Source organism: Streptococcus infantis (assembly GCF_047463635.1).
In the GTDB taxonomy this organism is placed as follows: domain Bacteria; phylum Bacillota; class Bacilli; order Lactobacillales; family Streptococcaceae; genus Streptococcus; species Streptococcus infantis_W.
Window position 1 is genome coordinate 1 of sequence record NZ_JASHDL010000013.1, and the last position, 57,671, is coordinate 57,671.

The following is a 57,671-nucleotide window of genomic DNA, read 5'->3' on the forward strand; positions in this document are numbered from 1 at the left end:
GGATTTCGGAACTTTGACAACTTTAAGAAACGAATTTTCATCGCTCTGAATATAAAAATGAAGAGGACATCAATTGTCCTCTCCAGATGTTAGTTTTTATTCAACCCACTACAGTTGACAATGAGCCTAAAAAAGGAAACTCTATCTAAAAAGTTAGACCAATTTTGACCAACTTTTTAATAAAGTTTCCATGCATTTTTATACTTTTTTTACGTTTTTTATTGTTGTAAAACCTTTCGCGGCTTCGTTCCTTCTGCAGGTCCGATAACTCCAGCCATCTCTAATTCTTCCATCAAGCGAGTTGCTCGGTTAAAACCAACTGATAATCGACGTTGAATCATGGATGCGCTCGCTTTTTGAGTTTCAATAACCAAAGCCTTGGCTTCTTCAAATAGCGGATCTCCACCTTCATCTCCTGTGCCAGACTCACCTTCTGTCTCAGAAACCTCTCCAGGATCAAAGCTTTCATCATAGTCAGCATCTGCTTGAGCCTTGATAAAGCTAACAATACGCTCCACATCATCATCCGAGATAAAAGAACCTTGCAGACGAACAGGATGGTTTTCATCGATTGGCTTGAAGAGCATATCGCCTCGACCCAGGAGTTTCTCAGCACCATTTTCATCTAAGATAGTTCGAGAATCCGTTCCAGAAGATACAGCAAAAGCTACACGAGACGGCACATTGGCCTTAATCAGACCAGAGATAACATCCACTGAAGGACGCTGCGTCGCAAGAATCATATGAATACCAGCTGCACGCGCCTTCTGTCCAAGACGAATAATAGCATCTTCTACTTCCTTGCTGGCTACCATCATGAGGTCAGCTAACTCATCGACAATCACGACAATCAAAGGAAGAGGTACTTGTTTATACTCAGATTGAGCGTTGAATTCCTCCACCTTAGCATTGAAACCAGCAATATTACGAACGCCAATTTTGGCAAAGAGTTCATAACGATTTTCCATCTCATCCACAACTTTTTGAAGGGCCTTGCTGGCCTTACGTGGATTGGTCACAACTGGAATCAAAAGATGAGGAATATCATTATAGACTGACAACTCAACCATCTTCGGATCCACCATCATAAACTTAACTTGGTCTGGACGCGCCTTCATGAGAATACTTGCAATAATACCATTGACTGCAACAGATTTACCAGAACCTGTCGAACCAGCCACTAGCAAGTGAGGCATTTTAGCTAGGTCAAAACTACGAGCTGTACCATTGACAGCTTTGCCAAGGGGAATTTCTAGCAGATTTTCAGGTTTAGTTTGCGATTGTTCCCAGAGCTCTCGGAAGGAGACTGTCGCTATCTCTGAGTTAGGCACTTCAATCCCGACTAAGGATTTCCCAGGAATTGGAGCTTCGATACGGACATCTTTTGCAGCCAAGGCCAGAGCCAAGTCATCTGCTAGATTGGAAATGCGATTGACCCGAACACCAACGGCTGGCTTGACTTCGTACTTGGTAACCGATGGACCGATTTCAGCACGTTCAACCGTTACCTTAATACCGAAACTCGCAAAGGTTTCTTCCAAAATCTTGATATTTTCGCGAACGATTTTCTTTTCCTTGGACTGGTCTTTGGGCTTATCGGGTGCAAAAAGTTGCAAGCTTGGAAGTTTGTACTCTAAAGCTTTTTTAGCAGAAAAATCTACCTCAACATCCTCATCCTCTAAGAACTCATCTTCTTCTTGGATGTCAACTTCGCTAGGAACTTCATAGTCTGCTTGAGGGAGAATAATTTCAGGTTCTACCCATTCTTCCTCTGGAAGAGGTGGTAAATCATCAAAGTGAACAGGGGGAGCTTCTAAAATCTCGCCAGTTTCCATATCAACAGGAGGTATGTCCAACAAGGCTTGCTCTGCCTGTTCTTTCTCAAGTCTTTCCTGTTCCTCTGCTTCCTTACGAGCTTTTTCTTCTTCTCGTTTGACAAAACGTTCCTGTTTCTTCTGCTCACGTCTCTCCATCCAAAGTGCAAAACGTGCTCCAAGAAAATCAGCGACATCATAGACAGACCAGGGACTAACTAGAAGAGTACCGATCAAGATTAAGATAGCTCCGATAAAGTAAGTACCAATATTTGAAAAGAGAAAGGCGACTGGAATATAAAGGGCAACACCTAGAAGCCCTCCTCCAGCAAAGCTAGTCACACGAAAACCTGTCAAATCTGTCAAAACTTGGGCTAAAGTTCCCTTTAAGACAGCCTGCTCTAAGCCATATTTCCATACAAGATAAGCTTCAAAAATCAGCAATAAGCCTGAAAAAATGCAAAGAAAACCTGAGATTAGACCTTCTTGCTTCCGAATCCACTTGAAGAAAAAAAGATAGACTAGAGCGACAAAAATGACCAGATAGGCCAGACTTCCTACTAGTAATCGAATAAGGTTATAAAGCGTGAGTCCAACTGCTCCTAATTTCAGGGCAGCGAACATTAAGCAAAAAGCTATGACTAAGGAAATTAACATCCGTTGGATAGCTTGCTTTCTTTCTAATTCAGCTTTTGACGGTCTCCGTCTTGTTTTATTTGTATTCTTGTTTGCCATGCTTCTATTATACCATATTTCAGAAACATCTAGAAAAATCAAAAAAATGACTGCCCACTTTCGTGTTCAGTCATTTGAATCTCTTTGTGATTATTTTTCTAAAGGTTTACGAAGGTAACCATAAACCACACCACTAACAAGTGCTCCAATCAAGACAAAGACAAGGTAAAGAAGGGCATTTGTTGTAAGGGCGATAACGAAGATTCCTCCGTGAGGTGCCATGAGTTTGATACCTGCAAGACCAACGAGTCCACCTGCTACTGCTGAACCAAGGATGAAGCTTGGGATCGCACGAGCTGGGTCAGCTGCACCAAATGGAATCGCTCCTTCAGTAATGAATGACAAGCCCATAACGATGTTAGTCAAACCAGAGTTACGTTCTTCTTTTGTGAATTTATTTTTGAAGAGAAGAGTTGCGACAAAGATTGCAAGTGGTGGAACCATTCCTCCAGCCATAACTGCTGCCATGGCTACTGAACCACCTGTTGCCACTGTTGCTGCAAGAGTACCAGTACCAAAGACGTAAGCTGCTTTATTGACAGGTCCACCCATATCGACAGCCATCATTCCTCCAAGAACGACTCCAAGAAGAACAGCTGAACCACCTTCAAGACCACCAAGGAAGTTGTTCATACCAGTGTTGATTGCGGCCATTGGGATGTTAACAGCTAGCATGACAAATCCTGTCAAGATTGTTCCAAGAAGTGGCAAGAGAAGGATTGATTTAGCACCTTCAAGTGAGCGAGGAACCTTCACATATTTCTTAATCAAGAGTACCAAGGCACCTGCGATAAATCCACCAACAAGGGCTCCAAGGAAACCTGATGATACTCCTGCAAGGGCTGAAGTTGCTTCACCACCTTGAGCATAAGGGATTTTACCAAAGGCATAACCTTCTTTAGCGATAGCACCAGCTACGAAACCGGCTACCAAGCCAGGTTTTTCTGCGATAGAGTAAGCAACATATCCAGCAAATACTGGAAGCATCAAACCGAAGGCTGCACCACCAATTTTCATGAACATAGAAGCGAGTTCATGGTAAGAACCAAGATTTCCAAGGCTATCATTTGGCACACCCATAGCACCATCAATCAAGAAGGCTAGGGCAATCATGATACCACCACCGATAACGAATGGCAACATTTGAGATACACCACTCATCAAGTGTTTGTAGAAGGCACCACCGACACTTTGTTTTTCGTTAGATGCTGTTGAAGCTTGTGCTCCGTTAGCAGCATGATAAACTTCAGCATTTCCAGAAAGAGCCAAGTTGATCAACTCTTCTGTCTTACGAATACCATCTGCAACTGGACGATTTACCAATGGTTTACCATCAAAACGATCCATCTCAACTGCTTTATCTGCAGCAATAATAACAGCTTTAGCCTTGCGAATATCTTCTGCTGTCAATTGGTTACCAACACCGCTGGCACCATTAGTTTCAACCTTGATACCAACACCCATTTCAGCAGCCACTTTTTGAAGAGCTTCTTGAGCCATATAAGTGTGGGCAATTCCTGATGTACAAGCAGTTACAGCAACGATAAAGTCATCAGAACCATTTGCAGGTGTTTGAACTGGTTCCTCAGCTTTTTCTGATGCTTGATCAAAGAGTTCAATAACTTGATCAGCTGATGTTACTTGACGAAGTTTATCAGCAAAACCGTCTTTCATTAAGTATTGAGACAATTCTGCCAAGGCAGCCAAGTGAGTATCATTGGCACCTTCTGGAGCAGCAATCATAAAGAAGAGGTCAGTTGGTTGTCCATCTAAACTTTCGTAGTCAACACCCTTGTTTGACTTAGCGAAGAGAACTGTTGCTTCCTTTACAGCAGCATTTTTGCTGTGTGGCATAGCGATACCGTCACCCAAACCTGTAGAAGTCAAAGCTTCACGCGCCAAGATTCCTTCTTTAAAAGTTTCAAAATCTGTCACGTATCCGTGTTCTACCAAGCTATGAATCATTTCTTCGATAGCTGCTGTTTTTTCAGTTGCTTGTAAATCGAGCAACATGACATCTTTTCTCAATAAATCCTGAATTTTCATCTTTTTTCTACCTCAACTTTTTCATAAGTTTCTTTTATAAATGCTGCAGTCGCCAAGTCATCAGAGAAGGTAGTTGCTGTTCCACAAGCCACTCCCCACTTGAAGGCTTCTACTGCGTCTTTTGATTTGACAAACTCACCAGTAAATCCAGCAACCATAGAGTCACCAGCACCAACTGAGTTTTTCACTGTTCCCTTAATCGGTTTAGCAAAGTAGGCTCCCTCTGATGTTACCAGAAGGGCACCGTCACCAGCCATAGAGATGATAACGTTTTGAGCACCTTTAGCCAGCAACTCTCGAGCGTATTTTTCAATCTCATCTAAACTTTCGAGCTTGACTCCAAAGATAGCTCCCAGTTCATGATTGTTCGGTTTGACTAAAAGTGGTTGATAATCCAAACTATCAATCAAGGTCTGACCTTCAAAGTCACAGACCACTTGAGCACCTGTCTGACGAGTCAAGGCAATCAAATCCTTATAGATAACATTGCCTAGGTTTTTTGCACTCGAACCAGCAAATACCACTTTATCTTCTGCTGTTAAACTTGAAAGAATAGCTTTTAACTCTTCAAGTTGTTCAGCTTCAACAGTAGGACCAGTCCCATTGATTTCTGTTTCTTGATCTGCTTTGATCTTGACATTGATACGCGTATCTTCTGCCACTTGGACAAAGCGTGTTTCAATTTGCTCTTCAGCCAAAGTATCAGTGATAAATTTACCTGTAAAGCCACCGATGAAGCCTGTCGCTGTATTTGGAATATCCAAGCGTTTCAAGACACGGCTAACATTGATACCTTTACCACCAGCAAACTTATCATCACTATCCATACGATTGACACTACCAACTTCCACTTTATCCAGACGGACAATGTAGTCAATAGATGGATTTAGTGTGACTGTATAAATCATACTTCGATAACCTCCGTTTTTTCTTTGATAGCTGGCAAGAGTTCGTGACCCTTGCTTGTAATCACAATAGCTCGTTTTATAGGGGCGACCTTAGCGAAACAAGACTGACCAACCTTAGATGAATCCGCCAAAACATAGGTTTGTTTGGCATTTTCTAGAATAGCACGCTTAACAGCTCCCTCCTCCATATCTGGAGTTGTATAATAACCTTCATCCACACCGTTCATTCCGATAAAGGCACGGTCAAAGTGAAGCTGGTTAATCTGATTAAGCGCGACACCTCCGATACTGGCATCAGTTGTCATCTTGACTCCACCACCGATAATAACTGTCGGGATTTGCTTATCCACTAATTGAACCGCATGGTGAATGGAGTTAGTCACAACAGTAATGTCTTTTCGCTCCAATTCCTTAATGAGAAAGGCTGTTGTACTTCCTGCATCCACAAAGATAACATCTTTTTCTTTGATGAGGGAAGCTGCCTTTTGCGCAATTAATTTTTTCTCTTGAAGGTTTTTGACAGATTTCTCTTGAATGGTTTCTTCTTCTTGCAAGGAGTGAGGCAACTCTGCACCTCCATGCACTCGGCGAAGTTTATTTTCCGATTCCAATTCATCTAAATCGCGTCTAACTGTTGATTCTGAAGTATCTAGCAAGCCTACTAATTTCTCTAAAGTAACGACTTTATGTTTACCCAACTCCTCTAAAATCAACTTTTTTCTCTCAGTTTTTAGCACTTACTCACCTCCTGTTAACGATTACAATAATCATTCTATCACAAAAAATAGCAAAGTCAAGCACTTTTTGTCATTTTCTTTCATTTTCTAACATTTTGCCAATTGTTTGAATTTTATTTGCAAGATACTTGCCTTTATGTTAAACTATCTTAGTAAGTATTGGAAGATTACTCAAGAGGCTTAAGAGGCCGTGTTGGAAACGCGGTAGGCGTGTGAAAGCGTGCGTGGGTTCGAATCCCATGTCTTCCGTTGCTATAGTGTGGCTGCATCTTGATGTAGCTTTTTATAATGGATTTTCGTCTATCAATGATTTGAATTGCAAAAAATCACCCAAGAGTTAACTCTCGGGTGATTTTTTCTACTTCATGTTAAAAGATCTTAAAAAATATCAAACAGCAATTTCACATTGAGGATGGTCAAGATAATGGAAACGATATAACCAAGGATAGTATTCCATTTGGCATTGGTAAATTCTCCCATCAGTGATTTTTTTGAAGTGAGATAAATCAAGGGGAAGATTGAAAATGGAAGAGCGATTGAGAGAAAGACCTGTGAATAAACCAATAACTGATCCAAAGTTTTTTCCTGATGACCAAACAGAACCGCTACTATCATGACAGGGAGCAAGGCAAAGAGACGAGTCGCCAAACGAATGAACCACTGAGGCAATCGCAAATGTAAGAAACCTTCCATAACGATTTGTCCAGTCAAGGTACCCGTAATTGTCGAATTTTGACCACTGGCTAATAAAGCCAAGGCAAACAAGGTTGATAAGGTCGAGCTAGCTATAGCTCCTGCAATAGTAGAATCCTGCAAGGCATTATACATTTGAGAGAAGGCAGAAATCTCAGATGCATGGCCGAAAAAGAGAGCCGCCCCGAGAATTAATAGAAGGGAGTTAACCACAAAGGCCAAGGATAATTGGAGATTTGAATCCCAGGTCATAAAGCGCACGGCTTTTCGAACATCATTCTTGTCCTTGTGATTGATTTTCCGAGTTTGAGACAAGGAAGAATGCAAATAGAGGTTATGGGGCATAACCGTTGCTCCCACGATCCCTAGTGCCAAGGTTAATTGACTTTCATGCCCTGGCAAGGGACTTTCAAATAAGGTTGCATTCGGTAGATAACCCTCAACGATTCCTTGGAAGCTTGGATGTGACAAAGCTACCAGATAGGTAAAAATTGCTAGAATGGTTAAAATCAGTGTTGTCACAATAGCTTCAATCTTCTTAAAGCCAAATTTCATCAGAAGCAATAAGAGAAAAACATCCAACACGGTCAAGAGAATTGCTATCATAATCGGAATCTTAAAGAGAAGATTGAGAGCAATCGCTGAACCTAGAACTTCTGCCAGATCTGTCGCCATCAAGGCTAATTCTAAAATCACCCATAGACTATAACGAAGCCATTTAGGTGAATGATGAGCCGTTGCTTGAGCCAGGTCCATCTGGGTTACAATCCCAAGCTTTCCTGCCATCTGCTGAAGTTGCATGGCAATGAGAGATGAAATCAAGATAACAAACAAGAGACTATACTTATAGGAAGCACCACCGACTACACTGGTAATCCAGTTTCCTGGATCCATATAACCAACTGCGACAAGAGCACCCGGACCTAAAAAGGCCTTTAAATTTTGCCAGAAATGATTGTTATTTGGAGTATCGATAGATTGATTAATCTCAGAGAGTGACACTTTTTTATGAGAAGACATAGATACTTACCTCTTTCTAAACCTACTTTTTCATTATTTTCTATTAGAGAAAAATAAGATTGACTTTAAACTATTAAAACAATGAAAACTATATGAAAAACATTTAGTTTTTTCATTATTTTTCTTAAGGCACCTTAATATTTTTCTTAAGGCACCTTAATTATAACACAAAAAATGAAAACTATATGAAAAACATTTAGTTTTTTCATTATTTTTCTTAAGGCACCTTAATTATAAAAAATATGATAAAAACTTAAGAAAATTCAACAAAATTTTAGGGAAAGTCAGAATAAGTCTACTCATTAACGATAATGATAAATCTATTGATAAACTTTGACATTTAATGGTGAACTGTAACTATTATTTCTAACTCGATTTCTCTATAAAAGAGGAAAAACCAGCGTCTTTTGACGCTGGATAAAAGCTACTTAGATCATTTAACAAGAAACTAAATTGCTTCTGTAACGAAGCTACGGCTTTCAAGTACCTTAAGCATAGCATCCGCTGTATCCAAAGCTGTAAAGAGAGGAACTCCGTGTTCAATAGCTGAACGGCGGATTTGTTCACCATCTTCATCAGCAGTTCGCTTAGTACCAACTGTGTTGATGATAGCTTGGATTTTCCCTTTACGAACATAGCTTGGGATATCATGTTCATCATCACCAATTTTCCCTACCAATTGGGCCTTAAGACCATGATTTTCAAAGAAGGATGCTGTTCCTTGAGTTGCCAAAATCCCGTATCCAATCTCTTGGAAACGACGAGCCAATCCCAAAGATTCTTCCTTGGCATCATCAGCGATGGTAAAGACAACATTCCCAAAGGTTGGCAAGTGAAGATAAGAAGCTTCAAAGGCTTTATAGAGAGCTTTTTCCAAAGTCGTATCAGAACCCATAACTTCCCCTGTTGACTTCATTTCAGGACCAAGTAAGCTGTCTACCTTAGCTAGTTTGGTAAAGGAGAAGACAGGTGCCTTGATATGAACGCGAGTGCTTTCTGGATAAAGGCCATCTTGGTAGCCAAGTTCTGATAAGCTTTGACCAAGAATGAGCTTGGTTGCTACTTGAGCCATAGGAATATTGGTCACCTTAGAAAGGAATGGCACCGTACGGCTGGCACGTGGATTGACCTCAATAACGTAGACTTTTTCATCTTTGATAACAAACTGAATGTTCATCATTCCAAGGCAGTTAAGACCAATTGCTAGGCGTTTTGTGTAGTCTGCAATGGTTTTCTGAACCTTTTGCGACAAGGTTTGTGGTGGGTAAACGGCCATTGAGTCACCTGAGTGGACACCAGCTCGTTCTATGTGCTCCATGATACCAGGGATGAGAACATTTTCTCCGTCTGAAATGGCATCAACTTCACACTCTTGTCCAACGATATAAGAGTCAACAAGAACTGGATGGTCTGGACTAGCCTTAACCGCTGTACGCATGTAAGAACGAAGATCTTCTTCATTTTCTACGATTTCCATGGCACGTCCACCAAGTACATAAGATGGGCGAACAAGAACTGGGAAGCCAATCTTGCGAGCTGCAAGGACTGCTTCTTCTTCATTGGTAGCCGTTTGTCCTGGTGGCTGTGGAATATCCAAGTCTTTGAGAGCTTGCTCAAAGAGGTCACGGTCTTCGGCACGGTCTAGGTCAGCAACCTGCGTACCAAGGATAGTCACACCTGCTTTTGCTAATGGCTCAGCAAGGTTGATAGCTGTTTGACCACCAAACTGAACGATAACACCTTTTGGTTTCTCCAAATCGATAACATTCATGACATCTTCGAATGTTAATGGTTCAAAGTAAAGTTTATCCGATACAGAGAAGTCGGTTGAAACTGTCTCTGGGTTTGAGTTCATAATGATGGCTTCGTAGCCAGCAGCTTGAATTGCCTTAACAGAGTGAACAGTTGCGTAGTCAAATTCAACCCCTTGACCAATACGGATTGGACCAGAACCTAGGACCAGTACAGATTCCTTATCAGACTTGATAGACTCATTTTCCCATCCATATGTTGAGTAGAAGTACGGAGTTTCTGATTCAAACTCTGCCGCACAAGTGTCAACCATCTTGTAAACTGGGACAATCTTGTTTTCCAAACGAATCTGGCGAACTTGGTCAGCTGTCGTTTCCCATAGTTCAGCAATCTTACGGTCTGAAAAACCATTGAGTTTTGCAGTTTTCAAAACTTCAAGATCTTGTGGATGTGAGCCCAATTCTTGCTCAATTTCAAAGATATGCAAAAGTTTATCAAGATAGAAGATATCAATTTTTGTGAGTTCAGCAATTTCCTCTATTGTATAACCACGTCTGATGGCTTCTGATACGTAAAAGAGACGGTCATCTTGAGCCTTAACAACTTTTTCAATCAAGGCATCATCTGAAATCTCTGCCAGTTCTGGAATTTCATTGTGGTGAACACCGATTTCTAGTGAGCGACAGGCCTTGAGAAGGGATTCTTCAATGTTACGACCAATGGCCATAACTTCTCCAGTCGCCTTCATCTGAGTACCAAGACGGCGTTCACCCTTTTCAAACTTGTCAAATGGGAAGCGCGGAATTTTGGCAACCACGTAGTCAAGGGCTGGCTCAAACATGGCATAAGTTGAACCTGTAACTGGGTTAATAACTTCATCTAAGGTCAACCCTACAGCAATCTTAGCCGCCAATTTAGCGATTGGATAACCTGTCGCCTTGGAAGCAAGGGCTGACGAACGAGATACACGAGGATTTACTTCGATAACATAGTACTTAAAACTGTGTGGATCAAGCGCAAGCTGAACGTTACATCCGCCTTCAATCTTGAGAGCGCGGATAATGCTCAAACTAGCATCACGAAGCATTTGGTTTTCATAGTCTGACATAGTCTGCGCTGGGGCAAATACAATAGAGTCCCCTGTGTGAATCCCAACGGGGTCAAAGTTTTCCATGTTACAAACAACAAGGGCATTGTCAGCTGAGTCACGCATGACTTCGTATTCGATTTCCTTAAAACCAGCAATCGAACGCTCAATCAAACACTGGGTAACAGGTGACAACTTCAAACCATTTTCAGCGATTTCACGCAATTCTTCCTCGTTGGCACACATACCACCACCAGTACCACCGAGAGTGAAGGCTGGGCGGACAATAACTGGGTAACCAATAGTTGCTGCAAAGGCAACGGCTTCTTCCACTGTGTTGACAATTTCTGATTCTGGAATTGGTTGCTTGAGTTCTTCCATCAATTGTTTAAAGAGATCGCGGTCCTCTGCTTGGTCGATAGCAGACAATTTAGTCCCGAGAAGTTCTACTCCCAATTCATCAAGAATACCATTTTTAGACAACTCCATTGCCATATTAAGCCCTGTTTGACCTCCAAGTGTTGGAAGCAAGGCATCTGGACGTTCCTTACGGAGAATACGCGTTACAAACTCAAGTGTAATCGGTTCGATGTAGACCTTGTCTGCAATCTCTTTATCCGTCATAATGGTTGCAGGATTTGAGTTAACCAAGACAACCTCATACCCCTCTTCTTTCAAAGACAAGCAGGCCTGGGTTCCAGCATAGTCAAACTCAGCAGCCTGACCAATAATAATCGGACCAGAACCAATCACCATAATTTTTTGAATATCAGTACGTTTAGGCATTTACAAGATATTAAGGGCGTCAAGCGGACAAAGCTAAAATAGGAGTTATGACGAAGAACCGTCAGTTCTAGGAATAACTATCTTTTTAGCACCGTCCGTAGCCCGTATTCAATTCAGCAAATACGGAACACCCTTCTCCTTTCTATTCGGCAACTCTCTGGTTGCCATTAAATAAATTCTCCGACGATTTTTTAGCGGAACGATGCTTTTCGGTAAAAAATCTAGTGCAGGGAGTTTTTAGTTCGCCTAATAGCGACTAAAAGAAACGACCTGCCTTTCTATTCGTCGCCTCACTGAGCGACATTAAATAAATTCTCCGACGATTTCACACTCGTCTTTAGTTTGCTTGTTTGAAGGCTTCCATCATCTCGATGAACTCGTCAAATAGATAACTGGCATCGTGCGGACCTGGTGCAGCATCTGGGTGGAATTGCACAGAGAAACCTGGTTGGTATCTGTGACGTACACCTTCAACTGACTTGTCATTGATTTCTTCATGAGTAATCATCAAATGGTCTGGAAAATCTTCACGACTTACTGCATATCCATGGTTTTGACTAGTAAAGTCCACGCGCCCTGTTGCAATTTCACGTACAGCGTGGTTAAATCCACGATGACCAAATTTCATCTTATAGGTCTTGGCACCATTTGCCATCGCAAAGAGTTGATGCCCCATACAAATACCAAAGATTGGAATCTTGCCAAGAATACCACGAATCATATCAAGTGCTTCTGGTACATCTTCTGGATTTCCCGGTCCATTTGACAACATAACTCCGTCTGGATTCAAGTGAAGGATTTCCTCTGCTGTTGTAGTATAAGGAACGACCGTTACATTACAATCTCTCTTAGACAACTCTCTTAAGATTGAATGCTTGAGACCAAAGTCTACAAGTACCACGCTTAAACCTACTCCTGGAGCTGGGTAAGCAGTTTTTGTAGAAACCTGTTTGATATTATCTATTGGTAAAACAGTTGCTTGAAGCTGATCTGTGATGTGATCGATACTATCTCCCACATGTGTCAGAGTCGCTCTCATAGTTCCATGTTTGCGAATAATTTTTGTCAAAGCCCGTGTATCAATACCTGAAATACCAGGGATTTTCTTAGATTTCAAAAATTCATCCAGCGTCATCTGGTTGCGCCAGTTGCTGGCTCTACGAGCTTCTTCAAATACCACTACACCTTTACAGGTTGGACTGATAGACTCGTAGTCATCACGGTTAATTCCATAATTTCCAACCAAGGGATAGGTAAAAGTTAGAATTTGCCCATTATAAGACTGATCCGTAATGGATTCTTGATAACCGGTCATCCCAGTATTAAAGACGATTTCACCAGTTACATCAATATCAGCCCCAAAGGCTTTTCCTTCAAAAATTGTTCCATCTTCTAAAACTAGAAGTCGTTTAGTCATAAATTCACCTCTCGTGGATGCTCTCAGGCATCTTTTAACGTTTTGTGTCTTATTTTGCGTTTCTGTAAGTCAATACAGATTCTAAAATTGCCATTCTGACAAAGACACCATTGGTCATTTGTTGAACAATACGTGATTTTGGTGCTTCGACCAAGTGATCAGCAATTTCAACATCGCGATTTACAGGAGCAGGATGCATCAGAATAGCTTTATCTTTCAAGCGATTATAACGTTCTTGAGTCAAACCATGCTGGGCATGATAGCCCTCTTTTGAAAAGACTGTTCCACTTTCATGACGCTCATGCTGAACACGAAGAAACATCATCACATCAACTTGGTTAATGATTTCATCAATGCTTACAAACTGTCCATAGTCTGCAAACTCTTGACTTCTCCATTCCTCAGGACCAGCAAAGTAGAGTTCTGCTCCTAAGCGCTTTAAGATTTGCATATTGGATTTAGCCACACGCGAATGGTCAAGGTCACCAGCAATGGCTACCTTGAGTCCTTCGAAGTGTCCAAATTCTTCATAAATCGTCATTAAATCAAGCAAGCTTTGGCTTGGGTGTTGACCCGAACCATCCCCACCATTGATAATCGAAGTCGTAATCGTCGGACTATCAATCAACTCTCTGTAGTAATCTACCTCGGGATGTCTGATGACACAGGCATCTACTCCCAAGGCTGACAAGGTCAAAATTGTATCGTAGAGTGTTTCACCCTTGTTGACTGAACTTGTTTTTACATCGAAGTCCAGTAGCTGAAGGCCCAGTTTAATCTCTGCTACTTCAAAAGATTTGTGGGTACGAGTCGAACTCTCAAAGAAGAGATTAGAGACGATGTGTTGGTCTTCATAAGAAGCCTTTGCTCCATTTTTAAACTCAATTCCTCGTTTAATCAATTTCATGACTTGTTCTACAGTAAGGTCTTCCATTGAGACTACATGTTGAATGGCTTGTTGATTTTCTGACATGGCTAACTCCTTTGGCTATCTAAGCTTCTTCGGTAATAAGAACACGATCTTGTCCATCTAGTTCAGTCATCTCTACGATGATTTCTTCTGAACGACTGGTTGGGATATTTTTCCCTACATAGTCTGGACGAATCGGTAATTCTCTATGCCCGCGGTCAACTAGAACAGCTAAACTCACACGAGAAGGACGACCATGACTTACGATGTTGTCAATAGCTGCTCGGATGGTCCGACCTGTGTAAAGCACATCGTCCACCAAGATGACCTCACGTTCTGTCACATCAACAGAGATTATAGAAGTATCTTCACCGCTTTTGACATCGTCACGGAATGGTTTGGTATCTAACTCAACAACTGGCACTGAGATAGATTCCAACTGTTCCAATCGCTCTTGGATACGGTGGGCAATGAAGACACCGCGTGTTTTTATCCCAGCCAGTACAATCTTGTTCAAATCTTTATTTCGCTCGATAATCTCATAGGTAATTCGAGTAATCGCTCGCTTGACGGTCAATTCGTCTACAACTTCTTTTGTCTTCATGACAAACCTCCAAAAAGAAAAGTCTCCTTAAACAAGGAGACTTCAGAATGTATAGTTAAGCTAGCTCTACCAAAACAGCAGAGACTCCACCCTTCTACTTGATTCAGCTCCTTGCCTGCCTCACGGGACAGGATTAAAGGAATATTTGATTGGTACTACTATAACACAAACTAGGAATCGATGCAAGAAAAAACACAAGAAATCAATTTTATAACGAACTAAAATCGTACAACTGTGGATAGTGATCACATTCTGGATTTTTCGGATGACAGATAGCACGACCAAAGTAAATCATAGCCTGATGGGCTGCCAACCATTCTTCTGGTGGCAAGACATCCATAACACGTTTTTCGACCTCAAGGGGTGTAGCTGATTTTTTAACAATATCGTGGTGTTTACAGATTCGCTCTACGTGAGTATCTACTGCAAAAGCTGGAATACCGAATCCCACGCTCAAAACTACGTTAGCTGTTTTTCGGCCAACTCCTGCCAAACTCTCTAATTCTTCCCTAGTCTGAGGGACTTGACCGTCAAAATCATCCAGGAGTTGTTGGGCACATTTTTTCAGAAACTTAGCTTTATTTCGATAAAGCCCAAGACGAGAAATATATGTTGCAATTTCACTCTCACTTGCTTCTGCCATAGCTTGCGGGGTTGGAAAGGCCGCAAAAAGTCCTGGTGTAGCCTTGTTGACTGCCGCATCTGTCGTCTGAGCTGACAACATCACCGCAACCAAAAGTTCAAAATGGTTGCGAAAATCTAGACTTGGTTTCGCATCTGGAAAAAGAGCGATGATTTCCTCAATGACATGACGGGCACGTTTCTTGGATAAAACCATCTATTCGTCTCCGTCAAACAGTCCTTGTAAACCTGCAAAAGGACTATTTTCTTCTTTCTTGACTGCCTGTTGAGCTTGATACTCGTCCTCAGACATAATTTGCCAGTCATTTCCAGAAACAAATCCTTGACCAGCTTCTTCTTCAGCCGTCAAGACCTTTATAGGAATGTTGAGCAGGATATTGTCTGACACGCTCTCAGCAAGGTCAAGTTCTCCATTTTCGATAGGTAAGACCAAGTCATCATCTAAAACTTCTTGATCAAGTTGGTTAGTTGCGCCTTCCATGAAAACTTCCGTTACTGGATAAGATTCTTTCAATTCTACCGGTTCCATGCTACGGCTAGATTCTAAGACGATTGTGTAAGACAACTGATAATCTAGGAAAAACATAAGGTCTTCGTACTGAACTTTTCCAATAGCGACAATATCTTTTACATCTAAAATTTCTTGATTACGGTCACGCAAGTCAGCTGCTAAGTCTAAAGTCTGCTCAAAGTGCAAGCCTTCAGGCTGCTTACGGATTTCTTGAATATTTAATTTCATACTTCCTCCATAAAGATTTACTCACTTGATTATACCATGAAAGAACCGCAAGCAAGGCAACTAAACTTTCAAAAAATCATTCTCTATTTTTTGATATATTTATTATGACAATTTTATTTTTTGTGCTATACTATAGACATCAATACATGGGCAAAGGAGGACGCTCATATGGAAGATAAAGAACTAATCTTAGAAGCTTATCAACTCATTTCCGAGTTAAACAAAGCTTACCAGACTTGCAAACAAGGATTGCCTGATGATCTGCGCTTGCAGCAAAATATCGACGAGCTACTCAATCAACTTAAAAAGACAGAGAAACTCGATAACTCTATCTTAATTGATCTGGAGAAATTTTACCAACATACCAGTCTCTTGATTGGACTTGGCACCCTTAAACTCAATGAAGAAGCTCGCACAGCTTGGAGAAACTATGACAAATTCCACTACGATCAAGTCAAACACGTACTGACTCTCTATGGACCTGTTTTTGGTTTTTAAAAATAGAGGGTTTTCTGGCTTAATCTTGACAAATTTTCTCAAAAAGAGTATGATGATTTCAACAATACTCGGAGGTAAGGGAGACATGAACAACTAAGTCTATCAAATAAAGAACCTTTATTTAGTAGATCTTGTTTTTGTCTCTTTTTGTGTGCTCTTTTATGCTCTTTTTCTGGCATTTTATACTCAATGAAAATCAAAGAGCAAACTAGGAAGCTAGCCGCAAGCTGTACTTGAGTACGGTAAGGCGACGCTGACGTGGTTTGAATTTGATTTTCGAAGAGTATTAATAGAGTTTTTTTGACATAGACATTGGCTCTACTAGGTAAAGTAGAGCTTTTTGTTATGCAATATGAACATTCTAGAAAGGACAATAATATGATAAAAATCAATCATCTGACCATCACACAAAACAAAGATTTAAGAGACCTTGTTTCCGATTTAAACATTACCATCCAAGACGGAGAAAAGGTCGCTATTATAGGCGAAGAAGGAAATGGAAAATCAACCTTACTACGAGCTTTAATGGGGGAAGCTTTGCCTGATTTTACTATCAAGGGCGACATCCAGTCTGACCTTCAGTCCCTGACCTACATTCCCCAACATCTCCCTGAAGAACTGAAAAAAAAATCTCTGCAGGACTACTTCTTTTTAGAGTCTACAGATTTGGACTACAGCCTTCTCTATCGCTTGTCTGATGAATTACACTTTGACAGCAGTCGTTTTGCAAGTGATCAAGAAATTGGTAGTCTCTCGGGTGGTGAAGCTTTGAAAATTCAGCTCATCCATGAATTTGCCAAACCCTTTGAGATTTTATTTTTAGATGAACCTTCAAATGACCTAGATCTTGAGACGATTGATTGGCTAAAAAGTCAGATTCAGAAGATGAGGCAAACCGTTATTTTCATTTCTCATGATGAAGACTTCCTCTCTCAAACGGCAGACACCATTATCCACTTGCGACTAGTCAAACATCGAAAGGAAGCTGAAACCCTAGTCGAGCACTTAGACTATGATCGCTATAGTGCCCAAAGGAAGGCTAACTTTGCCAGACAAAGCCAGCAAGCTGCCAACGACCAAAGAGCCTATAGCAAAACTATGGAAAAACATCGCAGAGTCAAGCAAAATGTCGAAACTGCCTTGAGAAATACTAAAAATGATGTTGCTGGTCGCCTATTAGCTAAAAAGATGAAAAATGTTCTTTCTCAAGAAAAACGCTACGAAAAAGCAGCTCAGTCCATGACCCAAAAGCCATTTGAAGAGGAACAAATCCAACTTTTCTTTTCAGATATAGAGCCATTAGCAGCTTCTAAAGTCTTAGTTCGACTGGAAAAGGAAAGTTTGTCCATTGGTGAACGTGTTTTGGCTCAAGGGCTACAATTAACTATCCGTGGTCAAGAAAAAATCGGCATCATCGGTTCCAATGGAGTTGGCAAATCGACTCTGTTAGGCAAGTTACAACAACTACTAAGTGACAAAAGTGAGATTTCACTTGGATTTATGCCACAAAATTACCAAGAAACATTGCAATTGGATTTATCCCCAATAGCCTATCTCAGCAAAACTGGGGAAAAAGAGGAACTGCAGAAAATCCAATCTCACTTAGCCAGTCTCAATTTCAGTTATCCAGAAATGCAGCATCAAATTTGCTCCTTATCTGGCGGGCAACAGGGTAAACTCCTACTTTTGGATTTAGTCTTGCGCAAACCAAACTTTCTCCTTCTGGATGAACCCACACGAAACTTTTCTCCAACTTCTCAACCCGAAATCAGAAAACTCTTTGCCAATTATCCTGGTGGTCTGGTCACTGTTTCACATGATCGACGTTTCTTAAAAGAAGTCTGTACCAGTATTTATAGTTTGACAGAGCATGGTTTAAAAGTAGTTGATTTACAGGATTTATAAATGTAGCAAATAGCAAGTGGCTGGGCAAAAACTAAATTTCAGCAGAAAATCAAGTAAATCTTCCCACAATAAAACGCATACTATCAAGGTTTTTCAACACCTGATATGATGCGTTTTTTGATTTTAAAGACTTTTTGCCCAGACTCGTTGGATGTGCTCAATTTGTTCTGATATTAAGGGTTTAGTATAGAAGAGTTTTTGAGGAGCCTTGTTATAGAAGGTTCTGTTACATACTCTACAAGACACCTCATGGCTAGCTATTGTTACAGTTCTATAGGGAAAAAATTTTACCTATATTTATAAACTAAGGTATTCTAATTTGGCCTTATCTAAAATACATAAAGCAAAATGCAACTAGATTATTGAGGAAATGTAAAAGAATGGAATTCCAAAGATTGTCGGAAGTCTTATACCTTATACCAAATGCCACACCCATACCTAAATAGGTGATAAAACTAGGAATCGTATAGGGGCCATGTAGATAAGCAAAGAGAACCGATGTGCCAACCAATCCAATATATGTATTCTTAAATACTGTCCCTTGTAACAGTCCTCGCATAAAAATTTCTTCAGTAACAGGTGCTAAAATGCAGAGATCTAGAAAGAGCACAGGCAATGAAAGTGATAAACTTTGAATTGATTGAGTAGTGTCTGATTGGGTAGGTCCTAAAAAATTGACCAACATATAAAATAAGAAAAGCAAGGCGTAGGAGAGAAGCCACTTCAACATATCTTTTAGGCTGATTTTTCGAATGTGAAACAGGTCATACTTTCTTCCTACATAAAAAAATATTGCAATCTCAACAAGTGTAAAAATGATTGATAGGGCTAATGAATTTGTCCGCATGACTTTGTCAGCTATACTCAAATGTATTGGCGTGAAAATTAAAATCAAGAAAAAGGTCATCCAACGCTTATACATGATTCACCTCACTAGTTTTTAATTACATATATTATACTACTTTTTTGTGAGAGAACAAGTCACAAGTGAGGTGGTTGATGCAAAAATCCAGAGAAAAATCTCTGGATGTTTTTACATATGTTGCAAACGCTCAATCCGTTCTGAGATTGGCGGATGAGTATAGAAGAGTTTTTGCAAGCCACCTCGTTTTTGAGGATCGTTGATGTAAAGTGCACTGCTAGCATCATCCACATGACGGCTCATCGGCTGACTATTGTCCAGCTTACGAAGGGCATTGATCATCCCTTGAGGATTACGAGTCAACTCTACACTTGAAGCATCTGCTAAAAATTCTCGTTGACGAGAGATAGCTAGTTGTACCAAGGTTGCTGCTAGGGGAGCCAAAACAATTGCTAGGAGAGAAACGACTAGCATAATAATTTCAAGTCCCCCGTTATCACGGTCATCACTTCTACGACCACGACCTGCACCTCCCCACCACATCATGCGTCCAGCCATACTTGATAAAAGTGTAATCGCACTGGCAAGGGCAACCGCAATAGTAGAAATACGAATATCATAGTTACGAATGTGACTGACTTCATGGCCTATAACCGCTTCTAACTCTTCACGATTCATTATCGCTAAGAGTCCTGAAGTTGCTGCTACAGCTGCATTTTGAGGATTTGAGCCTGTTGCAAAGGCATTTAAGCTAGCATCATCAATGATGAAAACACGGGGCATGGGAATCTGAGCGACCATAGCCATATCTTCTACTACATGATAAAGAGTTGGTGCTGTCTGCTCATTCACCTCACGCGCACCATTCATGGACATGACAATCTCTGTCGATTGAAAAATCATGGACAAGGCATAAATAAAGCCGATAATCAGAGCGATAACTAAGCCACCAAGACCAGACCGCATAAAGAGGTAACCAACTGCATATCCAACCAAAGCCAAAAGTAAAAAGAATACTAGTAATAAAATCCAAGTTCTTCGCTTATTACTCGCAATTTGATCAAACAACATCTTAGTCACCTAAACCGCTAAAATCAACTTTAGGAACTGCCTTTTCCTCTTCAGGTGTTTGAAGGAAATCTGCTGCTTTAAATCCAAACATTCCAGCGATAATATTGCTTGGGAAAGTTTCTAATTTTACATTGTAGTTGCTGACAACACTGTTGTAAAGTTGACGAGAGTAAGAAATTTTATTTTCTGTGTTTGTCAACTCCTCTTGCAATTTAACAAAGTTTGCACTAGCTTTCAAATCTGGATAGCTTTCTGCAACTGCAAAAATACCTGAAACCTGACGAGTGAGGGCATCACTAGCTTTCATAGCTTCTGCTGGTGAAGTCGCTGCCGCCACTTGGTTACGAAGTTCTGCCACCTTTTCAAGAGTAGAACCTTCATATTTAGCATAACCTTTTACAGTCTCAATCAAGTTTGGCAAGAGATCGTTACGACGTTTCAACTGAACATCAATCTGACTCCATGCCTCCTTAGTTTGCATACGATTCTTAACCAAACCATTATAGCTAACAATCACAAAAATAACAATAAGAGCTAAAACTCCAAGAATAATCCAAGTCATGATATAAGTCCTTTCTACTTTTAGATTAGTACCAGTATATCAAATTTCTATCTTTTTGTGGTAAAATAAGATGATACTAAAGAAGGAAATAACTATGAAACCAGAAACATTTTACAACCTGCTTGCCGAGCAAAATCTTCCACTTTCGGACCAGCAAAAAAAACAATTTGAACGCTATTTTGAGCTCTTGGTCGAGTGGAATGAAAAAATCAACCTGACTGCTATTACAGAAAAAGAAGAAGTCTATCTCAAACACTTCTATGATTCCATCGCTCCTATTTTACAGGGATTGATTGAAAACCAGCCCATTAAACTCTTAGACATCGGTGCTGGAGCAGGTTTTCCTAGCCTTCCCATGAAAATCCTCTATCCTCATCTAGATGTAACCATTATTGACTCTCTCAATAAACGAATCAACTTTCTGAATCTATTAGCCAAAGAACTAGGTTTAGAAAATGTTCACTTCTATCATGGACGTGCCGAAGACTTGGCCCAAGATAAGAACTTCCGTGCTCAGTTTGATATTGTTACAGCTCGTGCTGTTGCCCGTATGCAGGTCTTATCCGAGTTGACTATCCCCTACCTGAAAGTCGGAGGAACATTGCTTGCACTTAAGGCTAGCAATGCTCCTGAGGAATTAACTGAAGCTAAAAATGCCCTCAATCTTCTCTTTAGTAATGTTGAAGAAAACCTCAGTTACACTCTTCCTAACGGAGACCCTCGCTACATTACTATTGTCGAGAAGAAAAAAGAAACTCCAAATAAATACCCAAGAAAGGCTGGCATGCCTAACAAACGTCCGCTTTAAATTTTTAAGTAAAAAAATATTTACAAAGTTTATAATTTCTGCTATACTATCCTAAGCAAAGGTTTTTAATGTCATCCCGTGAGGTGACGAAGACGCAGAAATATATGAAATTCTTTAATATTGGGATAACCATGTTTTGAAGAAGTCTTACTCTGAGAGCCTATTGCTGTAAAATAATGGGCTCTTTTTTGATGCCCAAAAGTGAGGTTAATATGAAACAGGAATCAACTGTTGATTTGTTATTAGACGTTGACCAACGTCCTTCAGCTGGAAAAGGAATTCTTCTTAGCTTCCAGCACGTATTCGCCATGTTTGGTGCTACTATCTTGGTACCTTTGATCTTGGGAATGCCTGTATCTGTTGCCCTTTTTGCATCAGGTGTAGGAACACTCATTTACATGATCTGTACTGGCTTTAAAGTTCCAGTTTATCTGGGTTCTTCTTTTGCCTTTATCACAGCTATGTCACTTGCTATGAAAGAAATGGGGGGCGATGTATCTGCCGCTCAAACTGGGGTTATTCTTACAGGTTTTGTCTATGTCCTTGTTGCTACAAGTGTTCGATTTGCAGGTACAAAATGGATCGACAAACTCTTACCTCCAATCATTATCGGTCCTATGATCATCGTTATCGGTCTTGGACTTGCTAGTTCAGCTGTTACCAACGCTGGTCTTGTAGCGGACGGAAATTGGAAAAACGCTCTTGTAGCAGTTGTTACTTTCTTGATTGCTGCCTTTATCAATACAAAAGGAAAAGGCTTCCTACGAATCATCCCATTCCTATTTGCCATTATCGGTGGTTACCTCTTCGCTCTAGCTCTCGGCTTAGTTGATTTCACCCCTGTTCTTCAAGCTAACTGGTTCGAAATCCCTGGTTTCTACCTACCGTTCAATACAAGTGGTGCCTTCAAACAATACAACCTTTACTTCGGTCCTGAAACAATTGCTATCTTACCAATCGCAATCGTAACCATTTCAGAACATATCGGAGACCACACTGTTTTAGGTCAAATCTGTGGACGCCAATTCTTGAAAGAACCAGGTCTTCACCGTACTCTTCTTGGTGACGGTATCGCAACTTCTGTTTCTGCCTTCCTTGGTGGACCAGCCAATACAACTTACGGAGAAAATACAGGGGTTATCGGTATGACTCGTATCGCTTCTGTCTCAGTTATCCGTAATGCTGCCTTTATTGCAATTGCCCTTAGCTTCCTTGGTAAATTTACTGCTTTGATTTCAACAATTCCAAACGCTGTACTTGGTGGTATGTCTATCCTTCTTTACGGGGTTATCGCAAGTAACGGTTTGAAAGTCTTGATCAAAGAACGTGTTGACTTCGGTCAAATGCGTAACCTTATCATCGCAAGTGCTATGTTGGTGCTTGGACTTGGTGGAGCAATCCTTAAACTTGGTCCAGTTACCCTTTCAGGTACTGCCCTATCAGCTATGACAGGTATCATCCTAAACTTGATCCTGCCATACGAAAACAAAGACTAATCCATATAGAATCAACAAGAGGTCGGGACCAAAATCCCGACCTCGTTTTTATGAACAAGAAGACTTTGATACAGTGACTCATTGGACTGTTGTCAAAAAGTTTGATTTCTTAATTTCCCCAAGCAATCAAGAGATACAAGAGACTGGATCCAAACATATCAGCAAGAGCATGCATGAGAAAGAATGGCAGTAAATTCTTGACTACATACTTGTACAAGAAATAATAGAATAGACCGTAAACAAGCCCAATCACCAAGGCCGAAAGCAATCCTTGATAGGTATGGAAAGAAATCCGTATAATTATCGAGTAGACTAGAGCCAACCACTTGTGCTTTTCTTTTACTGAGATCAGTAAGCCTAAGAAGAAAAATTCTTCATAAAAACCATTTAGTAAAGCATAGCAAATAGCCATTGGCGTTAAGGCTATGAATTTTCGAATGATTTCCATAGGGTCTATAAAAGGAATTAGTTGAGGATTGAAATAATTATACTCACCACTAAGGGTTGTAATGATATCACCGAATATCCCAACTACAGCAAAGATAAAGGGAACCCAAATTAAAACAGACCAGCTCCAACGTATAGGAAGCTGTTTAAAATCATAATTTCTAATCACAAGATAAAGGAAGATAATCCCTAACATCATCAATTGAAAATTGAAATTGCTAGAATAAGCTGCCCCATCACTTGCTAGATTTTTCGTAGTTTCTGCGACGCTAGTAAGAGTTAAAGGCGATAAACTCCCCATAAATTGTTGGGTAGAACGAATGATAAACTCTCCAAACATTAGAACAGTAACGATTAAGATATCAAACTATTTTAAGTATTTTCAAGGTCTAGCAAGATAAATACTTTGTAGAAACTTCATATTCCCTCCTTATCTTTAATAATATGGATTGATTATAAAAAAATTATATGAACCAACTTGCTGAAAGATTAAAAAAAAACAGCCTTATCAAAAACTGTTTTAATCCATTAAACGGAGTGATGTTTCTTTTCCAACATTAGATCCTTCAATGAAATAATTGTTACAGCTAGTAAAATCATTGCCATACCAAGAAAATCTACAGGATAAAAGATATCTCCCATAATCATGAAGGCAAAAAATACTGCCGAGATAGGCTCAATCGAAGCCAAAAGGCTAGACTTGACTGGTCCTATCATACTAGCTCCCTTGAGGAAGGCTGTATAGGCAAAGACCGTTCCAATCAGAATGATGCCTGCAAAAGCTAGAATGGTATCAAAAGACAAGGGAACACTAGCACCGATAAGCCCCGTAAAAGGCACTGCTAAAAAACCAGAGATGGTCATTCCAACACCAATAACCAATATGCTCCCCCATTTTTGAATTAATTTTATGGGTAAAATGATATAAAGAGCATAGGTTAGGGCCGAGAACAAACCCCAGAATAGACCAGCTGGAGTCATCGAGAGTTGATCCAATTGCCCATGGGTTGCAATGAGAAAAGTCCCACCTATAGCTAAAAACATAGAGATGTTTTCTGAAAGCGTCGGAGCCACCTTATCCTTGATACAAGTGTAAGCAAGGATTCCAACTGGACAGACATACTGGAGAACTGTCGCTGTCCCAGCATTTGTCTCCTGAATAGCTGATAGATAGGCTAATTGATTTAGAAAAAGACCAAATAAAGAAAATAACAAGAGAGAAAACAGGCTTGATTTATCCTTCAGAAAAGCCATAAATTTATCCCTCGATTTAGTATAGGCAAGAAGAATCAGGAGTAAACCAGCGATTATCAAACGGATATTGGTCAGAACGAGGGCTGAAATCCCGTGAACCATCAAGTACTGACCACTGGTTCCCGATAAGCCCCAGGCAATACCTGCAATGACTGTATAAAGAGTTCCTTTTAAAGCTTTTGACATACTTCCTCCCTAGTCTGACTCTCGAATCAAGTCCATAACCTGATTACGGTCCAATATCCACTGGGCACGCTCATCTTTTTCATAGGTTCTGTTAGATAAAAAGATTACCGCCTCTTGTTTCTTACGATTCCACATGATAAAGGTCCCAGTATAGCCTGTATGGTCCAGCCAATCACCTTCAAGATTCCAGGCCAATGAGCGTTCTTTATCACTCAGATCCGAAAAATTCTGACTTAAGTCTGCAGCAAAATCATCCTGCAAATAATGCTCTAGAAAGATTTTTAAATCATGAACTGTCGAAAACAAACCTGCACTACCTGCATGCTTTCCAAGCAAACGAGCCTTGGGATCATGGACCACTCCTGCTTTCTGTCCACGGACCGTTGGAACAGCACAGTTAACTGGACCAAACTGAGTTTCATTCATTCCCCAAGGATCCAAAACTTGCTCTTGTAAAATCTGATCCAAGTCCTTTTCAAAATAGTTTTCCAAGAGAAAACCTAGCAAGAGAAAGTGCACATCCGAATAAAGAAAGGCTCTCTTCTCTCGTCTATTAAGATGAAACATGGCGTTCCTCAACTGGTCTTCTGAAAGCTGATCCCTATTTGGGATAAAAGGATCTAAATCCGTTGCATGCGTTAATAATTGTCGAACGGTAATGTCGGGATAATCTACTTCTGGAAGATAAGCTTCTATGAACTGATCTAGTTCAATCTTGCCTTCCTTCCACAAGAAGGTTAAGACCGTTCCTACTCCAACAACCTTGCTGACACTTGCCAAATCATAGACCAAGCCCTCACGCGTCTGTTCACCAATTTCTGGATTTGCTTCTCCTAGATACCAGTCAGACCAAACGCCATCCTGATAATATGCAAAAGAGGCACCAGGATAAATCCCCGCCTCAATTTGTTGCTTTATTTTTTGAATGATTTTTTGTTTCATACTGCTTCAAACCACAATTCAATATTGTTGGTATCCTTAGTTAGGAAAAACTTCTCCGATTTTGGAATAAAGTAACCAGCTTCTTCAAAACGCTGACGCAATACAGGCAAATCTAAATTCTCTACTTGAAATTTCAACATGGACAAATCCCAAGTTACATTATTTTCAACCAGTAAATCGCTCCCTTGAGCTTGATTAAAAGCTAGTCGATTTTCGATTTCTTCTTTTTCAAGTAGGCTTGATATCTCATCTGGTAAGTTGATTTCCACAGAGATTTCAAAGGCTGTCAAATATCTCAGTTTCTCATCTTTTGAAAAAGTGACTTCTTCCTCAACTTTTTTCAAATCTTTGATATTATCTTCAGCATGAATAAGAATACAATCCCCTTCTGGAGAAAGAAGCTCAAAAGCATATCCCTTAGCCCCCTTATAGAGTTGAGGGATTTCTTCCATTCTAGCTAGTAGTGCTTCAATCTCAGATGGCTTCTCTACCTTTACAAGTAATCTAGCTAATTTTTTAATCCCTTCAACCTTACGGCTCCTCATACTTGGTGACTCTTCTAAAACTAACTTTTCAATGCCTGACTGGTCTCCTAGTGATAAGAAGGCTGACTCTTCAAGCAAGGGTTTCATCCCCAAAGTCTCAATATAAAATGATTCATTTAGATTTCTATTATTTACCTTTAGCGTCGGGATCATACGCTTTATTTGATTTACAATCATAAATTCCTCCAACACTTTTTATTTTAAAGGATTTTATCTTTTTTTACAAGTTATTCAATAAAAAACTTTAACTATATTAACTCCTTAAATAAATCAACCCCTTCTGCTAGTAGAAGGGGGACTGGTTTATTTTTACTAAAATACCTTATTTAGTCTTTCCAAGCTAATTCTGCTTGGAGACCATAATGGTCGCTCACCTGTGGGCTGTTTTTACCATCAAAGACCACGTGAAGGTTTTCTACCTGCATATCCTTTGTCGTAAAGATATAATCGATTCGAAGAGGTTCGCTGTTCCCCTTCCAACCATCAATTTCAGGCGGAACAGTAAAGCTTCCACTTCTTTCTTTTGCAACTTCAAAGGCGTCTTGCAAGCCTAATGGACTAGCAAGAATTGCTTGGTAACCCTCCTGACCTGCTGGGTTGTTAAAATCACCTGCTAGCAAGAGTGGCTTGTTCAATTCTTTCAAAACTGCTTCAAAGCGCGCCCATTCCTCTTGGAAGCCTTTATCCCACCAAGAGAGATGGACACTGGCAACTGCAAGTGCTTTACCTTCAACTACTGTTTCTGCTAGAGCAACTCGACGAGTGTGGTAATCTGTCGGATCATCGACATCTGAAACCAAAATTTCACGCGCCTCAATTGGTGTTTTAGATAGGATTGCAACACCTTCATGGTAACGATCATAACCGATATGGTTGTAGGCCCAAGTCCAATAATAATTTTGACCATACTCAGCTAACTTCTCTACCAAGAGACGAACATAGTGATCTTGATGAATCGGCTCAGCAGATGGTAATGGCTGATAAAGTGCACCAGCTTCTACTTGCGCTGAAGTAATTTCCTGGTTGATTTCTTGAAAACAAATCAAATCATAACTGTTTTCAAGTATATCTTGAAGTAAAAGTTGAAACTTTTGTTCAGGATCTTTTTCCATCCAACTATGGGTATTGAGTGTTAAAAACTTCATGCTTTTCTCCTATTAAACAAGAGGTTGGAAACAGCTTCCAACCTCCTAAATATTACAATTCTACTTTTGCAACTGCTGTTTTAGCAGCAAGAGAACCTGTTTGTTCTAATTTAACTGATTTGATCGCATCACCATTTGTGAAGACAACTACAGTTGTAGTTTCACGACCAGCTTCACGGATAGCACCCAAGTCAGCTGTGACAAGAAGATCACCAGCAGCAACCTGTTGTCCTTCAGTAACACGAACTGTAAATGGTTTTCCTTCAAGACTTACTGTGTCCAAACCAATGTGAACAAGTACTTCAAGGCCTGCTTCAGTCACAAGACCAAGAGCGTGTTTAGTTGGGAAGATACTTGATACAGTACCTGATACTGGAGATACAATGTTTCCGTTTGATGGTTCTACTGCAAATCCATCACCCATCATTTTTTGTGCGAATACAGGATCCTTAACTTGATCCAATTCAATCACTTGACCGTCAGCAACTGAGTATACTTCTTCAGTAACACCTTTGTATACAACAGCATCTTGTTGAGCTGTTGCCATTTGACTTGGAAGAGTTTCAGGAATCACTTCACCTGAGTCAAGAAGGTCTTGGATATCTGATTTCAAAACGTCAGCTTTAGGTCCGTAGATAGCTTGTACACCTTGTCCTTTCATGACAAGTCCCATAGCTCCTTCAGCTTTCCATTGTTCCTCTGTTCCAACTTTTTCAGCGTCTTTTACAGTAACACGAAGGCGAGTCATACATGCGTCCACATCAACGATGTTAGCACGTCCACCAAGAAGGTTAATGATGTTAACAGCTTGAGAAGCTTCTGCAACTTTTGACTCACCAGAAGCAGCAGATTCTGATGAACCTTCAGCAGTTTCGTAGTTTCCGTTACGTCCTGGAGTAGCATAGTTGAATTTTTGAATCATGAAGTTGGCGATAAAGTACATGATAACTGCAAATAGTGCTGTTACCCAGATAAAGTTAATGATATCCATACCAAGACCAGCATTGATAGCTAGTGGAGTACGAGTCAAGAATTCAATTGAACCGAATGAGTGCACACGAAGGTGAACAATATCAGCCATAGCAAAGGCAGCACCTTGAACAACAGCGTAGACAAGGTAAAGAGGTGTTGCAACGAACATGAACATATATTCAATTGGCTCAGTAACACCTGTCAAGAAAGTTGCAAGAGCTGTCGCAATCATCATACCTTTGTATTGGTGTTTCTTGTCTGCTTCAACATTACGGTAAATAGCAGCAGCCACACCCATCAAAATACCGAATGAACCAATCATTTGTCCAACTTTGAAACGAGCTGGATGAACTGTATCTAGCAATGTTTGGTATTGACTAGCATCAGTACCTTTAAGGTTTACAAGGTCTGTTACCCATGCAAGCCAAAGTGGATCTTGTCCAAATACTTGAGTGCCTTTTGCTGCACCAGTTAAAATATCGTAAGTACCACCAAGAGCTGTATAGTTCATTGGGATAGTCAACATGTGGTGAAGACCAAATGGCAAGAGCAAGCGTTCCAAAGTACCATATAAGAATGGTGCAAGTACTGGTGCTGTTTCTTGTGAATTGGCAATCCAGATACCGAAGTTGTTGATACCTGTCTGAATCAGTGGCCAGAAAGCTGAAAGAAGAATTGCAGCGATTGCTGAGCGAAGAATAACTACAAATGGTACAAAACGTTTCCCGTTAAAGAATGAAAGTGCATCAGGAAGTTTACGGAAGTTGTAGTATTTGTTAAAAGCAGTCGCTCCAACAAAACCTGAGATAATCCCTACAAATACCCCCATGTTAAGCGCTGGTGCCTCAAGTACGCTAATGAAGTAATCAGAAACCTTGATAGATCCACCAAAGATTGTTGAAACCATAGCGTTAGGATCCTTCAACATATCCCCTGATACACCGAAGATTGTACCAGTGATACGGTTAATAAGGATAAATGCAAGACCTGCCGCAAAAGCACCACCAGCACGTTCCTTAGCCCAGCTTCCTCCAATAGCAAGGGCAAACAAAATATGAAGGTTACCGATAACCCCCCAACCAATTTGCTCTAGTACGCCACCAGTAATAACTAGGGGAGCAAGGTTTGGGTCAATCATTGCAAGTGACTTACCGATTGAAATCATCAATCCAGCCGCTGGCATAACAGCGATAACCACCATTAGAGCCTTACCGAATTTCTGCCAAAACTCGAAAGACAAGACATTTTTGAATGTATCTTTCATCATTCAAATCTCCTTTATATTTATTCGGCAAACGTTTTACGAAAACGTTTGCGCATGTTTATGTTTTAATTTTACCACTTTTTATTTTTTTGTAAAGGCTTTTATAAAAAAAATTTGACTTTTTCTTTCGCTTCACTTTCTGGTAGGCTATCTCTTACTGACCATTTTTGAGTTTACTGCCATTTTTTGTTATAATATTAGCTATGAAATCCTATAATACCTTGAATGATTATTATCGAAATTTATTCGGAGAAAAAACTTTTAAAGTTCCTATTGATGCTGGATTTGATTGTCCAAACCGAGATGGGACTGTGGCACATGGAGGCTGTACTTTTTGCACAGTTTCTGGTTCTGGAGATGCAATCGTTGCACCTGATGCTCCTATCCGTGAGCAATTCTATAAAGAAATTGACTTTATGCATCGTAAGTGGCCTGAAGTTAAAAAATATTTGGTTTACTTCCAAAATTTTACCAATACACATGAAAAACTTGAAGTGATTCGAGAACGCTATGAACAAGCTATCAATGAACCAGGTGTAGTTGGCATCAATATTGGAACTCGACCAGATTGCCTTCCTGATGAGACAATTAAATACTTGGCAGAATTATCAGAGCGAATGCATGTTACCGTAGAGTTAGGTTTACAAACTACTTATGAAGAAACTTCAGAATTGATTAACCGCGCCCACTCCTATGAACTCTACGTGGAGACTGTCAAACGACTTCGGAAGTATCCGAAGATTGAGATTGTTGCCCATTTGATCAATGGTTTGCCCGGTGAAACTCATGAAATGATGGTGGAAAACGTTCGGCGTTGTGTAAGGGACAATGATATCCAAGGGATTAAACTTCACCTACTTCACCTCATGACCAATACTCGGATGCAAAGGGATTATCATGAAGGTCGTTTGCAGCTCATGAGTCAGGATGAATATGTCAAGGTTATCTGTGACCAACTAGAAATTATTCCCAAACATATCGTTATCCATCGGATTACAGGTGATGCGCCTAGGGATATGTTGATTGGTCCTATGTGGAGTCTCAACAAATGGGAAGTTCTAAATAGCATTGAAGCTGAAATGAGACGACGTGGTAGCGTCCAAGGATGCAAGGCTGTAAAACAGGAGTTTATGAATGAAAAGACCACTTGAAATAGCGCATGATTTTCTTGCCCAAGTCATCACCCAAGAGGATATTGTTGTTGATGCGACCATGGGAAATGGCCATGATACCTTTTTTCTCGCCAAGTTGGCTAAACAAGTCTACGCTTTTGATATACAGGAACAAGCTCTAGAAAAGACTAGCCAACGTCTACAAGAAGCTGGTTTGACCAATGCAGAATTAATCCTACAAGGTCATGAAACCGTGGATCAGTTTGTAACTGAGGTGAAAGCTGCCATCTTTAATCTTGGTTATCTTCCTTCAGCTGATAAAAGTATTATCACCCAACCTCAAACAACCCTTGATGCACTGGAGAAACTTTGCCATATGCTGGTTAAGGGTGGACGAATAGCCATCATGATTTATTACGGGCATGAAGGCGGAGATATAGAACGAGATGCAGTCATGGGTTTTGTCAGTCACTTACCACAAGAAGAATATACTGCTGCGATCTATCGCACTCTCAACCAGATCAACAATCCACCGTTTTTAGTCATGATTGAAAAATTAGAAAGGTATCGCCATGGATAAACAGTACCTAAAAGATAAAATAGAAGCCATGCGTCACAACTTCGTTGAATCTACTCAACACGAACGTGCAGTCGGGATTCTAGACGAAGCTCGAATGAGCAAGAAAATGTTGAAAATCAAGAAAAAACTGATTACTCTTGAAATGGAGCGTTGTCAGAAAAAAATCGAACATAAGGACTGCTCAAAGATTGATCAAAAAATTCAAGAACAAAAGGAACTTTTTGAAGTCTGTCGTAACCAAAAATAGGGAGGTGGAAAATGAATTTACTTTTTTATCTCTTAGTATTTTTACTAGTTCTTATTGTTTCTAGCACGACCAATAAACTTCTTCCCTTTTTACCCATTCCCCTGATTCAAATTTTATTAGGGATTGGAATTGGGCTTTGCTTACCCAACAACCAATATCACTTAGATACTGAGTTGTTCCTAGCTTTAGTCATTGGCCCGCTTCTCTTTCGAGAAGCTCAAGAAGCAGATGTAACTTCTATCCTAAAGCACTGGAGAATCGTTCTCTACCTGATTTTCCCTGTCATCTTTGTTTCAACCCTGAGTATGGGGGGGCTTGCCCATATTCTTTGGGTTAGCTTACCATTAGCTGCCTGCCTAGCAGTTGGTGCTGCCTTGGGGCCTACTGACCTGGTTGCCTTCGCTTCTCTTTCGGAACGCTTCACCTTTCCGAAACGGGTTTCTAATATCCTAAAAGGGGAAGGACTTCTGAATGATGCTTCTGGTCTAGTAGCCTTTCGTGTTGCTCTCATTGCTTGGACAACAGGGACATTTTCAATCGCTCAAGCAGGAATTTCCCTAGTTATTTCCATCGTTGGAGGTTTTGCAGTTGGCCTTATAACAGCCTTCATTAATCGCTCCCTTCACTCCTTCCTCCTCAGCGTACGAGCTACTGATATCGCCAGTGAACTCTTGCTGGATCTCAGTTTACCACTTTTAACATTCTTCATAGCTGAAGAGATTCATGTTTCTGGAATTATTGCGGTCGTTGTCGCTGGTATTTTAAAAGCTAGTCGTTTCAAGAAAATAAATCTGCTTGAAGCCCAAGTTGATACTGTTACAGAGACTGTATGGCACACTGTTACCTTTATGCTTAATGGTTCTGTCTTTGTTATTTTGGGAATGGAACTGGAGATGATTGCGGAGCCAATTCTTAAGAGTGCTTTTTATAACAATGTGCTCCTTCTCATCACTATCTTCCTCTTAACCTTCCTACTCTTTGCCATCCGCTTTCTCATGATTTACGGCTTTTACGCGTTTCGAATAAAGAAACTTCAAAAAAGTCTCCACAAGTATGTCAAAGATATGCTTCTCTTGACATTTTCTGGAGTTAAAGGAACGGTTTCTATTGCTACCATCCTCTTGATACCATCTAACTTAGAGCAGGAATATCCGCTCCTTCTCTTCCTCGTAGCTGGTGTAACCCTGGTCAGTTTCCTTACTGGATTATTGGTCTTGCCACACCTTTCTGAAGAGCAAGAACCATCTAAGGATCATCTCATGCACATCGCTATCCTAAACGATGTTGCCATGGAGTTAGAGAAAGATTTGGAACATACTAAAAACAAGGTTCCCCTCTATGCTGCTATCGATAATTATCACGGACGGATTGAAAATCTCATCCTCAGCCAAGAAAACAAAGAAATCCAAGAAGACTGGGAAGCTCTTAAACTCTTGATTCTCAGTATCGAGAACGATGGTTTGGAACAGGCCTATGAAGAAGGCAAAATCGGTGAAAGAGGTTATCGTGTTTATCAACGGTACTTGAAAAGCATGGAGAACAATATTAAGCGAAACTTTGCTTCTCGCCTAACCTACTACTTCCTAGTTTCTATCCGGATTGTGCGTTTTCTCCTTCATGAATTGCTCACATTTGGAAAAACCTTCCGTTCTTGGAGAGACAAGGGAAATCAAAGACTACTAGCCATCGATTATGATCAGATTGCAGAGCTCTACCTAGCCAACACTGAAATCATCATCGAAAGTTTGGAAAACCTGAAAGGGATTTATAAGAGTTCCTTGATTAGCTTTATGCAGGAATCACGTCTCCGTGAAACCAGTCATATTACCAGTGGTGCCTTTGTGGAACGGGTTATCAATCGTATCAAACCCAATAACATTGATGAAATGTTGAGAGGCTACTATCTAGAACGTAAGTCTATCTTTGAATACGAAAAACAAAAACTCATCTCAGCCCAGTATGCCAAAAAATTACGACAAAATGTAAACAACCTAGAAACCTATTCTCTAAAAGAAGCAGCCAACACACTACCTTATGATATGATGGAATTAGTTCGCAGAAATTAAGATTTAGGTTATTATTGTGGAGGATTATGCAATGAAAAAGTTGTGGAAACAACTAACCAATAGGCCTTTATTGAAAGCTTTTTTGCACTACTATCGTGTTTCAGATATTGAATTAACTAGTGTAGCCGTGGCCTATTATTGGTTGATTTCAATCTTCCCCTTACTTATGATAGCTGTCAATATCTTGCCTTATTTTCAAATTCCAATCTCTGATTTCTTGATCACACTAAAGGAATTTTTACCAGATACGATCTATGATGTAGTAGCAAAGATTGCTCGAGAAGTACTGACTCAACCATCTGCTGGTCTCTTGAGCTTTGCAGTTATCTCAGCCCTTTGGACCTTCTCAAAATCCATGAATTTCCTCCAAAAATCTTTTAATAAAGCTTATGGAATTGCTAAAAACAGAGGGCTTATTTCCCATCAACTGATGAGTCTCCTGGTTAGTTTGGGATTACAGATTCTCTTTGCACTTGCTCTATTCCTAAGTATGTTTGGTCATATGTTATTGGATCTGTTAAAAAACTACTGGAAATCCGAAAGTTCTCTATTTGCATATTTACAAGATTTTACAGGACCGCTGATTTATGCCTTTCTGTTTGCGATCTTGATCATGCTCTATTATTTCCTTCCGAATGTAAAAGTCGGTCGTATTCGTTACGTACTTCCTGGAAGTCTGTTCGTACTTCTTACTCTCATATCTCTATTAACGATCTTTTCAGCTTACTTCAACAATTATGTTAACTATCTAGTCGACGTTCGATTTTTCAGTTCCATCATCGTTGTTGTCATGATGTTCTGGTTCATTATCATTGCCAAGATATTGATTATCGGTGCAGTAATCAATGCCAGTGTTCAAAGCCTAAAAGACTCGGACTTTAAAGCAAATCAATAATTTTTTATCGATTAATACTCAATGAAAATCAAAGAGCAAACTAGGAAGCGAGCCGCAGGTTGCTCAAAACACCGTTTTGAGGTTGTGGATAGAACTGACGAAGTCAGCTCAAAATACTATTTTGAGGTTGCAGATGGAAGCTGACGTGGTTTGAAGAGATTTTCGAAGAGTATAAACAAATCAATCCCCCAGCTATTTGATACTGGGGGATTTTTGAATTAGTTACTTTATTGTCCACTAGTGAGGGCTTGCAATTCTGTTTTTAGATACTGAGCCAAATGTTGGTGAGCAAAAATATTGGCATTTTTTTCTGCGGTAGGATTGTAGTTGGTGTTGGTATTTACATCATAGACATAAATATCTCCACTCTCTGATTGAACCCATTCAATCGCCGCAACTTCAATCTGAGCATTTTTCAAGAAATTCTCATAAGCTTCTCTTCGGCCATCTGGTAGAGGTTCTGTAATCTGGAATTTCTCAGATGTTTCCAGTTGCTCTGGTCTCTTACCGATTTGGCAACCATCTGCTGGGCACAGTTGGAAACCATCTGAAGAATCGATTGAAACAGTATAAAGGAACTTCTGGTTGATAAACTCTGAACGACGGATACGTCCATCACTTGGCTTGATGTAGGCTTGTAACAAGGTAATACCGTCCACTGAAGGTTCAAAGAGGGGACTATTGACATAGGCTTCAAGTTCTTCTTCATTTTGAAAGAGTTGAACCCCCAATCCTTTACCTGCTCGATTATGTTTGGTAATCAAAGGATAGATGTTCAATTTTCTTGCTGCTTCAATAATGTTCTCTTGCCCTAAAACCGCAACTGTTGCAGGAGTCTCGATACCAGATTCGTTTAACTTCAAATATTGTTTGACTTTACTGATTTCTAGGTTGATAGCACCGGTACCATTCACAACTTTGCGTCCGTGTGTTTCTAACCAAGTAATCACTTGCTCTGTAAATTCTGGCGCATAACGATGTCCTCTTGTGTGAGAAGAGGCAGACATACGATTGTAAAAGATACCTTGCGGCGGTGGGCTTTGCAAATCTAAAACCCCACTAGACAAATCCCACAGTTCATAAGGGACTTCTAGTTCTTCCAACCATTTGACCAAATGCTGGGTCCATTCAAGATTCTCATGGATTACATAAACTTTTGCTTCACTCATTTTTCATATCTCCTTAAGAAAAGCTGACTGATAATTGGCTTTCCTTTTCTTCTTTTAAAATATATCCTTCTGTTTTTTCGATAACGCTAACTGTTAAGATTTGACCCAAAACATTGATCATGGTACGGCCGGCATTGACAAAAAAATCAACTGCAAAAATCAAGGCCACTCCTTCAACTGGCAAGCCCAATTAAGGTGCTGCAGCTAGTAGAACTACGATAGCTCCTGATGGCACAGTTGCTGCAGTTTTTCCAATCAAAGTCAACAATAAAACAGTAAACAAGAGACTTGATAAAGAAAATTGAATACCATAGGCGTGGGCGATAAAGATTGTCGCTACTGAGAAATAAACTGCTGCTCCCTCTAAGTTAAAAGTATATCCTAAAGGAACAACTAAATCAATTGTATACTCGTCATGCCACTGTTTTTTTCAAATCTTTAAGTAGTGATGGCAAGACAACACTAGAACTACCCGTAACAAAGGCCAGTGTCAAGAGACTCCAATTTTCACGAAAGGCTGACAAATACGGAACTTTAAAGAAGACTACAATCAAAGGGAAAATAAGGAGAACCAAAACAGCATAAGCCAAATAAGTTCCAATGACAAACTGACCAAGTCCAATCAATTTATCAAGGCCAGTAGTGGCAACATCTTTGGCGATAAATCCAAAAATCCCAATCGGTGATAGTTTAACAATCACTGCAACAATCTTATAGATGGCTTCAATCCAGATTTGGAAACCTTGGATAATTTTCTGAGATTTCTCTGATTTAAAATTCCCGATTCCGTAACCAAGAAAGATGGCAAAAACGATAATTGGCAAGAGGGCACCTTCTGAAAGCGACTTAACGATATTTGATGGAATGAAACCAAGCAAAAATTCGCTGAATTTTACATTGTTGGCAATCCCATCAAGATTTCCACCAGTTTGACCAATATTCACTCCTTGACCAAATCCTAAATAGTAACTAGCAAATACAAACAATAGGGTAATAGCAGTTGTTACTGCGAAAAAGTAAACCAAGCTCTTGGTCAATATTTTTCCAAAAGATTTTTTCCCGATAACACCGGCTACTGCAACAACGATGGTTGGGAAGATTAGCGGAATGATAACCATATTGATCAATTTAATAAAGGCTTGTCCTAAAAATTGATAAAAGCCTGCAAATTGTGGCCAGATGACTGCAGCAATCACCCCCAAGACCAAAGCCACCAATAATTGAATTCCTAGTGAGAGTTTTGACCATAAAGTAACTAATTTCATAAGAAACTCCTTTGTTTTATTTGCTACTCATTCTACTACTATTCTTTCTTTCTGACTAATATATATTTTCTATGTTGAACATAAAAAAGATTTATATTGAGAGTTCAAACTATCATCGTACCGAACACATGATTCATTCTGTTCAAGCAGGAATTATAAAATCTGTTTCTTACCAATGATTTTTTGCTAAAACAGTGATAAATCACGGAATTTACTTTTCTATTCTCAAAATTTTATGATACAATAATGGTATGATTTTAATGAAACTTGCTTCCATCTTGCTTTTGGTACTAACCTTAGCTCTGGCGATTATTTTAAGCAGACTCTTTAAGTTAAAGAAAAGGGGCATCAATGCTGCTGATTTAGCTTTTCCTTTTCTAATTTTTGAATACTATTTGATTACGGCTAAGGTTTTTACACACAATCAACTTCCAGTATTGGGAACGGCCTTATCAATACTAGCAATTGTGTTAGTCTTTTTCTTCTTAAACAAAAGACGTAGTTTTTATTATCCAAAATTTATTAAATTCTTTTGGCGAGCTGGATTTTTACTAACACTGCTCATCTATATCATCATGATTGTTCAAATTTTCGTGATGAAATAGTCAACTATTATAATATAGCCCACCAGCACCTCGATCTTGGCCACTAAATGTTCCATCTGAGGCACTTTTCTGATAAAATTATAAAAAAGTTAAAATAGGAGATAAATCAAGTGAAAAAAACGCTCTTGGCAAGTGCCATTACGCTTTCAGTTTTTGGTCTAACCACCAACCTTAGCTATGCTGAGGAAAACCAAGCACAGTCAACCCCAGTAGAAACAACACACAGTGAAACCGCTACTGACAAAGTGGAGAAAAACAGTCTCCCAGCCAAGGAAACCGAACCTTCAACTGAAGCAAATGCAAATCAAACGACAAATCCAGCTAAGAAAGAAGAAGACAAGGCTCCAGAAGTCCAAAAAGATGGTTGGGTATTCGAGGAAAATATCTGGCGCTTCTATGAAAACAATGCCCCTGTTCTAAACTGGAAAAAAATCCACGGAAAATGGTACTACTTCAATAAAGATGGTATCATGCTGAGTGATACTATTTTTGATGGATATATTTTGACTACTAGCGGGGCTATGGTTGATTCTGGTTGGAGTAAACTCCAAGATAAATGGTATTACGCTAACGCTTATGGAAAAATTTCTCAACAAAAATGGGAAAAAATCGGTGGTGTCTGGTACTATTTTGACCAAGACGGTATCATGCTCAGCAACACAATTTTTGACGGCTATCTATTAACGAATAGCGGCGCCATGGCTGAGAGTGCTTGGGTAAAACAAGATGGACAATGGTACTATGCACTTGCTTCTGGTAAAGTCATCAAAAACAAGTGGGAAAAAATTGGTGGTTCTTGGTACTACTTTGACAAAGATGGTATCATGCTAAGTAAGACAATTTTTAACGGATACCTTCTCTCCAATAGTGGAGCTATGGCTGAAAGGTCCTGGGTTTATTTAGAAGGAAAATGGTACTTCGCCCAAACATCTGGTCGTCCAACTCAAGAGAAATGGGAAAAAGTCGGTAGCGCATGGTACTATTTTAACAAAGAAGGTATTATGGCCAATAACCAATGGATTGGTAGCTACTATCTCAAAGATAGTGGAGCTATGGCCGAAAAAGAATGGATTTTCGATAAAAACTATAATAGCTGGTTCTACTTAAAATCTGGTGGTACATATGCAGCGCGTGAATGGATTGGCTCTTACTACCTCAAGTCAGGTGGTTACATGGCAAAAAGTGAATGGATATTTGATAACTACTATAATGCTTGGTACTACCTGAAAGAAAATGGCCTCTACGTTACTGGAACTCAGAAAATAAACGGTCAAACTCATTTATTCCAGAGTAACGGAAAATGGATTGCTGAAATTCCAGAAAGTCGTGGATTTGAAAAAGGGAAATACACAAAAACTGTTTTCTTAGATCCAGGTCACGGTGGAAAAGACCCTGGTGCTGTTTATTATAACACTCAGGAAAAAGACCTAACCATGCAAATTTATCAAAAACTACGTAAGGAACTCCAGGGTCTTGGTTATACCGTTCTTTCTTCGAGAGATAGTGATGTCTATGTCGACTTTGTCACTGAACGTTCAAAAATGGTTAACAAAACGGACTCAGACATGTTCATCAGTATTCACTTCAATGCAAGCGGAAATCCTGCTTCAGGGAGATCTGGTATTCAAACTTACTCTTACGAAGAAGACAGTGGCTATCGTGCTAAGATCAATCCATACTGGCATAACCACCCTGACCGTATCAGTGAAAGCAATCGCCTTGCTGCAGATATCCACTCTTCACTACTAGCTGAAACTGGTGCTAAGGATGCAGGACTCCTACAAAGTAGTTTTGCTGTCCTTCGAGAAACTGATAAACCAGCGGTTCTATTGGAATTGGGCTATATTGACAATTTCAATGAGAATCAACAAGTCCGCAGTGACGCCTACCAAAACAGATTGGTTGCAGGTATTGTCAAAGGGATTCAAAAATATTACTCAGGTCAATAAAGAAAAAGTCTCGAGAAAATCTCGAGATTTTTTATATTATTCTTCTAACTTGTTGGCTTTAGGAAAGAGAAAACCAATTCCTACACAGGCCAGAACTCCAGCACCGATAACTACACCACTTGAAAGTGGCACGATATAGTCTTGTTCTTATTTCAATTGACTATAATATTTTTGCCCCCCTTTTGCTTACTACTAAAGTTTGATATACTCCCCTTATAGTGGACAGTGAAAAAACAAAATTTCACTAGAAACTACAGGGGGAGTTTTCGTATGTCAAAAAGAGGTCCGAAATCAGTGGAGGAGAAGTTAGAAGTTGTTCATCTTTACCTTAAACAAGGGAAGTCAATATCTATTTTGACCAAAGCATTTGGAGTAAATGGTGACACAATCAGAAATTGGATTCGTAAGTATCAAACAGAGGGTGTCGAAGGGCTCAAGGAGCGTCATAGCTGGAAGAAATATAGTTCAGAGTTAAAAGAAAAGACTGTAACAGATTATCTTGCAGGTAGAGGTAGTTTATCTAGGATCAAATTTTCATTCGTTTCACTTTATCCCTTAAAGGTTACAATGGTTGCGCCAGATCCACCTGCATTTTGTGGTGCATAGCCAAAGCTCTTGACCTGTTTATTTCTTTGTAGGTACTTAGTCACCCCTTCACGGATGACTCCTGTACCGATACCATGGATGATATCTACTTGAGCCATATTGTTGAGTAGGGCTTGGTCTATAAAGGCATCCAAGGCTTCCATAGCTTCCTCGTAGCGTTTGCCACGAAGGTCTAGTCGAGCTTGTGGACCTTTGCCTACTGCACGTTTAACGACGTTAACTTGTTTCTTCTTGACTGGCGCTTCTTTCTGGACTTGAACCAAGTCAAACTCTTTTTCCTCAAGCGTCATCTTAATCAAGCCAACCTGTGCTTCCCAACGTCCATCCTTGAGTTGATTGGTCAAGGTACCTCGTTGACCATAGCTTAAAACGATAATGTCATCCCCAACCTTTGGAGCTCGTTTTTTCTTGGCCTTTTGGAGGACCTTGTTTTTAGAAAGGTCAACTTTTTCAGGAGCTAACTTCTTGAGCTTAGCCTTGGCTTCAATAATCTCATGTGGTTTTAGTTGAGATTTACTGTGAAGATTTTTAAGTATATCATCACTCTCAGCTAGAGCCAAATCAACAATCTCAGCAGCTTGTTCACGCGCCTTATTGAGTTCAGTTTCTTTCTCACGATTGAGCTCGTTATAAAGTTTTTTAAGGGCACGGTTCATCTTGAGGTTTTCTTGCTCGACTTGGCGAATATTTTCAAGACGCTTCCGGCTTTCAAGTGTCTGCTCTTCCAACTGCTCAATGATCCGATTGACATCATTGTCTTGATTAATCTGCTTGCTGGCATCACCTACGATGACATCTGACAAGCCTAGACGTTTAGCAATTTCAAAGGCATTGCTTCGACCTGGAACTCCCTGCATAAAACGATAGGTTGGACGCAGGCTTGCTGTATCAAATTCCATACTTGCATTTTGAACATAGGCCGTTTCAATTCCGTAGGCCTTGAGTTCAGGATAGTGAGTGGTTGCCATAGTTTTGACCTGACGCAGACGTAAGTCTTCTAGAATAGACATGGCAAGAGCAGCCCCTTCTTGGGGATCTGTACCTGCTCCAAGCTCATCTAGTAGCAAGAGCGAGTTTTGATTGACCTTACCAAGAATATCTACGATATTGGTCATATGACTAGAGAAGGTTGAGAGACTTTGTTCGATGGACTGTTCGTCTCCGATATCTGCGAAAATCTCCTCGAAAATCCCTACACGACTGCCCTTATCGGCTAGAATTGGCAGTCCAGACTGGGCCATCAATTGCGTCAAACCTAAGGTCTTTAGCATGATAGTCTTACCACCCGTATTTGGACCAGTGATGACGATAGCTGTTAATTCTTTGCCGAAGTGCACATCATTTGCGACTGCATTTTTTACAAGAGGATGACGAACGTGCAGCAGTTGAATCTCCTGTCCCTCAGACACTTGAGGTACTACTGCCTCCGTCTCTTGGATAAAGCGAACCTTAGCACGAATCAGGTCCAAATGTCCGATAATCCAAGCATCATTTGCAATTTCTGCCGCGTGCGGTCTTACTCTTTCAGAGAGTTCTTGGAGGATACGCATCATCTCATAGCGTTCGTCTGCACGAAGACTTGCAATCTCCTCACTTAGCTTGACCACTTCACGTGGTTCGATATAAACAGTGTTCCCACTGGCAGAAATATCATGAACGACACCGGCAATCTTGTTACGATAGGTATTTTTAACTGGAAGAACCTGGCGACCATTTCGACTAGTGATGATACCTTCCGTCAACATCTGGGCCTTTTGTTTGAGAAGATCTTGCAAGACATCTCTGACTTGACTTTCACTATCATGGATTTTACGGCGGATTCGTGCCAAGTCCTCACTAGCAAAGTTCTCAATAAATCCAGCTTCGTTGATGGCTTGTAAATTCCCCTGCAAATGTGGAAAATCATGAAGTTTCTCAAACCAGTTAGCTAGATGCTCTAAACGTACATTTTCAAGATTGTCATAGAAATTCTTTAATTCACGACTAGCAAAAATGACGCGTTTGAGAAGGAGAAATTCCTCGATGTTGAGATCTGCTCCCATTTCTAAACGTTTGCAGGTTGCAGCAATGTCTTTTGTTCCCGAGATACTGAGGTGAGGATGCTCAACAAAGAGCTCTTGCATTTCTTCCATCTCTGCAAAAGCTTGCTTAATCTTATCCCCTTTATCTGTCGGAACTAGATCCTTTAATTGTTCTAATCCTTGTTCCGTCAAAAGATGGGGCTCAAATAAAGCCTTGACCTTATTAAATTCTAATGTTTCTAGTATTTTTTTATTCATTTTCTTTTCCTTAGTTATAAGCCTAAAAACCCTGTATTCAAGTTCTCAAGCTTTCTTAAAAGTCTCCTTAACTTTTGGAATTGTAAACAAAAGGCTAGGAATAATTCCCGCCCTTTTTATCCGATTAGTTTGGTTACCCAGAGTTGTTTAATCAAGTCAGTAGTCACTGGAATACTTTGAATCATATGTTTAGCTACAAAGCTGTTTTCAAGTGAATTTTGAACAATTTGTAAAGGAACAGTCGCAAGAATAGTCAGTATCATCTGGAGGACAAATAAGGTCACTCCAACTGATAAGACTCCCGCACCGATGCGAAAATATTTGCCACCAAACTTTTTGGTTGGTACTAGGTTAAAAAAGAGTCCAATCAAACGACCGATGCAATAAAAGGCGGCAAATGCTAATAGATATCCAATACCTGCATAAAAGACTTTGTCCAGCTGGAAAAGTTGATTTGATGGGAAAAAGAAGGTTCCCTGTCCTTCCTGTGGACTTGCATATGGGATCAACAAATCAAATTGTTTCCCTAAAGATTGATAAAAATTTCCTGCAAGAAGAGCTGAAATTACAGTTGCTACAAAATAGTAAATCTGGAGAACTAACCCTCTACGATAACCGATATAAAAGCTCCATGCAAGAACCAATAAGAGAAGGACGGAAATCATAGGGAATCCTCAATCTTGCTCTGTTCCTGTTTTGCTGCTACAACCTGATGACGGAGAGCTTCTAATTCTTGCTCCTTATCATCAAATTCAATCTCACGACTGAGTTGAGTTGACAAGCTATTGACTGCTAATAAAATAGCGATTGTCTCATCATCCGCTCCAGGCATTTGTTCTTTGATTGCTTCATATTTTTCTGTTGCGACCTTGGCAATTTCCTCCATAAAGAGGTTGTCATGCTCAGTTGTTAGGGTCAATGTTTTTTTTCCGAATGTAAACTTGTATCGATTTAAATTTGCCATAAAATTCACCTCACGATATTATACCAAATTTCACTAAGTTTGTCAGTTTTTACCAATTCTGCGGCTTTTATGGTACAATAAGAACTATGGCAAGTATTACATTAACCCCGAGTGAAAAGGAAATCCAAACCTTTGTTCAGCAATATGAACAGGAACTGACTCCTAGTAAAAATCCTTATATTCGCTACTTTTTCAAGCTTCCACAGGCAAGTGTTTCCGTCTATACTTCTGGAAAAGTCTTGCTTCAGGGAGAAATGGCTGAAAACTATGCCAATTTTTTTGGTTATCAGGTCAGTCAAGGAACTAGCGGACAAAATTTCCCCTTGATTGGAACAGATGAGGTGGGGAATGGTTCCTATTTCGGTGGTCTGGCTGTAGTAGCATCCTTTGTGACTCCTGACCAGCATGACTTCCTACGAAAACTAGGTGTTGGGGATTCTAAGACTCTGACAGACCAAAAGATTCGTCAGCTCGCCCCTCTGCTTAAGGAGAGAATCCATCACCAAGCTCTGCTTCTTTCTCCCAGCAAGTATAATGAAGTCATCGGTGAGCGCTACAATGCCGTTTCCGTAAAGGTAGCTCTGCACAATCAAGCCATTTTCCTCTTACTCCAAAAAGGAGTTCATCCTGAAAAGATTGTTATCGATGCTTTTACTAGTGCTCAAAATTATGAAAAGTACTTGAAAAATGAAGCCAATCATTTTTCCAATCCAGTCAGTCTGGAGGAAAAAGCCGAAGGTAAATACTTGGCTGTCGCTGTTAGCTCAATCATTGCACGTGATCTCTTTCTAGAAAATCTCGAAAATCTGGGACGAGAACTTGGTTACCAACTTCCAAGTGGGGCTGGAGCGACTTCTGATAAGGTAGCTAGCCAAATCCTCCAAGCTTATGGTAGGCAGGGACTCAACTTCTGCGCCAAACTACACTTTAAAAATACTGAAAAAGCAAAAAAACTGCTAGAAAGGTAAATTATGAAATATTTTAAATCGTTTTTAAAAGAGTGGAGTTTTATCCTCATTATCACTCTTATCGCCCTTAGTCGTCTCTTTCTCTGGAGAAATGTCAGTGTAGAAGGACATTCCATGGATCCTACCTTGGCAGATGGAGAAGTCCTCTTTGTGGTTAAACATCTCCCAATCAATCGTTTTGATATTGTGGTTGCTCATGAAGACGATGGGAACAAGGATATCGTTAAACGGGTCATTGGTATGCCAGGAGATACTATCCGTTACGAAAGCGACAAGCTCTATATCAATGGTCAAGAAACTGATGAGCCCTATTTAGCAGAATACCTTAAGCGTTTCAAGGAAGATAAACTCCAAAGCACTTATACTGGAACTGGTTGGGATGGTAAAAAGGGAGAATACTTTAGAACCATTGCCCAAAAGGCTCAAGCCTTTACCCTAGATGTTAATTACAACACTAGCTTCACCTTCACTGTTCCAGAAGGAGAATACCTCCTACTTGGTGATGACCGTCTGGTATCTAGCGACAGTCGACATGTTGGTACCTTTAAGGCAAAAGATATCACTGGTGAAGCCAAATTCCGCTTTTGGCCACTCAAGCGTATCGGAACATTTTAAAAACTAGGAAGAGGCCGAGAATTTCCCATCTCAGCCTCTTCTCATTCTATTTTGACTAAATCTGGGATAAATTTTCTCAGACACTATTGTAAGGAATTTTATGGAAGTTTATTTTTCAGGCACCATTGAACGCATTATTTTTGAAAATGTCAGCAATTTTTTCCGTATTTTACTCCTAGATATTGAGGATACCAATGCTGAAGACTTTGATGATTATGAAATCATTGTCACAGGTACTATGGCTGATATCATTGAAGGAGAGGAATACACCTTTTGGGGACAAATTGTCCAACACTCCAAGTATGGGGAACAGCTACAAATGACTCGCTATGAGAGAGCCAAGCCGACTAGTAAGGGCTTGGTCAAGTATTTCTCCAGCAGCCATTTTAAGGGAATTGGACTCAAAACAGCACAGAAAATTGTGGATATTTACGGAGATAACACTATTGACAAAATCTTAGAAAATCCAGACAAACTCCAGTCTATCTCTGGACTCTCTGCTAAAAACCGTGAGGCCTTTGTCTCAACTCTTCGTCTTAATTACGGAACAGAGATGGTCTTAGCCAAACTGGCTAATTACGGCATCCCAAATAAACTAGCCTTTCAGATCCAAGATTTTTACAAGGAAGAAACGCTAGAGATTGTCGAGAACTATCCCTATCAACTGGTTGAGGATATCAAGGGTTTGGGCTTTACCATCGCTGACCAACTGGCCCAAGAACTGGGGATTGAGAGTCAAGCTCCCGAACGCTTCCGTGCTGGTCTAGTTCATAGTCTTTTTCAGGCCTGTATGGAAACAGGGGACACCTATGTTGAAGCACGGGATCTGCTAGAACAAACCCTTAATCTTCTAGAATCCTCCCGTCCAGTCGAACTAGATCCGAGTCAAGTTGCCCAAGAACTTGCTTATCTGATTGAAGAAGATAAGGTCCAGCAGATTGATACCAAAATCTTTGATAATAGCCTCTTTTTTGCAGAAGAAGGGATTCGCAGCCATCTCATCAGAATCCTCGAAAAAGGGCAGAGTAAAAAACAGGATCTAGAAACCATTCAAGAACATATCGCAACTGTTGAGGAAGAACTGGGGATTGAGTATGATAGTATTCAAAAACAGGCCATCTGCGATGCTATCCAGAACAAGGTCTTTATCCTTACAGGTGGACCTGGTACAGGTAAGACTACTGTTATCAACGGCATTATCGCTGTCTATGCTCTCTTAGAAGGACTGGATCTCAAGAAAAAGAGCAATCTGCCCATTCTCCTAGCCGCTCCCACCGGTCGCGCAGCCCGTCGTATGAATGAGTTGACAGGACTACCAAGTGCAACTATTCACCGCCACTTGGGTATGACTGGAGACGACGATACCAGCCATCTGGAAGATTATCTGGATGCTGACTTTATCATTGTTGACGAGTTTTCTATGGTAGATACTTGGTTAGCCAACCAGCTCTTCTCCAATATCTCCTCTACCAGTAAAATCCTCATCGTTGGTGATAGTGACCAGCTGCCTTCTGTCAGTCCTGGTCAAGTCCTAGCAGATTTACTTCAGATACCAACCATCCCTCAAACACGTTTGGAACGAATCTACCGTCAGAGCGAAGAATCAACCATCGTCACTCTTGCAAGTCAGATTCGTCAGGGAATATTGCCTGCAGATTTTACCCAGAAAAAAGCAGATCGCTCCTACTTTGAAATTGCTAGTAACCATATCCCTGCTAGCATTGAAAAAATCCTAGGTGCTGCTATCAGAAGTGGCATCCCTGCTCGTGATATTCAAGTTCTTGCCCCTATGTACCGTGGAACTGCTGGTATTGATGCCATCAACCAGCTCATGCAAGACCTACTCAATCCTCCACAAAAAGACCAGCTTAGCTTTGAAGCTCCTCAGTGTCACTATCGAACAGGAGATAAGGTCATTCACCTAGTCAACGATGCAGAGGTCAATGTCTTTAACGGAGACTTAGGCTATATCACAGACTTGATTCCAGGAAAATACACTGAATCCAAGCAGGATGAAATTATGATTGATTTTGACGGTAACGAGGTCTCCTATCCTCGAAATGAATGGTACAAGATTCGCTTAGCCTATGCTATGAGCATCCATAAATCTCAGGGGAGCGAGTTTCCTGTTGTTATCCTGCCTATCACCAGCGCAAGTAAACGCATGTTAGAGCGTAATCTCATCTACACTGCCATCACTCGTGCAAAAAGTAAGCTCATTTTACTAGGTGAATTACAGGCCTTTGACTATGCAACTCAGCACATCGGAACTGCCCGTAAGACCTATCTAATTGAACGTTTCAGCGACTTAATAGAATCAACTGATGGAACTAGTAAATCAGCTACTGAAGCTACACCAGTTACAGACACTGAACAATCCTACATCTTAACCGAAGATAACTGGTCTAGTATCCCAGCTATGATTGGGATTACTGAAGAAGACCTGAAGGAGATTTTCGGAAAATAAAGTATAAGAAAACCCACCGAATCCGGTGGGCTTTTATCTTGTAAAGATTATTTTACTGTTGCAGTGCTTGTAATCAATTCAACAGCTTTTTTGATTGTGATATCGTGTTTCAACATATCAGCTGAAAGCAAGCTTTGTACTTGAGCAACTTCCATGTTGTAGTCTGCTGCCAATTGCTCGATTTCTTTTTGGATTTCTTCTTCTGAAGCGTCAAATCCTTCAGCTTTAGCAACTGCTTCGATAACAAGGTTAGTCTTAGTACGTGACTCAGCTTCACCCTCATATTGTTTGTGAAGGTCTTCTTGAGTAGTTCCAGTGATTTGGAAGTACATGTCAGGGTTGATACCTTGACGTTGCAAGTTTCCAAGGAATTCGTTTACTGAACGGTGAACTTCTTCGTGGATCATTTCTTCTGGAAGTTCTACGATTTCAGCGTTTTCTACAGCTTTATCAATTGCTGCACCTTCAACTGCATCTTTGTAAGCTTCTTCTTTAGCAGCAGCCAATTCCTTGCGGTATTTTTCTTTCAATTCAGCAAGAGTTTCAACTTCTTCATCGATGTCTTTTGCAAGCTCATCGTCAAGAGCTGGAACTTCTTTAGCTTTTACTTCGTGGATAGTTGTTACGAATTTAGCTTCTTTACCTGCAAGGTCTTCTGCTTGGTAGTCTTCTGGGAATGTTACGATAACATCAACAGTTTCACCAGCTGAGTGACCTACCAATTGGTCTTCGAAACCAGGAATGAATTGACCTGAACCAAGTCCAAGTGAGAAGTTTTCACCTTTTCCACCATCAAATTCAACACCGTCGATAGAACCAACGAAGTCGATGACAACAGTGTCGCCATTTTCAGCAGCAGCTTCCTTGATAACCAATTCAGCCAAGTTGTTGCGTTCGCGTTCGATACGCTCTTCAACGTCAGCATCAGTTACTTCTTTTTCTAGATCAACTGATACTTCAAGGTTTTTGTAGTCACCCAATTTTACTTCAGGTTTTGTAACGACTTCAGCAGTGATAACCCAGTCTTGACCTTTTTCCATTGAAGTTACGTCAATTTTTGGTTGAGCAACCACTTCAAGACCAGCTTCTTTTACAGCTGCTTCATAAGCATTTGGCAAAAGAGCGTTCATAGCGTCTTGGTAAAGTGACTCTTCACCAAATTTTTTGTCGAAGATAGGGCGTGGAAGGTGACCTTTACGGAAACCTGGAACATTAAGAGATTTCTTCACTGAGTTGAAGACACGGTCCAATTCTGGTTTGATTTGGTCTTGAGAGATAGTGAAAGTCAAGACACCACGGTTTGTTTCTTTGTTTTCAAATGATACAGACATTCTGTCATTTCTCCTTAAAATTTTTTTAAATACAGCCTATTATAACATTTTCCATTGATAAAAGCTAGACTAATGCCGATAAATCTGGCTAAAACACATTTTTTATAATTTTCTATCTTAGTCTACTCAGGAAAATTTAGTAAATTTTTGACATTCTAGAGTTAGTTTTTAGCTAGTATTTCCAAGTATTATTATTTTAATTTTGAATATTCTTTGAGGGTATATTTTCAATTGCATAAAGTGTTCCACATAAAAAATTAAGTTTGATTCATTTTGAGTATTACACATACAAAATTATCTCTATAAAGTATTGTAAGGTAATATTGAATACCAAATTTGATAACTAAAAAGAAGACAAACATTCTTAAAATGTTTGTCCTCTTAATGCTATAGACTCTATCATCTAGTCCGAAGTAATTTCAATAGGATTAAATTTTTATTTTAATCTTCTTTTTTCTTACGAACTACAAGTCCAAATCCACTCATTACTCCAAGAAGTCCAAGTGCTGCTAAGCTAGTATGATCTTCAGTACCAGTATTTGGCAACTGAGGAGTATTTTCTTTAGCAGAGGTTGGTTTCTCTGGAGTTACTGGTACAATTGGAACGTAGATGATTGGGGTGTCATCACCTGGGTTTGTTGGAAGGTTTGGAAGTTCCTTACCTGGTTCTACTGGTTGACCTGGTTTGCTTGGATCTTTTGGATCTGGCAAGTATGGTTTGTAGCCTGGTACGTCTGGAACAACTGGTTTTCCTGGTTTTGTTGGATCTGTTGGATCATTTGGATATTTCACATCTGGTGTTGATGGGAATTTAGGATCATCAGATTTTGGAACCAAGCTTCCAAGTGATTTATAGGTAACAATCTCTACTACTTCAGGATTTTCTGGAGTAACTGTCTTACCACCGGCTTCTGTCTTATCAGCGTAGTAACCTGGAATTACTGGTACAGATACCTTACCGTAAGTATGGCTCTTCTCAGTCCATGTTGTAGTTCCAGAAGCTTTGTTTTCTTTACCAGTGAATGTGAAGTTGTCTTGGACATTGTCGGCTGGAGTCTTATCGCCTGCTCCTTCAAACTTAACTGTTTGTTTAGTTGGTTTCTTCACATCATTTACGATTGGTACGTAGATGATTGGTGTGTCTTCACCTGGGTTTGTTGGAAGGTTTGGTAGCTCCTTACCTGGTTCTACTGGTTGACCTGGTTTGCTTGGATCTTTTGGATCTGGCAAGTATGGTCTGTAGCCTGGTACGTCTGGAACAACTGGTTTACCTGGTTTACCTGGATCTGTTGGATCATTTGGATACTTCACTTTTGGTGTTGATGGGAAGTTTGGATCGTCTGGTGTTCCTGGTTTTGGAACCAAGTTTCCAAGCGGTTTGTAAGTAACTGTATCTGTTGCTTCAGGATTTTCTGGAGTAACTGTCTTACCACCAGCTTCTGTCTTATCAGCGTAGTAACCTGGAATTACTGGTACAGATACCTTACCGTAAGTATGGTTCTTCTCAGTCCATGTTGTAGTTCCAGAAGCTTTGTTTTCTTTACCAGTGAATGTGAAGTCGTCTTGGACCTTGTCGGATGGAGTCTTATCGCCTGCTCCTTCAAACTTAACTGTTTGTTTAGTTGGTTTCTTCACATCATTTACGATTGGTACGTAGATGATTGGTGTGTCTTCACCTGGGTTTGTTGGAAGGTTTGGTAGCTCCTTACCTGGTTCTACTGGTTGACCTGGTTTGCTTGGATCTTTTGGATCTGGCAAGTATGGTCTGTAGCCTGGTACGTCTGGAACAACTGGTTTACCTGGTTTACCTGGATCTGTTGGATCATTTGGATACTTCACTTTTGGTGTTGATGGGAAGTTTGGATCGTCTGGTGTTCCTGGTTTTGGAACCAAGTTTCCAAGCGGTTTGTAAGTAACTGTATCTGTTGCTTCAGGATTTTCTGGAGTAACTGTCTTACCACCGGCTTCTGTCTTATCAGCGTAGTAACCTGGAATTACTGGAACTGATACCTTACCGTAAGTATGGTTCTTCTCAGTCCATGTTGTAGTTCCAGAAGCTTTGTTTTCTTTACCAGTGAATGTGAAGTCGTCTTGGACCTTGTCGGATGGAGTCTTATCGCCTGCTCCTTCAAACTTAACTGTTTGTTTAGTTGGTTTCTTCACATCATTTACGATTGGTACGTAGATGATTGGTGTGTCTTCACCTGGGTTTGTTGGAAGGTTTGGTAGCTCCTTACCTGGTTCTACTGGTTGACCTGGTTTGCTTGGATCTTTTGGATCTGGCAAGTATGGTCTGTAGCCTGGTACGTCTGGAACAACTGGTTTACCTGGTTTACCTGGATCGTTTGGATCATTTGGATACTTCACTTTTGGTGTTGATGGGAAGTTTGGATCGTCTGGTGTTCCTGGTTTTGGAACCAAGTTTCCAAGTGGTTTGTAGGTTACTGTATCTGTTGCTTCAGGATTTTCTGGAGTAACCGTCTTACCGCCTGCTTCTGTCTTATCAGCGTAGTAACCTGGAATTACTGGAACTGATACCTTACCGTAAGTATGGCTCTTCTCATTCCATGTTGTACTTCCATCAGCTTTATTTTCTTTACCAGTGAATGTGAAATCGTCTTGGACATTGTCTCCTGGAGTCTTATCGCCTGCTCCTTCAAACTTAACTGTTTGTTTAGTTGGTTTCTTCACATCATTTACGATTGGTACGTAGATGATTGGTGTGTCGTCACCTGGGTTTGTTGGAAGGTTTGGTAGCTCCTTACCTGGTTCTACTGGTTGACCTGGTTTGCTTGGATCTTTTGGATCTGGCAAGTATGGTCTGTAGCCTGGTACGTCTGGAACAACTGGTTTACCTGGTTTACCTGGATCGTTTGGATCATTTGGATACTTCACTTTTGGTGTTGATGGGAAGTTTGGATCGTCTGGTGTTCCTGGTTTTGGAACCAAGTTTCCAAGTGGTTTGTAGGTTACAGTTTCTTCAAGATTTTCTTGAGTGACTGTCTTAGAATCAACACTTGCTTTATCCGCATAGTAACCTGTCAATCCTGGTGTTGGAACTGCATCATAGTTAGTCTTATTCGCTGTCCATGGTGCATCAGGGTTAAGAACTTTACCTGTCACCTTATCAAGATTTAAGGTACGTGTCCATTGTGCATTTTGAACATTGTCAGCTGGGGCTGCTACCTTACCATCTGATACCACATACTTAACAGTAGATGTGACATCTTTCTTCCATTGATCTGTCGCTGGGTACTTAGGACTGTTTGGATCATTTGGATTGATTGGATCTGTTGGGTTATGTGGATCATTTGGTCCTACAGGAGTTTCACCATGTTTCAAGGTTACTGTCCAGGTTTGATCTACTGATGCATCGGTATCGAAGTGAGCTCCTGCTGGGAATTCATCGCTTACAAGAACATAGCCACGATCTTCATAATACTTGATCTTGTCCGCAGTTGAGTAATTGATTGCCTCACCTGATTTACCACCGACTTGATCATTGGCAAGGGTTTGACCAGTTGTTTGATCAACGTACGTGATCACTGCTTTTTGATCTGCTTTACGGTAAACAACTGGGGTATCAGCTCCTGGGTTAGATGGTGTTACATTTGGAATGTCTGTCACGTAACCTGGGATGACTGGTGTTGGGGTTACACCACCTTTAGTTGGATCGTTTGGATCATTCGTATATTGTGGAGTTGGCGCATTTGGAATTGGGTTTCCATCTGGGTCAACTGGAATGATCTTACCGAGTTCCTTATAAACCACTTTATCTGTAGCTTCTGGGTGTTCTGGTGTAACTGTCTTACCACCTGCTTCAGCTTTATCCGCATAATAGTGTTCAACGACTGGGACTTTTACTTTGCCATAGTCATGACTGTTTTCAGTCCATGTTGTTGTACCATCTGCTTGATTCTTCTTACCTGTGAAGGTATAGTCGCTTTGAACATCATCTTTTGGTGTGGTTGAACCAGCTCCTTCAAACGTTACCGTTTGTTTTGTTGGTTGCGTCACATCATTTGTTTTTGGTACATAGATGATTGGCGTATCTTCCCCTGGTTTATCAGGTGTTACAGGTGTTCCTGGTTGGATTGGTTGACCTGGTTTCGTTGGATCGTTTGGATCTGGAAGGTGTGGTTCATAACCTGGTACATCTGGAACAACTGGTTGACCTGGTTTCGTTGGGTCTGTTGGATCGTTCGGATATTTAACACCTGGTGTTGATGGGAAGTTTGGATCATTTGGTGTTTCTGGTTTTGGAACCAAGTTTCCAAGTGGTTTGTAAGTAACAGTTTCTTCAAGGTTTTCTTGAGTAACTGCCTTAGAAGCAACACTTGCTTTATCCGCATAGTATCCTGTCAAACCTGGTGTTGGAACTGCAGCGTAGGCTGTCTTATCTGATGCCCATGGTGTCGCTGAAAGTTCTTTACCTGTGACTTTATCCAAGGTAAGGGTACGTGTCCATGTTGCGTTTTCAACATGATCTGCTGGGGCTGCTACCTTACCATCTGATACCACATACTTAACAGTAGATGTGACATCTTTCTTCCATTGATCTGTCGCTGGGTACTTAGGACTGTTTGGATCATTTGGATTGATTGGATCTGTTGGGTTATGTGGATTATTTGGTCCTACAGGAGTTTCACCATGTTTCAAGGTTACTGTCCAGGTTTGATCTACTGATGCATCGGTATCGAAGTGAACTCCTGCTGGGAATTCATCGCTTACAAGAACATAGCCACGATCTTCGTAGTACTTAATCTTATCCGCAGTTGAGTAATTGATTGCCTCACCTGATTTACCACCGACTTGATCATTGGCAAGGGTTTGACCTGTTGTTTGGTCAACGTACTTGATAATAGCTTTTTGTTCCGCCTTACGGTAGACAACAGGTGTATCAGATCCTGGGTCATTAGGTGTTACACTTGGTGTATCTGTCACATAACCTGGGATAACTGGAGTTGGAGTCTCGCCACCCTTAGTTGGATCTTGTGGATCATTGTTGTACTGTGGAGTTGGTGCTTTAGGAATTGGGTTTCCTTCTGGATCAACTGGAATGATCTTACCAAGTGGTTTATAAGTAACCTTATCCGTAACTTCTGGTTGATCTGGAGTAACTGTCTTAGATCCAGCTTCCTTCTTATCAGCGTAGTAACCTTTAACTACTGGAACTGTTTCTTTACCATAAGTGTGATTAGGTTGATCCCATGTTGTCGTACCATTTTTTTGTTTACCAGTAAAGGTGAAGTTATCTTGAACCTTATCAGCTGGAGTAGCTGTTCCTGCTCCTTCAAACGTTACCGTTTGTTTAGTTGGTTGCGTCACATCATTTGTTTTTGGTACATAGATGATTGGCGTATCTTCCCCTGGTTTATCAGGTGTTACAGGTGTTCCTGGTTGGATTGGTTGACCTGGTTTCGTTGGATCGTTTGGATCTGGAAGGTGTGGTTCATAACCTGGTACATCAGGAACGACTGGTTGACCTGGTTTCGTTGGATCTGTTGGATCGTTCGGATATTTAACACCTGGTGTTGATGGGAAGTTTGGATCGTTTGGTTTCTCTGGTTTTGGAACCAAGTTTCCAAGTGGTTTGTAAGTAACAGTTTCTTCAAGGTTTTCTTGAGTAACTGCCTTAGAAGCAACACTTGCTTTATCAGCGTAGTATCCTGTCAAACCTGGTGTTGGAACTGCAGCGTAGGCTGTCTTATCTGATGCCCATGGTGTCGCTGAAAGTTCTTTACCTGTGACTTTATCCAAGGTAAGGGTACGTGTCCATGTCGCGTTTTCAACATGATCTGCTGGGGCTGCTACCTTACCATCTGATACCACATACTTAACAGTAGATGTGACATCTTTCTTCCATTGATCTGTCGCTGGGTATTTAGGACTGTTTGGATCATTTGGATTGATTGGATCTGTTGGATTATGTGGATCGTTTGGTCCAACTGGAGTTTCACCGTGTTTCAAGGTTACTGTCCAGGTTTGATCTACTGATGCATCGGTATCGAAGTGAACTCCTGCTGGGAATTCATCGCTTACAAGAACATAGCCACGATCTTCATAGTACTTGATCTTGTCCGCAGTTGAGTAGTTGATTGCCTCACCTGATTTACCACCGACTTGATCATTGGCAAGGGTTTGACCAGTTGTTTGATCAACGTACTTGATCACTGCTTTTTGGTCTGCCTTAACATAAACAATCTTCGTATCTTGTGAAATTCGATCTGGATCACTTTCATCATTTGGTTCAATAGTTTTATCAACAATATTGTAACCCCATGCTTGTGGTTGTTCCTCCTTAATCACATATCCTGTTGGTGCATCTGGAATTTTAGTTTCTGCTGCTTCTTTAGGATTCAATGGGTTATTTTCATAAGTCTTAGATACTGAACCTGGAATAACATTTCCTGATTCATCTACTTGAATAATCTTACCAAGTGGTTTATAAGTTACAACATCTTCAGCATTAGGATTGGTTGGAGTGACTGTTTTACTACCTGCTTCAGACTTGTCAGCGTAGTAACCAGAAACTACTGGAACACTTTCCCTACCGTAAGTATGACTGTTTTCAGTCCATGTTGTTGTACCATCAGCTTGATTCTTCTTACCTGTGAAAGTATAGTCATTTTGAATCTTATCTGAAGGTACCTGAGCTTTACCATCTGTACTTGTGTACTTAACAGTTTGTTTTGTTGGTTGCGTCACATCATTAGTTTTTGGTACATAGATAATCGGCGTATCTTTTCCTGGATTTTCAGGGGTGATTGGTTTTCCTGGTTCTACTGGTTGACCTGGTTTACTTGGATCGTTTGGATCTGGCAAGTATGGTTTGTAGCCTGGTACATTAGGCACAACTGGTTTACCTGGTTTTGTTGGATCGTTTGGATCATTTGGATACTTCACTTCTGGTGTTGATGGGAAGTTTGGATCTTTTGGTGTCTCTGGTTTTGGAACCAATTTTCCAAGTGGCTTGTAAGTAACAGTTTCTTCAAGATTTTCTTGAGTAACTGTCTTAGAAGCAACACTTCCTTTATCAGCGTAGTAACCTGTCAATCCTGGTGTTGGAACTGCATCATAGTTAGCCTTATTCGATGCCCATGGAGTAGATGAGAGAACTTCACCTGTCACCTTATCAAGTTTTAAGGTACGTGTCCATTGTGCATTTTGAACCTTATCAGCTGGGGCAGTTGCCTTACCGTCTGATACCACATAATGAACAGTTGACGTTACATCTTTCTTCCATTGATCTTCCGCAGGGTATTTAGGACTCTTTGGATCATTTGGATTGATTGGATCTGTTGGATTATGTGGATTATTTGGTCCAACTGGAGTTACATCGTGTTCTAATCTAACTACGAATTCTTGATCAATGTTTTCATCACTATCAAATTTCTTTTGATCTTCAGTTGAGTTTGTGAAACCATCTTCTACAAGCTTGTAACCCTTATTAACAAAATCAGCAATCTTAGCTGCAGTTGAGTAGTTAATGGCTTCATACGATTTACCAGAAACTTCATCTTTTGCTAATTCCTTATTATTGTCACTGGTATCAACATACTTGATAATAGCTTTTTGATCTGCCTTGCGGTAGATAATCGGCGTATCTTTACCTGGTTTTTCAGGAGTGATTGGTTTTCCTGGTTCTACTGGTTGACCTGGTTTCGTTGGATCGTTTGGATCTGGCAAGTATGGTTTGTAGCCTGGTACATCTGGAACAACTGGTTTACCTGGTTTTGTTGGATCGTTTGGATCATTTGGATACTTCACTTCTGGTGTTGATGGGAAGTTTGGATCTTTTGGTGTCTCTGGTTTTGGAACCAATTTTCCAAGTGGGTTGTAAGTAACAGTTTCTTCAAGATTTTCTTGAGTGACTGTCTTAGAAGCAACACTTCCTTTATCAGCGTAGTAACCTGTCAATCCTGGTGTTGGAACTGCATCATAGTTAGCCTTATTAGATGCCCATGGTGCATCAGGGTTAAGAACTTTACCTGTAACTTTATCAAGATTTAAGGTACGTGTCCATTGTGCATTTTGAACCTTATCAGCTGGGGCAGTTGTCTTACCGTCTGATACCACATACTTAACAGTTGATGTTACATCTTTCTTCCATTGATCTTCCGCAGGGTATTTTGGACTCTTTGGATCATTTGGATTGATTGGATCTGTTGGTTTATGTGGGTTATTTGGTCCAACTGGAGTTACATCGTGTTTCAAGGTAACTACGAATTCTTGATCAACTGATTCATCCTTGTCATAGGTAGCTCCTGCTGGGAATCCATCACTTACAAGAACATAGCCACGATCTTGGTATTTCTGAATCTTAGCTGCAGTTGAGTAGGCAATAGCTTCACCTGATTTACCACCTACTTGATCACTTTCAAGTGTTGCACCAGTATTTTGGTCTACATACTTGATAGTAGCTTTTTGATCTGCCTTGCGGTAGATAATCGGCGTATCTTCACCTGGTTTTTCAGGAGTGATTGGTTTTCCTGGTTCTACTGGTTGACCTGGTTTCGTTGGATCGTTTGGATCTGGCAAGTATGGTTTGTAGCCTGGTACATTAGGCACAACTGGTTTACCTGGTTTTGTTGGATCGTTTGGATCATTTGGATACTTCACTTCTGGTGTTGATGGGAAGTTTGGATCTTTTGGTGTCTCTGGTTTTGGAACCAATTTTCCAAGTGGGTTGTAAGTAACAGTTTC

41 protein-coding genes, 1 tRNA gene and 1 pseudogene (1 of these 43 running past the window's edge) are annotated in these 57,671 nt (G+C 40.4%); 16 read left to right on the top strand and 27 right to left on the bottom strand.

Annotated features, from left to right (window positions below; all coding sequences use genetic code 11):
• Positions 1-218 precede the first annotated feature (218 nt).
• The 4 genes from QM867_RS07790 to QM867_RS07805 all read right to left on the bottom strand — a co-directional run bounded on the left by QM867_RS07790 (position 219) and on the right by QM867_RS07805 (position 6,240).
• Positions 219-2,549: a DNA translocase FtsK gene (locus tag QM867_RS07790; RefSeq protein WP_414315498.1), complete on the bottom strand. Its 2,331-nt coding sequence runs from the start codon at positions 2,547-2,549 to the stop codon at positions 219-221.
• Positions 2,550-2,639: 90 nt separating this feature from the next.
• A complete protein-coding gene (locus QM867_RS07795) occupies positions 2,640-4,595 on the bottom strand; it encodes a fructose-specific PTS transporter subunit EIIC (protein ID WP_414315499.1) in 1,956 nt (651 codons plus the stop codon).
• Positions 4,592-5,503, bottom strand: coding sequence for a 1-phosphofructokinase (gene pfkB, locus QM867_RS07800; protein WP_414315500.1), 912 nt, complete (start codon positions 5,501-5,503; stop codon positions 4,592-4,594). The genes QM867_RS07795 and pfkB overlap by 4 nt, the downstream gene beginning before the upstream one ends.
• Complete coding sequence (locus QM867_RS07805; protein ID WP_000920622.1) at positions 5,500-6,240, bottom strand: DeoR/GlpR family DNA-binding transcription regulator; 741 nt, start codon at positions 6,238-6,240, stop codon at positions 5,500-5,502. Before QM867_RS07805 ends, pfkB begins: the two co-directional genes overlap by 4 nt.
• Positions 6,241-6,401: 161 nt before the next feature.
• On the opposite strand from QM867_RS07805, the gene QM867_RS07810 reads away from it, so the two are divergent.
• Positions 6,402-6,489: transfer RNA gene (locus QM867_RS07810), tRNA-Ser, on the top strand.
• Positions 6,490-6,618: 129 nt separating this feature from the next.
• Here the strand turns inward: QM867_RS07810 and QM867_RS07815 are convergent.
• The 7 genes from QM867_RS07815 to QM867_RS07845 form a co-directional block, all read right to left on the bottom strand.
• The gene (locus QM867_RS07815; protein WP_371559239.1) at positions 6,619-7,953 is read right to left on the bottom strand and encodes an Nramp family divalent metal transporter; all 1,335 of its coding nucleotides are present in this window, start codon (positions 7,951-7,953) and stop codon (positions 6,619-6,621) included.
• Between the two features lie 448 nt (positions 7,954-8,401).
• Positions 8,402-11,578, bottom strand: coding sequence for a carbamoyl-phosphate synthase large subunit (gene carB / locus QM867_RS07820; RefSeq protein WP_414315501.1), 3,177 nt, complete (start codon positions 11,576-11,578; stop codon positions 8,402-8,404).
• A 337-nt stretch (positions 11,579-11,915) separates the two neighbouring features.
• A complete protein-coding gene (locus QM867_RS07825) occupies positions 11,916-12,995 on the bottom strand; it encodes a carbamoyl phosphate synthase small subunit (protein WP_000166838.1) in 1,080 nt (359 codons plus the stop codon).
• A gap of 49 nt (positions 12,996-13,044) precedes the next feature.
• Positions 13,045-13,968 (bottom strand): aspartate carbamoyltransferase catalytic subunit, encoded by a 924-nt coding sequence (locus tag QM867_RS07830; RefSeq protein WP_281335083.1) that lies wholly within the window; start codon positions 13,966-13,968, stop codon positions 13,045-13,047.
• Positions 13,969-13,987: 19 nt separating this feature from the next.
• Positions 13,988-14,509: a bifunctional pyr operon transcriptional regulator/uracil phosphoribosyltransferase PyrR gene (gene pyrR / locus QM867_RS07835; RefSeq protein WP_049549150.1), complete on the bottom strand. Its 522-nt coding sequence runs from the start codon at positions 14,507-14,509 to the stop codon at positions 13,988-13,990.
• Between the two features lie 208 nt (positions 14,510-14,717).
• Positions 14,718-15,347, bottom strand: coding sequence for an endonuclease III (gene nth, locus QM867_RS07840; RefSeq protein ID WP_375555173.1), 630 nt, complete (start codon positions 15,345-15,347; stop codon positions 14,718-14,720).
• Complete coding sequence (locus QM867_RS07845) at positions 15,348-15,890, bottom strand: YceD family protein (protein WP_414273840.1); 543 nt, start codon at positions 15,888-15,890, stop codon at positions 15,348-15,350.
• Between the two features lie 168 nt (positions 15,891-16,058).
• Here QM867_RS07845 and QM867_RS07850 point away from each other — a divergent pair, with 168 nt between their 5' ends.
• Positions 16,059-16,388: a helicase BlpT gene (locus QM867_RS07850; protein WP_311518635.1), complete on the top strand. Its 330-nt coding sequence runs from the start codon at positions 16,059-16,061 to the stop codon at positions 16,386-16,388.
• A gap of 345 nt (positions 16,389-16,733) precedes the next feature.
• Positions 16,734-18,293: an ATP-binding cassette domain-containing protein gene (locus QM867_RS07855; protein ID WP_248035383.1), complete on the top strand. Its 1,560-nt coding sequence runs from the start codon at positions 16,734-16,736 to the stop codon at positions 18,291-18,293.
• Positions 18,294-18,618: 325 nt separating this feature from the next.
• Here QM867_RS07855 and QM867_RS07860 read toward each other — a convergent pair whose 3' ends face one another.
• The 3 genes from QM867_RS07860 to QM867_RS07870 form a co-directional block, all read right to left on the bottom strand.
• Positions 18,619-19,215, bottom strand: a complete 597-nt coding sequence (locus QM867_RS07860; protein WP_248035935.1) for a CPBP family intramembrane glutamic endopeptidase — start codon at positions 19,213-19,215, stop codon at positions 18,619-18,621.
• 111 nt (positions 19,216-19,326) lie between these two features.
• Positions 19,327-20,226: a zinc metalloprotease HtpX gene (gene htpX / locus QM867_RS07865; RefSeq protein ID WP_414315502.1), complete on the bottom strand. Its 900-nt coding sequence runs from the start codon at positions 20,224-20,226 to the stop codon at positions 19,327-19,329.
• Between the two features lies 1 nt (position 20,227).
• Positions 20,228-20,788 carry a LemA family protein gene (locus QM867_RS07870; protein WP_000219833.1) on the bottom strand — a complete coding sequence of 187 codons (561 nt, stop codon included), beginning with the start codon at positions 20,786-20,788 and terminating at the stop codon, positions 20,228-20,230.
• A 94-nt stretch (positions 20,789-20,882) separates the two neighbouring features.
• On the opposite strand from QM867_RS07870, the gene rsmG reads away from it, so the two are divergent.
• Together rsmG and QM867_RS07880 are read left to right on the top strand one after the other, a co-directional pair.
• On the top strand, positions 20,883-21,596 hold the full coding sequence (rsmG, locus tag QM867_RS07875) for a 16S rRNA (guanine(527)-N(7))-methyltransferase RsmG (protein ID WP_414315503.1): 714 nt from the start codon (positions 20,883-20,885) through the stop codon (positions 21,594-21,596).
• Between the two features lie 212 nt (positions 21,597-21,808).
• Positions 21,809-23,092: a uracil-xanthine permease family protein gene (locus QM867_RS07880; RefSeq protein ID WP_414315504.1), complete on the top strand. Its 1,284-nt coding sequence runs from the start codon at positions 21,809-21,811 to the stop codon at positions 23,090-23,092.
• Between the two features lie 109 nt (positions 23,093-23,201).
• On the opposite strand, the gene QM867_RS07885 is transcribed toward QM867_RS07880, so the two are convergent.
• From QM867_RS07885 to QM867_RS07910, 6 genes are all read right to left on the bottom strand, one after another.
• Positions 23,202-23,900, bottom strand: a complete 699-nt coding sequence (locus tag QM867_RS07885) for a CPBP family intramembrane glutamic endopeptidase (RefSeq protein ID WP_414315520.1) — start codon at positions 23,898-23,900, stop codon at positions 23,202-23,204.
• Between the two features lie 167 nt (positions 23,901-24,067).
• Positions 24,068-24,979, bottom strand: coding sequence for a DMT family transporter (locus tag QM867_RS07890; RefSeq protein ID WP_414294739.1), 912 nt, complete (start codon positions 24,977-24,979; stop codon positions 24,068-24,070).
• Positions 24,980-24,988: 9 nt separating this feature from the next.
• Positions 24,989-25,921 carry a serine hydrolase domain-containing protein gene (locus QM867_RS07895; RefSeq protein WP_414315505.1) on the bottom strand — a complete coding sequence of 311 codons (933 nt, stop codon included), beginning with the start codon at positions 25,919-25,921 and terminating at the stop codon, positions 24,989-24,991.
• Positions 25,918-26,643, bottom strand: a complete 726-nt coding sequence (locus tag QM867_RS07900) for a CppA N-terminal domain-containing protein (protein ID WP_414276154.1) — start codon at positions 26,641-26,643, stop codon at positions 25,918-25,920. The genes QM867_RS07895 and QM867_RS07900 overlap by 4 nt, the downstream gene beginning before the upstream one ends.
• A 149-nt stretch (positions 26,644-26,792) precedes the next feature.
• Entirely contained in the window at positions 26,793-27,611 is an 819-nt protein-coding gene (locus QM867_RS07905) for an endonuclease/exonuclease/phosphatase family protein (RefSeq protein WP_414315506.1), read from the bottom strand.
• Between the two features lie 52 nt (positions 27,612-27,663).
• A complete protein-coding gene (locus tag QM867_RS07910) occupies positions 27,664-29,850 on the bottom strand; it encodes a PTS transporter subunit IIBC (protein ID WP_414315507.1) in 2,187 nt (728 codons plus the stop codon).
• Between the two features lie 200 nt (positions 29,851-30,050).
• On the opposite strand from QM867_RS07910, the gene QM867_RS07915 reads away from it, so the two are divergent.
• From QM867_RS07915 to QM867_RS07935, 5 genes are read left to right on the top strand one after another with little or no spacing between them, the layout of a single operon-like run.
• Positions 30,051-30,998 carry a TIGR01212 family radical SAM protein gene (locus tag QM867_RS07915; RefSeq protein ID WP_075231835.1) on the top strand — a complete coding sequence of 316 codons (948 nt, stop codon included), beginning with the start codon at positions 30,051-30,053 and terminating at the stop codon, positions 30,996-30,998.
• Positions 30,982-31,539, top strand: coding sequence for a class I SAM-dependent methyltransferase (locus tag QM867_RS07920; protein ID WP_414315508.1), 558 nt, complete (start codon positions 30,982-30,984; stop codon positions 31,537-31,539). The genes QM867_RS07915 and QM867_RS07920 overlap by 17 nt, the downstream gene beginning before the upstream one ends.
• Positions 31,532-31,786: a hypothetical protein gene (locus QM867_RS07925; RefSeq protein ID WP_049548182.1), complete on the top strand. Its 255-nt coding sequence runs from the start codon at positions 31,532-31,534 to the stop codon at positions 31,784-31,786. Before QM867_RS07920 ends, QM867_RS07925 begins: the two co-directional genes overlap by 8 nt.
• An 11-nt stretch (positions 31,787-31,797) precedes the next feature.
• The gene (locus tag QM867_RS07930; RefSeq protein WP_414315509.1) at positions 31,798-33,852 is read left to right on the top strand and encodes a cation:proton antiporter; all 2,055 of its coding nucleotides are present in this window, start codon (positions 31,798-31,800) and stop codon (positions 33,850-33,852) included.
• A 31-nt stretch (positions 33,853-33,883) separates the two neighbouring features.
• On the top strand, positions 33,884-34,747 hold the full coding sequence (locus QM867_RS07935) for a YihY/virulence factor BrkB family protein (protein ID WP_414315510.1): 864 nt from the start codon (positions 33,884-33,886) through the stop codon (positions 34,745-34,747).
• A gap of 227 nt (positions 34,748-34,974) precedes the next feature.
• Here the strand turns inward: QM867_RS07935 and QM867_RS07940 are convergent, their stop codons facing one another.
• On the bottom strand, positions 34,975-35,916 hold the full coding sequence (locus QM867_RS07940) for an ATP-grasp domain-containing protein (protein WP_153225626.1): 942 nt from the start codon (positions 35,914-35,916) through the stop codon (positions 34,975-34,977).
• A 13-nt stretch (positions 35,917-35,929) separates the two neighbouring features.
• Positions 35,930-37,181: pseudogene (locus QM867_RS07945) on the bottom strand (dicarboxylate/amino acid:cation symporter).
• A gap of 251 nt (positions 37,182-37,432) precedes the next feature.
• Here QM867_RS07945 and QM867_RS07950 point away from each other — a divergent pair.
• The 3 genes from QM867_RS07950 (at position 37,433) to QM867_RS07960 (ending at position 40,341) form a co-directional block, all read left to right on the top strand.
• Positions 37,433-37,786 carry a DUF3397 domain-containing protein gene (locus QM867_RS07950; RefSeq protein WP_414315511.1) on the top strand — a complete coding sequence of 118 codons (354 nt, stop codon included), beginning with the start codon at positions 37,433-37,435 and terminating at the stop codon, positions 37,784-37,786.
• A 110-nt stretch (positions 37,787-37,896) separates the two neighbouring features.
• Positions 37,897-39,735, top strand: a complete 1,839-nt coding sequence (locus tag QM867_RS07955) for an N-acetylmuramoyl-L-alanine amidase (protein ID WP_414315512.1) — start codon at positions 37,897-37,899, stop codon at positions 39,733-39,735.
• A gap of 270 nt (positions 39,736-40,005) precedes the next feature.
• Positions 40,006-40,341 carry a transposase gene (locus QM867_RS07960; protein ID WP_410530119.1) on the top strand — a complete coding sequence of 112 codons (336 nt, stop codon included), beginning with the start codon at positions 40,006-40,008 and terminating at the stop codon, positions 40,339-40,341.
• Here the strand turns inward: QM867_RS07960 and QM867_RS07965 are convergent.
• The 3 genes from QM867_RS07965 to zapA form a co-directional block, all read right to left on the bottom strand.
• Positions 40,284-42,620, bottom strand: coding sequence for an endonuclease MutS2 (locus tag QM867_RS07965; protein ID WP_414274096.1), 2,337 nt, complete (start codon positions 42,618-42,620; stop codon positions 40,284-40,286). The genes QM867_RS07960 and QM867_RS07965 overlap by 58 nt on opposite strands.
• Before the next feature lie 116 nt (positions 42,621-42,736).
• Positions 42,737-43,285 carry a CvpA family protein gene (locus tag QM867_RS07970; protein ID WP_414315513.1) on the bottom strand — a complete coding sequence of 183 codons (549 nt, stop codon included), beginning with the start codon at positions 43,283-43,285 and terminating at the stop codon, positions 42,737-42,739.
• The gene (zapA, locus tag QM867_RS07975; protein ID WP_000002025.1) at positions 43,282-43,584 is read right to left on the bottom strand and encodes a cell division protein ZapA; all 303 of its coding nucleotides are present in this window, start codon (positions 43,582-43,584) and stop codon (positions 43,282-43,284) included. Before zapA ends, QM867_RS07970 begins: the two co-directional genes overlap by 4 nt.
• A gap of 86 nt (positions 43,585-43,670) precedes the next feature.
• Here zapA and rnhC point away from each other — a divergent pair, with 86 nt between their 5' ends.
• From rnhC to QM867_RS07990, 3 genes are all read left to right on the top strand, one after another.
• Positions 43,671-44,552: a ribonuclease HIII gene (gene rnhC / locus QM867_RS07980; RefSeq protein ID WP_414315514.1), complete on the top strand. Its 882-nt coding sequence runs from the start codon at positions 43,671-43,673 to the stop codon at positions 44,550-44,552.
• Positions 44,553-44,555: 3 nt separating this feature from the next.
• Entirely contained in the window at positions 44,556-45,167 is a 612-nt protein-coding gene (gene lepB, locus QM867_RS07985) for a signal peptidase I (protein ID WP_075231822.1), read from the top strand.
• A gap of 100 nt (positions 45,168-45,267) precedes the next feature.
• Positions 45,268-47,634, top strand: a complete 2,367-nt coding sequence (locus tag QM867_RS07990; protein ID WP_414315515.1) for an ATP-dependent RecD-like DNA helicase — start codon at positions 45,268-45,270, stop codon at positions 47,632-47,634.
• 47 nt (positions 47,635-47,681) lie between these two features.
• Here the strand turns inward: QM867_RS07990 and tig are convergent, their stop codons facing one another.
• A complete protein-coding gene (gene tig, locus QM867_RS07995) occupies positions 47,682-48,965 on the bottom strand; it encodes a trigger factor (protein ID WP_414315516.1) in 1,284 nt (427 codons plus the stop codon).
• Positions 48,966-49,406: 441 nt separating this feature from the next.
• Positions 49,407-57,671, bottom strand: partial view of a mucin-binding protein gene (locus QM867_RS08000; protein ID WP_414315517.1) — the 3' portion only. The gene runs 3,531 nt beyond the window's last position; only the last 8,265 of its 11,796 coding nucleotides appear in the window; its start codon lies off the right edge, out of view; the stop codon is at positions 49,407-49,409.

What these genes read in the sequence shown, in the direction of transcription:
- pfkB (WP_414315500.1), bottom strand. Translation starts at nt 5,503, where the DNA reads ATGATTTATACAGTCACACTAAATCCATCTATTGACTACATTGTCCGT.
- rsmG (WP_414315503.1), top strand. Translation starts at nt 20,883, where the DNA reads ATGAAACCAGAAACATTTTACAACCTGCTTGCCGAGCAAAATCTTCCA.
- QM867_RS07850 (WP_311518635.1), top strand. Translation starts at nt 16,059, where the DNA reads ATGGAAGATAAAGAACTAATCTTAGAAGCTTATCAACTCATTTCCGAG.
- QM867_RS07790 (WP_414315498.1), bottom strand. Translation starts at nt 2,549, where the DNA reads ATGGCAAACAAGAATACAAATAAAACAAGACGGAGACCGTCAAAAGCT.
- pyrR (WP_049549150.1), bottom strand. Translation starts at nt 14,509, where the DNA reads ATGAAGACAAAAGAAGTTGTAGACGAATTGACCGTCAAGCGAGCGATT.
- lepB (WP_075231822.1), top strand. Translation starts at nt 44,556, where the DNA reads ATGAAATATTTTAAATCGTTTTTAAAAGAGTGGAGTTTTATCCTCATT.
- QM867_RS07930 (WP_414315509.1), top strand. Translation starts at nt 31,798, where the DNA reads ATGAATTTACTTTTTTATCTCTTAGTATTTTTACTAGTTCTTATTGTT.
- QM867_RS07910 (WP_414315507.1), bottom strand. Translation starts at nt 29,850, where the DNA reads ATGATGAAAGATACATTCAAAAATGTCTTGTCTTTCGAGTTTTGGCAG.
- rnhC (WP_414315514.1), top strand. Translation starts at nt 43,671, where the DNA reads ATGGCAAGTATTACATTAACCCCGAGTGAAAAGGAAATCCAAACCTTT.
- QM867_RS07990 (WP_414315515.1), top strand. Translation starts at nt 45,268, where the DNA reads ATGGAAGTTTATTTTTCAGGCACCATTGAACGCATTATTTTTGAAAAT.
- QM867_RS07940 (WP_153225626.1), bottom strand. Translation starts at nt 35,916, where the DNA reads ATGAGTGAAGCAAAAGTTTATGTAATCCATGAGAATCTTGAATGGACC.
- QM867_RS07970 (WP_414315513.1), bottom strand. Translation starts at nt 43,285, where the DNA reads ATGATTTCCGTCCTTCTCTTATTGGTTCTTGCATGGAGCTTTTATATC.
- QM867_RS07895 (WP_414315505.1), bottom strand. Translation starts at nt 25,921, where the DNA reads ATGAAACAAAAAATCATTCAAAAAATAAAGCAACAAATTGAGGCGGGG.
- QM867_RS07920 (WP_414315508.1), top strand. Translation starts at nt 30,982, where the DNA reads ATGAAAAGACCACTTGAAATAGCGCATGATTTTCTTGCCCAAGTCATC.
- QM867_RS07935 (WP_414315510.1), top strand. Translation starts at nt 33,884, where the DNA reads ATGAAAAAGTTGTGGAAACAACTAACCAATAGGCCTTTATTGAAAGCT.
- tig (WP_414315516.1), bottom strand. Translation starts at nt 48,965, where the DNA reads ATGTCTGTATCATTTGAAAACAAAGAAACAAACCGTGGTGTCTTGACT.
- QM867_RS07825 (WP_000166838.1), bottom strand. Translation starts at nt 12,995, where the DNA reads ATGACTAAACGACTTCTAGTTTTAGAAGATGGAACAATTTTTGAAGGA.
- QM867_RS07795 (WP_414315499.1), bottom strand. Translation starts at nt 4,595, where the DNA reads ATGAAAATTCAGGATTTATTGAGAAAAGATGTCATGTTGCTCGATTTA.
- QM867_RS07950 (WP_414315511.1), top strand. Translation starts at nt 37,433, where the DNA reads ATGATTTTAATGAAACTTGCTTCCATCTTGCTTTTGGTACTAACCTTA.
- QM867_RS07860 (WP_248035935.1), bottom strand. Translation starts at nt 19,215, where the DNA reads ATGTATAAGCGTTGGATGACCTTTTTCTTGATTTTAATTTTCACGCCA.
- carB (WP_414315501.1), bottom strand. Translation starts at nt 11,578, where the DNA reads ATGCCTAAACGTACTGATATTCAAAAAATTATGGTGATTGGTTCTGGT.
- QM867_RS07925 (WP_049548182.1), top strand. Translation starts at nt 31,532, where the DNA reads ATGGATAAACAGTACCTAAAAGATAAAATAGAAGCCATGCGTCACAAC.
- QM867_RS07960 (WP_410530119.1), top strand. Translation starts at nt 40,006, where the DNA reads ATGTCAAAAAGAGGTCCGAAATCAGTGGAGGAGAAGTTAGAAGTTGTT.
- QM867_RS07870 (WP_000219833.1), bottom strand. Translation starts at nt 20,788, where the DNA reads ATGACTTGGATTATTCTTGGAGTTTTAGCTCTTATTGTTATTTTTGTG.
- QM867_RS07915 (WP_075231835.1), top strand. Translation starts at nt 30,051, where the DNA reads ATGAAATCCTATAATACCTTGAATGATTATTATCGAAATTTATTCGGA.
- QM867_RS07855 (WP_248035383.1), top strand. Translation starts at nt 16,734, where the DNA reads ATGCAATATGAACATTCTAGAAAGGACAATAATATGATAAAAATCAAT.
- QM867_RS07880 (WP_414315504.1), top strand. Translation starts at nt 21,809, where the DNA reads ATGAAACAGGAATCAACTGTTGATTTGTTATTAGACGTTGACCAACGT.
- htpX (WP_414315502.1), bottom strand. Translation starts at nt 20,226, where the DNA reads ATGTTGTTTGATCAAATTGCGAGTAATAAGCGAAGAACTTGGATTTTA.
- QM867_RS07905 (WP_414315506.1), bottom strand. Translation starts at nt 27,611, where the DNA reads ATGAAGTTTTTAACACTCAATACCCATAGTTGGATGGAAAAAGATCCT.
- QM867_RS07815 (WP_371559239.1), bottom strand. Translation starts at nt 7,953, where the DNA reads ATGTCTTCTCATAAAAAAGTGTCACTCTCTGAGATTAATCAATCTATC.
- zapA (WP_000002025.1), bottom strand. Translation starts at nt 43,584, where the DNA reads ATGGCAAATTTAAATCGATACAAGTTTACATTCGGAAAAAAAACATTG.
- QM867_RS07900 (WP_414276154.1), bottom strand. Translation starts at nt 26,643, where the DNA reads ATGATTGTAAATCAAATAAAGCGTATGATCCCGACGCTAAAGGTAAAT.
- QM867_RS07845 (WP_414273840.1), bottom strand. Translation starts at nt 15,890, where the DNA reads ATGAAATTAAATATTCAAGAAATCCGTAAGCAGCCTGAAGGCTTGCAC.
- nth (WP_375555173.1), bottom strand. Translation starts at nt 15,347, where the DNA reads ATGGTTTTATCCAAGAAACGTGCCCGTCATGTCATTGAGGAAATCATC.
- QM867_RS07830 (WP_281335083.1), bottom strand. Translation starts at nt 13,968, where the DNA reads ATGTCAGAAAATCAACAAGCCATTCAACATGTAGTCTCAATGGAAGAC.
- QM867_RS07890 (WP_414294739.1), bottom strand. Translation starts at nt 24,979, where the DNA reads ATGTCAAAAGCTTTAAAAGGAACTCTTTATACAGTCATTGCAGGTATT.
- QM867_RS07965 (WP_414274096.1), bottom strand. Translation starts at nt 42,620, where the DNA reads ATGAATAAAAAAATACTAGAAACATTAGAATTTAATAAGGTCAAGGCT.